We start from the raw sequence: 55,020 nt of genomic DNA on the forward strand, positions 1-55,020 counted from the left end.
ATGATCAACCAGGAACTCGGCGAACCCTTCCGCCGCGACGCAATGAAAAAACCCGTCGCCGTCGCAGGTATCGCAGCCGAAGACATGGCACACCAAGCCGAGGCCTGATCACAGTGAAGCCCCTGCGTCAAATTCTTGGGGCTGCAACCAGTTCCAAAAAGTTCATCGCCCTTGCCGAGGGCGATGATCCACGTGTTGTAGAAGGTGCGCTGAAAGCACGTGCCGAGAATGCCGCCGAAATCATCCTTGTGGGTGATCAAGCCAAAGTCACTGCGCTGTTGGCTGAAAAAGGTGGAGCCGATGTCGGTGGGATCGATATCCACGACCCAACCACCTCCCCGCATACAGATCGTTTTGCTACGGCCTACTATGAGCTGCGCAAGCACAAGGGCATGACGCCCGAAAATGCACAGGACCTGATTAAGAACCGTCTGAACTATGCCGCAATGTTGGTTCATTTGGGTCTAGCCGACGGCACAGTGGGGGGTGCGGTTGAAACCACCTCAGATACTGTGCGCGCTGCATTGCAGATCATTGGCAAGGCACCAAACGCTCATATGGTGTCCAGCTTTTTCCTGATGATTTATGAGCGCGACCACCACACAGTTCAGGGCGTTCATATCTTTGCCGATTGCGGTCTGGTCGTGGATCCCAACGAACAGGAGCTGGCCGAGATCGCGCAAGCATCAGCCGCTTCTTATCAAACGCTAACTGGTGAAACACCGCGCGTGGCTATGTTGTCGTTTTCCACTGGCGGCAGCGCCAAACATCCCAAGGTATCCAAGGTTGTTGAAGCCACTCGCATCGCCAAGGCCGCCAGCCCACACTTGCTAATCGATGGCGAGCTGCAGTTCGACGCTGCCTTTGTGCCCGAAGTGGCCAGCAAAAAGGCCAAGGACTCGCCGCTCCAAGGGCAGGCTAACGTCTTTGTCTTTCCAAATTTGGATGCTGGTAACCTTGGCTACAAAATCGCGCAGCGGATTGGCGGTGCTGAAGCTATTGGCCCTGTTTTGCAAGGCCTTGCCAAGCCGGCCAATGACCTGTCGCGCGGGTGCTCGGCCGATGATGTGCTACATATGATCGCCGTGACCGCTGTTCAGGCACAACAATCCAAAACTGCGCCGGAAACGTGTTGACCCAATTGCGTCATACCTCCGGCGACTGGACCGCCAATGACTCTGTCCCGGCTGCGCCAAGCACGGAAATGGTTTTGGCCAAGGCCATACGTCTTCAAAAGCCCCGACTGCCAATCACGACAGAAACTCTTTTTATTGCAGGGTTTATCTTAACCGGACTAACATTCCTGACTTGATACGCTGCCCCGACAGAAGGACGCCAGATGACCATCCAGCAACCGAAGATCGACACCAGCCCGAAAGTCTCGGACGAGGTCCGGCGCACCACCTGTTACATGTGCGCCTGTCGCTGCGGCATCAACGTGCACATGAAGGACGGCAAAGTCGCCTATATCGAAGGCAACCGTGACCACCCGGTGAACAAAGGTGTTCTTTGCGCCAAGGGCAGCGCCGGGATCATGCAGGTCAATGCACCGTCTCGTCTGCGCAAGCCCTTGCGCCGGGTCGGCCCGCGCGGATCGGGTGAGTTTCGCGAGATCGAATGGGATGAGGCCATCAGCACTGCCGTCGGCTGGCTGAACGAACTGCACGAAACCGCGCCGCAGAAGTTGGCCTTTTTCACTGGGCGGGATCAAAGCCAGAGCTTCACCAGCTTTTGGGCGCAGAACTTTGGCACCCCGAACTACGCCGCCCACGGCGGATTCTGCTCCGTGAACATGGCAGCGGGCGGCATCTATACGATGGGCGGCGCGTTTTGGGAATTCGGCCAGCCCGACTGGGATCACACCAAACTGTTCATGCTGTTTGGCGTGGCCGAAGACCACGACAGCAACCCAATCAAGATGGGCATCGGTAAGATTAAAAAACGCGGCGCGCGCGTGATCGGGGTGAACCCGATCCGTTCGGGCTATAACGCGGTGGCGGATGACTGGGTTGGGATCACACCCGGCACGGATGGGCTGTTCATCCTGTCGCTGATCCACGTGCTTATGAAGGCTGGCAAGATCGACCTCGATTACCTCAGCCGCTATACCAACGCGCCGGTTTTGGTCAATGCCGCCGAAGGCCCGGAGAAAGGGCTGTTCCTGCGCGACGCCGATGGCAAACCGCTGGTGATAGACCGCGCCACTGGCGAACCCACTGCTTTTGACAAACCAGGCGTTCGTCCTGACCTGTCGGCCACCTACGAGAAGGACGGTGTCACGCACAGACCAGTGTTCCACTTGATGGCCGAGAAATACTTGTCAGACGATCATGCACCTGAAAACGTGGCCGAGCGCTGTGGTATTCCCGCCAGCCGCATTCGCGCCATCGCTGCTGAAATTGCCCGCGTCGCCTTTGACGAGGCAATTGAGCTGAACCACGAATGGACAGACTTCCGCGGTGAAAAGCACGCTAAAATGATCGGCCGACCGGTCAGCTTCCACGCAATGCGCGGTATCTCGGCTCATGCCAATGGTTTCCAGACCTGCCGGTCATTGCACGTGTTGCAAATTCTGTTGGGCACCGTTGAGGTTCCAGGTGGCTTCCGCTTCAAGCCGCCCTATCCAAAACCGGTCGAAGCCCACCCCACACCACATGGCGACCGCCGACCGGGTCGCCCACTGGAAGGGCCACATCTTGGTTTCCCGCGTGGCCCAGAAGACCTGCTGATCGACGATTGCGGAACACCGCAGCGGATCGACAAGGCGTTCACCTGGGAAAACCCCATGTCCGCCCACGGGCTTATGCATATGGTAATCTCAAATGCTGCCGCTGGCGATCCCTACAAGATCGACACGCTGTTCATGTACATGGCGAATATGTCGTGGAACTCGTCCATGAACACCAAGGGCGTCATGGAGATGCTGACCGCCCGCAACGAGGACGGCAAATACGTCATTCCAAAGATAATCTATTCCGATGCCTATTCGTCGGAAATGGTTGCCTATGCCGACCTGATCCTGCCCGACACGACCTATCTGGAAAGGCACGACTGTATTTCGCTGCTGGACCGCCCGATCTGCGAGGCTGACGCCGCCGCCGACGCGATCCGCTGGCCAGTGATCGAACCGGACCGCGACGTGCGCGGCTTCCAGTCGGTTCTGATCGAACTCGCCAACCGTATGAGCCTGCCGGGCTTCACCAACGAAGACGGTACGCCAAAGTGGAAAGACTACGCTGACTACATCGTAAACCATCAGCGCAAGCCTGGCATCGGCCCACTGGCCGGTTTCCGGGGCGAAAACGGCGACAAAGAAGGGCGTGGAGAGGTCAATCCCGACCAACTCAACCGCTATATCGAAAATGGTGGGTTTTACGTCGCGCATATTCCCGAAGGTGCAGATTACTATAAACCATGGAATGCGGCCTATCAGGACTGGGCCGTTGGGATGGGCATCTATGACAGCCCGCAACCTTATCTGTTTCAGCTTTACTCGGAACCGATGCGCAAATTCCAACTGGCCGCCGAAGGCCACGGTGACCGCCAACCGCCTGACCACCTGCGCCAGCGGATCAAAGACACGATGGACCCGCTGCCGATCTGGTACGAAACCGATCAGCAGGGCAACGAGGGGTTCACCATCAACGCGCTGACCCAGCGCCCGATGGCGATGTATCACAGCTGGGGCACCCAGAACGCTTGGTTACGCCAATTACACGGCCGCAACCCGCTTTATGTGCCGACCAAGCTAATGCGGGAACATGGGTTGCAAGACGGCGATTGGGCCAAGGTCAGCTCTCCGCATGGCGAAATCACAGTGCCGGTCATGGAAATGGCGGCACTGAACGAAAACACCGTCTGGACATGGAACGCGATTGGCAAGCGCAAAGGGGCTTGGGCCCTTCAGGATGACGCACCAGAGGCGACGAAAGGCTTCCTGCTGAACCACCTGATCCACGAACTGTTGCCGCCGAAAGGTGACGGAATGCGTTGGGCCAACTCCGACCCGGTGACAGGTCAGGCCGCGTGGTTCGACCTTAAGGTGAAAATCGAAAAGGCAGACCCGCCTTCGGACGCGGAAAGCCAGCCCGAGTTCGCACCGATCAAGTCACCGGTCGGCACTGGCCCGAAAGATATCGCATGGAAGGTTGGCAAATGACTCAGCTCCCCCAATCCACCGAACGTAAAATGGGCTTGGTCATCGACTTGGATACCTGTGTCGGCTGCCACGCCTGCGTGATTTCTTGTAAAGGCTGGAACACTGAAAACTACGGCGCGCCCCTGTCTGATCAGGATGCGTACGGTGGCGATCCATCGGGTACGTTCCTGAACCGTGTGCATTCGTACGAAGTACAGCCAGCCGAAGGTAACGCCCAACTGATCCATTTCCCGAAATCGTGCCTGCATTGCGAAGACGCCCCTTGCGTCACTGTTTGCCCCACCGGTGCCAGTTATAAGCGGGTCGAGGATGGCATCGTACTGGTCAATGAAAGTGACTGCATCGGCTGCGGCTTGTGTGCGTGGTCGTGTCCCTACGGCGCGCGCGAGTTGGACGTAGCCGAGGGTGTGATGAAGAAATGCACCCTCTGCGTGGACCGTATCTACAACGAAAACCTGCCCGAAGTGGACCGCGTCCCGTCCTGCGTACGCACCTGCCCGGCGGGTGCGCGCCATTTTGGCGATCTTGGTGATCCCGACAGCGATGTAAGTAAATTAGTCGCTGAACGCGAAGGCATGGACCTGATGCCGGAAATGGGCACCAAACCCGTCAACAAATACTTACCGCCGCGGCCCAAGGATCAGATCGAAGACCAGATCGACATTCTTGCGCCACTGTTGGCCCCAGTCGCCGAAGAACCCAAGGGCTTCCTCGGCTGGCTCGACAAAACTCTGGAGAAGCTCTGATGCACCCGGCCCCTTCTGTCATCATCTTCACGACCTTTTCCGGCTTGGGTTTCGGGTTGCTGTTTTTCCTTGGCCTTGGTCAGCCCGCCGTTACTGGATTTGTGGCCTTTGTCTTCTACGTCATCGCTTATGGACTGGCCGTTGGTGGCCTGCTGGCATCGACGTTCCACCTGGGCCATCCCGAACGCGCCTGGAAGGCGTTCAGCCAATGGAAATCCAGCTGGCTCAGCCGTGAAGGGGTCTGTGCCGTTGCCGCCCTAGTAGTCATGGCGCTTTATGCGTTCGGTGCCGTGTTCCTACAAAGCCATTGGACGATTTTAGGGTGGATCGGCGCAATACTCAGCCTTGCCACCGTGTTCACCACCTCGATGATCTACACCCAGCTCAAGACGATCCCGCGTTGGAATATGAACCTAACCCCAGCAGTCTTCCTGTCCTTTAGCCTGGCAGGTGGCGCGCTTTTGTCCGGAGCCGAAGCGCTGGCGCCGTGGTTGCTGGCCATCGCCGGTGCCGTGCAACTTGCCTACTGGGCAAAAGGTGACAACGCACTTGCCCAGTCCGGAACCAATCTGGGGACCGCAACCGGATTAGGAGATCGAGGAGCAGTTCGCGCATTTGAACCCCCACACACAGGAACGAATTACCTGTTGCGAGAGTTCGTTCACGTGGTTGGGCGCAAACACGCCCATAAACTGCGCATGATTTCTTTTGGCTTAGCGTTCGTTCTACCGCTGCTGTTGATCTTGATCCCGGTCTCGGGCGTCGCGATCAAGCATGTCTTTGCGTTGCTTGCTGTGCTGTCGCATCTGACCGGCGTTGTGGTTTCACGCTGGCTTTTCTTTGCCCAAGCTGAACATGTGGTCGGGCTGTACTACGGCAAACGCTGAATATCTGTACAAAAAAGGCGGCGCTCTGATTCCAGAGGCCGCCCTTTTTTCATCCTACTGACCTTAAATCAGACCGGCATGCGCCATCGCAGCGTCGATGGCTGTCTTGGTGCTGTTTTCCAGCAGTGTTAAGGGTGAACGCACTTCTTCGCTGCACAGACCCAATTTGCTGAGCGCGTATTTTGCCCCGACCAATCCAGGCTCAATAAAGATCGCTTCGTGCAACGGCATCAAGCGATCCTGGTATTCGAGCGCTTTTGCGTAGTCACCGTCCAGTGTGGCTTGCTGGAATTCGGCGCATAGTTTCGGCGCGACATTTGCCGTTACCGAAATACAGCCAACGCCGCCATGCGCGTTGAAACCCAACGCGGTGGCATCTTCACCTGACAGCTGACAGAATTGGGGTCCGCACGAGGCACGTTGCTGGCTGACGCGGGCCAGATCGCCGGTGGCATCCTTGACACCGATAATGCGCGGCAGCTTTGCCAGTTCGCCCATAGTCTCAGGCGTCATGTCGATGACGGACCGGCCTGGGATATTGTAGATTATGATCGGAATGTCCGCGCAGTCATGCAGCGCGCGGAAATGCGAGATCAAACCCTTTTGGGTGGGCTTGTTGTAATATGGCGTCACGACCAGCGCCGCATCCGCTCCGATCCGTTCAGCGAATCGCACAAAGCGGATCGCCTCGACCGTGTTGTTCGAGCCCGCGCCCGCAATCACGGGTACACGACCCGCTGATGCTTTGACCACCTCTGCCACAACAGTTTCATGTTCTTCGTGGCTGAGCGTGGGGCTTTCCCCAGTGGTGCCAACAGGCACCAATCCGGTCGAGCCTTCCTGAATGTGCCATTCAACCAAGTGTTTGAGCGTCTTCAGGTCCAACTCGCCGTTAGTGAACGGAGTGACGAGGGCTGGCATTGAGCCTTTGAACATGACACGCTCCTTAGAGTGCAGTTTGTGTTTTTTGTGCCCAAAGATCGTCACATTCATGGCGATGTGAGTTGATACCTTCGGCACAAGGTTTATCCTAAATGGCTCTATCCTTGGTTGGTTGGGAAATGCAAGGCATGACACGCGTTATAGCGCTTTTGATAGCGATGATTCTTGGCTCAGTTGGGCAGGCACAGGCTGACGCTGTAGGCGACCTGCGCGCCGGGATGAATGAGATGAGAAAGGGCGATTGGAACGCGGCCCTGCAAGTGTCGGGTCAACGAGGATCGGTCACGCGCGATATCATCGTCTGGCACTGGCTACGCGAAGGCTTTGGCAGCTCGGGCGATGTGTTGGTGTTTCTGGAACGTCGCCCGGATTGGCCGGGTCTGGCTTGGCTACGGCGCAAAAGCGAACCTGCATTTACCGGGGCGGATCCCGACCGGGCGTTGAAATTTTATGCCGATGTGCTGCCTCAGACGGCCGAAGGCGCGTTGAACTACGCCGTTGCGTTGAAGGCAAAGGGTCGCCAAGGAGACGCCGAGGCAGACATCGTCGCTGCGTGGCGCACTATGCCGATGGGAAAAGGTCTGCAGAAGGCTTATCTGGAGAATTTCGGTAACCTGCTGAAGCCTCACCACGCGGCCAGATTGGACCGGATGTTGTGGGACAATCATCTTATCAGTGCTGGGCAGATGCTGCCGTTGGTCAGTTCAGATCAGCGCAAGCTGGCCGAGGCGCGGATCGCTTTGCAAAAACGCCTGCCTGGCGTGGATGGTAAAGTTGCGGCGGTACCGAAAACCGTGGCCGACGCGCCGGGCCTAGCCTTTGATCGGTTTGTCTGGCGCGACAAAAAGGAACTGGATGATAGCGCGATAGATTTGATGCTGGCGCGTTCAACCGGGCCTGACGCCTTGGGTGAGCCAGACAAATGGGCTGAAGGTCGTCGCCGTTTGGCGCGACTTGAGATGCGAAACGGCGACGTAAACCGCGCTTACAAAATTGCCGCGAACCACCACATGACCCCGGAAATGGGTTATGCCTATGCAGATCTCGAATGGCTGGCTGGTTTTCTAGCCCTGCGCAAACTCAACGACCCAGCCACGGCGGTTCGGCATTTCCAGAATTTCTCGGGCGCAGTTCAGTCTCCGATTTCGAAAGGCCGCGGTGGCTACTGGCTGGGACGGGCCCACGCGGCGAATGGCGATGCTGATAAAGCCTATGAGGCTTACGCGGTAGGTGCCGATCACCAGACTTCATTCTACGGCCTATTGGCGGCAGAACGGATCGGTCGACCTTTCGACAACGAATTGGCCAACCCACGTCGAGCTCCACATTGGAAACAGGCCAAATTCGCCGATTCCAGCGTGCTTGAGGCGGGGCTTGTGTTACTACGCGCGGGCGAAGACAACCTAGCCGAACGCTTCCTAACCCATCTGGTGGAAGAGTTGGATCAGGTGCAGGCCACACAGTTGGGCGACTTGGTGATCGAACTCAAAGAGCCGCATCTGGCAGTAATGATCGCCAAGCGCGCGGCCAAAACAGGCGTCGTGCTGCCCGCGGCCTATTACCCGGTACATCCGGTTGCCGATATGGGCCTGCCGATGGCGAAAGAGATGACACTGGCCATTGCCCGTCGTGAAAGCGAATTTGACCCGGTTGTGGTCAGCGGCGCTGGGGCTCGTGGGTTGATGCAGGTGATGCCTGCCACGGCGCAGCTAGTAGCTAAGGAAATGGGTATCCTAAGTGGGCACAAGACAGTCAAGCTGACATCGGACTGGAAATATAACGCCAAACTGGGCGCGAACTACCTCTCGGGCTTGGCCGCCAACTTTAACGGCAATGTGGTGATGATGGCGGCGGGCTATAACGCCGGACCTCGACGTCCGATTTCATGGATGGACCGGTATGGTGACCCACGCGCTGGTGAAATCGACGTCGTCGATTGGATTGAAATGATCCCCTTCAGCGAAACCCGCAATTATGTAATGCGTGTGGCTGAAAGCCTGCCGGTCTATCGTGCCCGTCTGGGGCAGCCAGCGTTGCCTGTCCCGTTTTCACAGGAACTGATTGGATCAACTCTGGCTTCGTTCGCGCCATAGGGTAAACAGACCCGCGCTGACAACAAGGGCTGCGCCCAGTACCACCTCTGGCCGCAGCGCTTCACCAAAGACCGAAATGCCGAGTATGGCTGTCCAAACCAGATGAAAATAGGCAAATGGCTGCACCGCACTGGCCTCGGCCATTTCATAGCATTTTATCAGCAGCCAATGGCCGCACACTCCGCTAACACATAGCAACGCCATCCAAGCCCAATCCGCACGTTCCATTGGCTCCCAGAACCACGCCCCCACCAGCGTCATGGCAATTGCCCCGGCAACGCCAGTCCAAAAGAAACTGGTGGCCGTGTTGTCCTTTCTGGCAACGTAGCGGGTCAGCAGCGCATAGACCGCAAACATCAGCGCAGACATCAAAGGAAGAACGGCCCAAGGATTAAAAACGCCCACGCCCGGTTGCAGGATGATCAGCACCCCAATGCATCCAACACCAATCGCCATCCAACGCCGCCAGCCAACTTTTTCGCCAAGAACCGGCCCACTAAGGGCAGCAACCAGAAGGGGGTAGCAGATGAAGACGGCCATGGTGTCGATCAGCCCCAGCACTGTAAAGGCGTATACGGCAACACAGATTTCAGCGGCCAGCAAGAGGCCACGAAACACCTGCAACCCCAGTTGGCTGGTCTGCGTCGCAGCCTTTATTCCTCCGGGCGCGCGCGCGGCCAAAGCGACGACAAAGGCCGCAAAGAACCAATAACGGATCATCACGACCATGTAGGTGTTGTAGTTTCCAGCCAGATGGCGCGAAATTCCGTCTTGCAAGGCAAACACAATCGTCGCCGCTATCATCAGCGCGATACCCGCACGAGAGTTGTTCTGCTGCGTCATTCCCGAACCGCCCGGGTCATATGACGCTTGCGACCGTACCCGGGCGTGCGGGTGACGGTAAAACCCGCCTCTTGCAGACCGCGCCGCACGAACCCGGCAGCTGTATAGGTGGCTGCCGTGCCACCCTTGGCGGTATGGGCAGCCACTTGCTGCATCAAGTCAGCACCCCAAAGCTCAGGGTTTTTGGCCGGAGAGAATCCGTCAAGAAACCATGCGTCGACGGCACCCGACCAATCGGGCAACGTTACACGTGCGTCCCCTTCGACCACCTCAAGATGCAAGGTGTCCAAATCACAACGTCCGCCCTGCCAACGGGCAAGAAAACGTTCGCTCCATGGCGCAAGATCGGGGAAGGCTGCCAACGCGCGAGCCATATCGTAATGAGCCATCGGAAAAGCTTCGAAACTGGTGAAGGTCAGGGGCGTGGTCTGGCCGGATTTCTCCCACTCGGACCATACGGTAAGCATATTTAGACCAGTGCCAAAACCCAACTCGGCAATGCGGAAACCCGGCGCGAAACGTGCGGGCAGATCGTTGCCCGTCAAGAACACATGGCGCGTTTCTTCCAACCCGTTTTGCAACGAGTAATAGGGATCATCGAAACGGTCCGAGACCGGAATCTGATCCTCGGTCCATGTCAGTTCAGCGCGCTGGTCTGCCATCGGGGAATCCTGTAGCTAAGCGGCGCGACACTGAACAAGGAAAAGAGGAATGGCAATGGTCGATGTAACGGTGCGTGGTGCTGGCATCTTTGGCCTGTCCATCGCCTGGACCTGCGCCCGCCGCGGCGCCAAGGTGCAGGTCGTCGACCCGTTTGGCCCAGGTGCAGGCTCTAGCGGAGGGTTGGTCGGCGCCTTAGCCCCCCATGTGCCCGAGAATTGGAACGCGAAGAAGGCCTTTCAGTTTGACAGCCTGATCATGGCCGAGCCGTTTTGGATGCAAGTTGAGGCGACCGGAGGCGTCTCAGCAGGATATGCCAGACTGGGCCGCTTGCAGCCCATCGCCGACGCCCGCACGCTTGAACTTGCTCATGCTCGTTCGATCACCGCAGCCGAACTGTGGCAAGGCCGCGCCGAATGGCGGGTGGTTGAGACAGAGGCACTTGGGTCATGGTGCCCGCCCAGCCCGACCGGGTTCGTCATTCACGACACGCTCAGCGCCCGTATGCACCCCCGACGGGCTTGTGCCGCGCTCGTGGCAGCCCTGTCTGTGATGGGGGTTGAGGTGGTGCCAGATGCACCGGATGCGGGGCAGGTCGTTCACGCCACTGGCCTTGCGGGATTGCTTGAACTGAGCAACGCATTCGAAAGAACCGTTGGCAATGGAGTCAAAGGGCAGGCCGCACTGCTGCGGTTCGATGCTGGCGAGGCACCGCAACTGTTTGCGGACGCGATCCATATCGTGCCCCATTCGGATGGAACTCTGGCGATAGGTTCCACATCGGAACGCGACTACGAAGACCCGTCCAGCACGGATGCGGCGTTGGACGACGTACTGGACCGCGCCATGCGAGCGGTACCGCTGCTGCACGGGGCTGAGGTCATAGAACGTTGGGCTGGTGTCCGCCCTCGTAGCAAAAGCCGCGCGCCAATGTTGGGGTCTCACCCACTGCACAAAGGTCAGTTCATCGCCAACGGAGGCTTTAAGATCGGTTTTGGCATGGCACCCAAAGTCGCCGAAGTGATGGCCGACCTTGTGCTGGAGGGGCAGGATGAGATTCCAGACGATTTCCGACCCCAAGCGTCACTCTGATTTGGGAATAGCCTCAGCAGTCATACATTGTCGCCCGTCAGGTCCACGCACCCAGAGGGCTTGTTCGTTCCGACCCAATGTAGCAGACTCAAAGTGCATCAATGGCGCCGTGGCGCGGAAAGAAAACTGTTTCAAGGGACCCATAAGTTCCTGAGCAAACAACATTAGAAGCTGCGCTAGCAACGGGCCGTGAACAACCAGCCCAGCGTAGCCTTCCACGTCTCGAGCGTAGTCCAGGTCATAGTGGATGCGGTGGCCGTTGAAAGTGAGCGCCGAGTAACGGAATAGTAAGGTTGAATCGAAAGTGACGTCTCGCCAGTCTGTCTCATCTGTTCGCGCGGTCGGAGCGACGGGTTTGACCTCCGCTGCGGTCGCATCCTCACGGTAGACCAGATCCTGCCATTCGGTCAGGCAATGAACGTCACGTTGCCAAATTTCATGCCGCAGAGTCACGAACCCTAGCGGCCCGGTGCGCCCGGTTTTCGTCGTCGCATTCTCGCAAGTGGATCGCCTTTCAGCCCTGCGGCCAGCGATCAAAGGCGCGTTGAATTGCAATCGCCCTCCGGCCCACATACGACGGGGCAGACCCAAGTCAGGAATCAAGCCACCCACCTTCGGATGGCCATCCCGACCCAACTGTTCCGGCGGTCTCGGAGACCAAAAATAGAGCTGATGAAAAAACGGCGGTAGCGGCGTGCCCTCTTCGATCGTCGCGTCCTGCCCCAATGCCACCTGAAGCGCGGTGGCGCGGGCGGGGTCTATTGCGTCGATCTGAAGTTCTTCTGCCATGGCAGCAGATTAGGCAGCACAGCCTGTGCGAACAAGTCTTAGAAGCCCGCCTCGACCCGCAGCTTTTCCATCAGGGTTCTCAAATTGCTTTCATAGCGGTCGCTGGTCAATTTCCCCTGTTCGTCAAACTCGTTCGAGCTGTTTGCCAAGTGAATTTCAGGTCCCTGCAGGATACGCGGCTGGAACGGAACCATGTAGCTGCGCAATACCATCTGGGCGCGCTCACCCCCCGCACGACCTGCCGCTGCCGACATCACGGCCACTGGCTTGTCAGCCCACGGGCGACCTTCGGTTCGGCTGACCCAATCCAGCGCGTTTTTCAGAACACCAGATGGCCCTTTGTTGTATTCCGGAGTTGAGATGATTACCGCGTGGGCCTGCGCGATCTGGTCTGCCAGCGCTTGCACCGCTGCGGGGACGCCTTCGCCATCTTCCAAATCACCATCGTATAAAGGCAGGTTCAGGTCGGCCTCGATATGGGTGCCAGGATCGAACAGTCGAGCAGCCTCGCGCAGCAATTTGCGATTGGTCGCGCTTTGGCGCAATGAGCCGGAAAGGCTCAACAGGATCGGTTCGGACATCGGGAAACTCCGCTATGGTGTCTCCCAATAGCTAGCTCAAGCGGCGCGCATGCCAAAGGCCAAGTGACGCGCAGTCAATGTGCAAAAAAGGGCACCTTCCAGTGCCCCATTAAGCTACGCGCTGCCGTTGGGGATGATCTCGATATCGACGCGACGATTTCGGGCCTTTCCCTCCGGCGTCAGGTTCGAAGCGGCGGGTCGGCTTTCGCCCAGACCAATCGTCGATATCCGGGCGCTGCTGACGCCATTGGCCTGAAGGATATCGGCTACAGACTGTGCGCGACGTTCGGACAGGGCCTGATTGTAAGATGCCTCTCCATCACTGTCGGTATTGCCAACGACCTGAACGTCTGAGTTGGGGTAGCGCGTCAAGTTCTGTCCCACCCGTACCAAGTCTGAACGCAGTGCAGGACGGACCGTCGCGCTGTCAGTATCAAAGGAAATATCGTTCGGTACCGTGACGATCAGGCGATCGCCTGCGTTTGTGACGGTGATGCCATCATTGGCCAACTGTTGACGTAGCTCTGCCGCCTGCTTGTCCAACTGGTTGCCAATCAGTCCGCCCCCGGCCGCACCGATGGCGCCACCGGCCAGTGCCCCCAAAAGAGGGTCAGAATCATTTGCAATCGCACCCACGCCAGCGCCGACCAGACCACCCAGAAGCGCGCCCTGCTTGGTGTTTTGATTGGGATCGGAAGGCAGGTTCAATGTACTGGGGTCCGTGCACGCACCCAAAAACATGCCCGAGCATAGCCCGGCCGACAAAACAAACTTGGAAATCGTCATGGTATCACCTTCTGCTCCTGCGCCCGTTCGCCGGGCGCGTATTGTTTGCTGCAGTATATCGCGGCGCACCTAGGCAGGCTCAAGCAACAATTCGGTGAAATAGGCGAATACCCGCCGCTTACGAAGCGCTTGCCATGGCGTCCCAGTGGTTCTGTTCTTGCCAGATCGCTCTTAACGGCTCTCCCTGCCCGCAAAAATGATCGTCCGTCAGCTCACAGGCCCAGATGCGGTCGGTACGGAAGTGCCGGAACCCGTTTCTCAGCTCGCACCACCCGGCCAACATGGTGCACTCGATGTGATAAATCAGGGCCACGGGGCGCACGACGCGCTCACTCCGATCACCTTCGGCGTTCACATACGTGATACGGACCTTGCGCTCATTGCGAATGGCTTCTCGGTAATTCACTACAGGCACGCAGCCCTTAGCCGGATCATCCATAGGCGCCCCCCACGGGGCAACTTGCAACCAGTCGGCAGGGACGCGCAACGCTTCGATCTTACGGCACACCCGATCAGCTGCCTGTTGCAGCGTGCTGTCACCGGTACGGGCCAGCATCGATAGACCGACCCACAGCGCCTCGACTTCTTCGGCATCGAAATTCAACGGTGGCAGGTCGTAGCCTCGGCGCATCAGGTAGCCGACCCCTGCCTCTCCCTCAATCGGGGTGCGCTGCGCCTGCAGCGCTGCAATGTCGCGATACACCGTGCGGGCGGAAACCTCGAGCTTATCAGCCAGCGCCTCGGCCGTCACAGGCGTTTCGGCAGCACGAAGGATTTGGATAATTTCAAACAGACGGGTGGAACGACGCATGAGGGAGTCTCCGATTGATCTGCTGACACTCTAACACACCCCCCTGACAACACGGTGTCAGGAGTGATGCGCGAAGCTTGATTTAATTTAATCAGGAGTTCAATCATGCCAAGCCGCGACAATCACGTGATGATGAAACTGAAACTGGATCGTTGGGCTCAGAGTCACCGCCTGCGCGCGTTTGAGATCGAACGCGAGATCATGGCCGCTCGCCAACCCTGTGCGCCACGCAAGCGGACAAAACGGTTTTCACTGGGCAATCTGAAAATGCTGTGGACCAGTACGACCTGAGACTAGAAATCTGCCTTGGCGCGAAACTTCATCGACACCCCGCCTTCGGGGTTTTTCAGGCGCAATTCCTCGGAATGTAGCATTAGGCGCGGGAAATCCCGCGCTGCACCTTCAGCGTAGAACGGATCTCCTAGAATCGGGTGACCCAGTGCCAACATGTGAACCCGCAGCTGATGCGAACGGCCGGTCTTGGGGAATAGACGCAGGCGGGTTGTTTCCTTTTCGTGTTTTATGACACGCCAATCGGTGACGGCGGGTTTTCCAGTCTCATGGCATACCATCTGACGCGGGCGATTAGGCCAGTCGACGATCAGCGGCAGATCGACGGTTCCGGTTTTTTCTTCCATCCTTCCCCAGACACGCGCCACATAGGTCTTGCGGGTTTGGCGGTTCTCGAACTGCATGCTCAGATGCCGCTGCGCATGAGGGGTCTGGGCAAAAACCATTACACCCGAGGTGTCACGATCCAACCGATGAACCAACAGTGCCTGCGGAAACGCTGCCTGTACCCTGGACAAAAGGCAGTCGCTCAGATGCTCGCCCTTCCCCGGCACGGATAGCAGGCCGGAGGGTTTGTTCACCACGATCAATTGGGCGTCTTCGTGCAACACCTCCAAGGGCGTCATTGGGGGGTCATAGGTCTCGCTCATGGGCGCCTGCCTATCGCAGCACGCTGCCTCCCGCAACGTCGGGCTTGCCTGAACGAAACAGTTCAGTAACTCTGCTGCAAAGCGGAAGGAGAAACCATGCACCCTACGATCGAACGCATGAAAGAGGTCGTCGCCAAGGGCGATGAGAGCCTGATCCAAGGGTTGCTGGCCGAAGATGTGAGGTTTTCACCGCCCACGTACTACAACACCTGGACCGGGCGCGCGCCCGTGGCGGCAGTGTTGGGTCATGTGGGTCAAGTTTTCTCGGACTTTAGTTATCGCCGCGTGATGGGGGACGGCCAAGACTGGGCGCTGGAATTTCAGTGCAAGGTTGGTGACTTGGATGCGGTGGGCGTCGACCTGATCACCCTTAACGATGAAGGGTTGATACAAGAGTTTGAAGTCGCAATGCGCCCTCATAAAACCATTGGCGCATTGCGAGAGGCCATGATGGCACGCATCATGACCGACGCGCGGTTCCTTGAATTTAAAAACGCGCTAAGCTGACCATGCCTGTCGCTCCGGATCAGCTTCTGCGCGTGCCGCTGCTGCCTATCCTAGCGGCCCAAGGCCTGTCCGTCCGCCGCAAGGTGCAACTGCTGCCAGAACCGTTTGGCCCGCGCGAAGGCCGTGAGGGGCGCGGCCCACGTTTGCGTTTGCTCATTGCCGGAGACAGCTCTGCCGCAGGTGTTGGCGCGGGAACTCAGGCGCAGGCACTTTCCGGACAATTGGTAGCTCGGTTGGCAAAGCACTACACCGTGGAATGGCGGTTAGAAGCAACAACCGGACACACAACACAGGATACGATCACGCGCCTGCGTAACATTAACAACCAGTTCGACATGGCAGTCACTGCGCTAGGGGTTAATGACGTCACCCGGGGGGTGACACGTCGACGTTTTGTTGAACGGCAAATGCAATTGCTGGAACTTCTGACTGGTCCGATGCGCATTCGACGTTTGGTGGTGTCCGGTGTTCCACAGATCAACCGGTTCCCGGCATTGCCACAACCGTTGGCCTGGGTTTTGGGTCGTCAGGCCGCGCGGTTGGATCAGGGCTTAATGCAGGTCACGACCAGTTTTCCGCAAGCGCGCCACTTGGCTTTGAACCTGCCCGACGATCCGGCCTTGGCTGCGCCCGACGGATATCATCCCAGCCCCAAAACCTACGCTATTTGGGCTGAAGAGGCCGTCCGCCTTCTGCGTCAGGCCTGAGCCCGCATCTGCCGGATCATCGGGACCGAGTAGACAACAAGCGCCATCCAAATAAGAGGAAACGCGATCATGCGTCCACGATCGATCTCCTCACCAAACACTGCGATGGCGGTGATGAAAATCATTGTTGGCGCAATGTATTGAAGAACGCCCATAGTGGACAACCGCACCAGTTTAGCCCCGTTGGCGTAGACGAGCAGAGGCACTGCCGTGACCACACCCGCCCCTGCTAGCAACATAGTGTCCGTTGCGACAGCTCCGAAATGCCCGGTTCCCTGCACGCCCAGCCAAGTAACAAAAGTCAGCGCGGGAACCAGCAGGATCAGAACCTCAAGCAGAAAGCCTTGGTTGGGACCTATCGGCAGTGATCGCTTGAAAAAGGCGTAAAACCCCCATGTCACCATCAATCCCAGGGCGGCCCAAGGCAGACTACCTGCTTCAACAACCAGAATAAGAACACCCAACGCCGCAATTGCAACCGCCGCCAGTTGAGTTTTCGTCAATGGCTCGCGCAGCAGAACCGCGCCCAACGCAATGCTGAACAGCGGGTTGATGTAGTATCCCAGCGCTGCGTCCAGCGCGTTCCCGCTTGCAATTGCCCAGACATAAATCGCCCAGTTCAAAGAGATTAACGCCGCTGTCAGGCACGCCATTGCCAGCATTTTCGGGTTCACCAGCGCCGATTTAAGATCGCGTGTGCGCCCCAAAGCCACCAACAATAACCCTGCTATTGGAACAGACCAAATGATGCGATGCGCCACGATCTCAACCGGACCAATGTGTGCCATAGCTTTCATGTATAGCGGCAGAAAGCCCCAAAGAACGTAGGCTATAACAGCAAACGCCAGTCCTTTCGGCGTGTCAGCGTTATTTGGCGGAATAGGGGTTTTTGCCATGGAGGGTCTCCAACTGATGCCGTGTTTCTCTACGGCAATACAGACTAGCTTGGGAACCGCAAAAACTGTGAAACAGGTCATCAGGAATTCTGATACATCGCGCTTGCCCCTGACAATCTTTAGAAAAGAAGCGGGGCGCCGCAGCGCCCCGACAACTTGATTACGCTTTGACGCGCTCTGATTTAGGGTCGTACATCGGCTTCAAGGACGCCTCTGCCTTGACCTTCACACCACACACGTCGATCTCATAAGTCGAGGCCAGCACGTCCGCTGCCTTCTCACCTTCACAAGGTACATAGCCAAGACCGATCGCACCACCCAGCGTATGCCCGTAGTTACCCGAGCTTAGGTAACCAACGTACTCACCGTCGCGGATGATCGGCTCATTGTGGAACAACAAAGGTTCCTGGTCGGTCAGTTTGAACTGCACCAGACGATTTTTTGGCCCACTCTCTTTGCGCCCAATTACAGCTTCACGACCGATAAAATCGCTGCCTTTGTCAACTTTAACGGCAAAGCCCAACCCAGCATCGACCACGTGATCCTCGCAAGTGATATCGTGCCCGAAATGGCGGAAGCCTTTCTCGATCCGTGCGCTATCCATCATGTGCATGCCACATAATTTCAGACCGATGTTCTGACCAGCTTCGTGCAGAGTTTCAAAGACATGACCGGCCATGTCTGACGGGACATAGACCTCCCAACCCAGTTCACCCACGTAGGTTACGCGGTGCACACGAGCGAGCCCCAAACCGATCTCAACCTCTTGTGCAGTACCAAACGGATTGGTCGCGTTCGAGAAATCCGCAGGTGAAACCTTTTCGAGCAGTGCGCGCGAGTTCGGACCCATGACGGCCAGAACGCCCTCGCCTGCGGTGACATCCGTGATGACCACATTAAAGCTGCCCGCGTGGCGCATCATCCAGGTCTGGTCGGCCAGACGGGTCGCAGCAGGGGTAACAACCAAGTAAGCCGTCTCAGTCAAGCGGGTGACGGTCACATCAGCTTCGATCCCGCCAGTGCGGTTCAGGAACTGGGTATAAACGATCTTGCCATTCGGCACCGAGTAGTCACCGCCACCGATGAAGTTCATGAACTTTTCGGCGTCCGGTCCTTCGACGCGGATTTTACCAAACGACGACATGTCATACATGCCCACGTTCTCGCGCACGGCGCGGTGTTCAGCGGCCGAGTTTTCGAACCAGTTCTGACGTTTCCAGCTATACTGATACTCGCGTTCCTGCCCTTCGCTGGCGAACCAGTTGGCGCGTTCCCAACCGGCCAATTCGCCCATCACTGCGCCCTGTTCCAGCAGGTGATGATGGAACGGGGTCCGACGCACGCCACGGGCGGTGGCCTTCTGGCGATAGGGGAAGTGGTCGGCGTAGAGCAGACCCAGCGTTTCCTTGGAGCGTTCGAACAGGTACTTTTTGTTGCCTTGGAATGGCTGCATCCTGCTGATGTCAACGTCGCCCAAGTCAAACGGCTTTTCACCACTGTCCATCCATTCAGCCAACGCCATACCCGCGCCACCAGCTGACTGGATACCGATCGAGTTGAAGCCCGCTGCAACCCAGACGTTGTCCATTTCTGGCGCCAGACCCAAGTGATACGCGTCGTCAGGCGTGAAGGATTCCGGTCCATTAAAGAACGTATGAATCCCGGCCTCGGCCAACAGCGGCACACGCTCGACCGCCTTTTCCAAGATCGGCTCAAAGTGATCGAAATCTTCCTGCAACTGGTCGAATTCAAACGAGTCGGGGATACCATCCATCGCCCAAGGCTTCGATTCCGGTTCAAAGGCGCCCAGCAGGATTTTGCCCGCGTCTTCTTTGTAATACGCGTATTCATCCGGCACGCGCAGAACAGGCAGCTGGGTCATGCCCTCGATATTCTCGGTGACAATGTAGAAGTGTTCGCACGCATGCAAAGGCACATTCACACCCGCCATGCGGCCAACTTCGTGACCCCACATGCCGGCGCAGTTCACCACCATGTCACATTCAATATGGCCCGAGGCGCTGCCGTCATCGGCAACCCAGTCCACACCAGTAACTTTGCGGCCCTGCTTGACGATTTCAGCTACTTTCACGCGTTCTTTTACAACGGCACCGCGTTGGCGTGCACCCTTGGCCAAAGCCAAGGCAATGTTCGCCGGATCACCTTGCCCGTCCAGCGGCAGGTAGACGGCACCTTTGATACCGTCGAGGTTGATATGCGGATACAGCTCTTGCACGCGCGCGTTCGAGATCTCTTCGACTTCCACTCCAAAGGCGCGGGCCATAGCCGCTTGGCGGTAAATCTCTTCCTTGCGCTCTTCGGTCAGGGCGACGGTGATCGAACCGCAGCGCTTGAACCCGGTGGCAACGCCAGTTTCTTCCTCAAGCGAACCGTACAGTTCCTGACTGTATTTCGCGAGCTTGGTCATATTCTTCGTCGCGCGCAGCTGCGCAATCAGGCCCGCCGCGTGCCAAGTAGTGCCACTGGTCAGCTGCTTGCGTTCAAGCAGAACAACATCCTTCCAGCCCTTTTTGGTCAGGTGATACGCGACCGAGCATCCGATGACGCCGCCGCCGATGATGACCACTCGGGCCTTGCTTGGAAGATCAACCATCCTGAAATCTCCGCTGTGTCAGGTTTGCGCCAAATTGCCACGAAAGATCGACAGTTAAGGCACCAAAATCGTCACAGTATCGGTGATTTTCACCGATGTGACGCAGCTCGCTTTTCCCGCCGAACAACAAAGGGCGTAACGCCGAAAAAGCTTTTGTAAACCGAGGAAAACCCGTTGGGAAATCCACACGCAAGACCGATTTCACGCACGCTCATAGTCGTATTCAGCAGCAGGTTATTGGCCTTGGCCAATCGCATTTCGCGATAAAACCCATTGGGCGTTGTACCGAAGAAGGTTTTGAACTTCCGCTCTAACGACCGGTTGGACAGGTGCAGCGAATCGACAATCTCGTGGATCGGCAGAGGGTCTTCAATATTGGCCTGCATCAGCTTGATGCATTGGTCCAACTTTGCATCGCCGGTCGAGGTCAATTTCGCCCCGGAAAACGGTTGCATCGAAGAAAAATCACGAATGTTTTCGTGCAGCATGATATCCGCAACGGTCATCTTGGCAGGGCCAGAGATATGACGGCCGATCAACGCAAGCGCCACATCGGTTGTCGCCTCCATACCAGCGCAGGTCACGACTGCACCCTGCTCGGTCGCTATCGACAATTTGGCTTCGAACCGCGCGCCGCGCTCGCGCAGAAACGAGGCGTTCTCCCAATGAGTTGCCATATCGTCGGTACCGTGTTCGTCAATGTAACGGCTGGCAGCTTCGGCCAGCAGGAACACTTTGGCCCCGCGGAACGTGTAGTCAGACACCACACGGCCCAGTGACAGATCGGGATGGTCAGGATCGGAATTCCCGATCACGAACAAATAATCCGCCTTCGGTTGCGACGGGACGGCTTCGGTCTGAACTGTCGCCTCGCTGCTGCTGGAAATCGGGCCGCCCTTAAGCGACCGATAGCTATATGTGAACGGAGGGGTCGGACACACCCGGTTGGCGAGCCGCAGTACTTCGACCAGTGATGCCAACTCCAACAGCACATAGCCGGGCGCAACGAGAATGTCGAAATGCTGCGGCGGTTTTGTTGAAGTGTCAGAGGATTTTGGCATCACTTGCACCTTAGACGATCTGGTGACCGGCGTCTCGTAACCGATGAGCCAGTGCTTCGATGTGATCAGGGCCGACCTCACAACACCCCCCGACAATGGTCGCCCCTTGGTCGACCCAAGCCATGGCATGCTCGGCATAGGCCTCTGGCCCCAAATCCTGCCGGTGCTCCAACGCGTCAACTGTCGGCGCGTCTTCTAGAAACTTCTGTGAAATCCCGACAAACCCGTTTGCATACGCCCCAAATGGGCGACCCAATTTTGCAATGATGTCCAACGCAGCCGGAATGGCCTCGGGTCGGGAACAATTGATCAGCACGGCTTCGGGCTGGTAACGGTCCACGACCGGCGCGACATCTGACAACGGCTCTCCGGAACGTAGGCGCGTGCCATCGTCGTCCATCACCGACAATGCCAGCCAAACTGGTTTGCCAGCTTGCGCCGTTCCACGCAGAGCGCCTTCGGCCTCTTGCACGGACGAAACAGTTTCGACCAGAAACAGGTCAACGCGATCTGCCATCAAACGTACAAGTTCAGAGAACTTGGCTTCCGCATCGTTTACGTCCGGTTTTAGATCAGGTCGGTAAGACGCCAAAAGAGGACCCAGCGCACCAGCGATACGCCTTTCGGCGGTGCAAGCACGTTCAGCCTGCGACAGTGCGGTTTCGACTAGATCGGCAAGTTGCCCTTCCAGCCCGACCCGTTCAAGCCGAGAGCGATGAACAGCATATGTGTTGGTGGTGGCTACAGTCGCCCCCCGGCGGAAATACTCGGCATGAACATCTCCAACCAATTCGGGATAATCAATCATCACCCGTGTCGACCACAGTGGTGTTGCTCTGTCACCACTACGCTTGACCAGTTCCTGACCGATTGATCCATCCAACAGAGTGATATTCGCCATTATTGAGCCTTTTCAGGGAATCAGAACAAGTTTGCCCGGAAACGCCTTGGATTGAAAATCCGCCTGCGCAGTGGCGATGTCCTTTAACGGATAGGTCTTCGAGATCAAGGGCCTGATCCGCCCTCCGTTTATCATTTCTACCAGCCTTCCAAACACCTCAAACGCCTGATGCGTGCAGCCGTGAATGGTGATGTCGCGCAAATAGATGTCTCGCAAGTCGGCCTCCACAATTGGGCCCGCAATGGCCCCGGAAACCGCATAATGCCCGCCGGGTTTCAGGGCCAGGATCAAACCAGACCAAGCCGGGCCGGCCACGACATCAATCACAATATCGAACATGTCCTTAGGCAAAGGCGCATCGCGGTCAAACGTGTCCAACGCACCCTGACTTTTGACAACTTCGGCCTTCGCGGGGCTGGAAACGCCCCAAACCGTAGCACCACGCAAAGCTGCAAGTTGCACAGCTGCCAGTCCGACCCCACCAGATGCTCCGGTAACCAAAACCTTTTGCCCAGCTGTCACACCTGCCCGTGTCAGAAGGTTCTCGGCAGTTCCGAACGCGCATGGGATGGCGGCGATTTCCACGTCTGACAATGGCGAGGCGCTGACGTCATACAAGTCATCTGCCTCAACAAGACAATACTGCGCAAACGCCCCATCTATTTCGGATCCCAAGGCAATAAACCCGGTTGGATACCCCGGTCGCGGGCGCGGTAGATTTATCGGACAGGTCACACGCTGACCTGGTTGGAACATGGTCCCCTGCCCTACTGCCTCGACGATTCCGCACAAATCGCCGCCCTGAATACGCGGAAACTGTAATGCGCCGCCCCAGCCACCTGCGTCGACATCTTGATCAACAGCGTCAGTCGCACCGGTCACCTCAGAGGAATACCAGCCAACCCGCGTGTTGATGTCAGTGTTGTTGACCCCAGCTGCCATAACCCGGACCAATACTTGTCCGGGCCCAGGCGCGGGCACGGGAATATCGTTGCGCCATTCCAGAGCGTCAGGCCCGCCATGTTTTGTCAGATACACACCGGACATTGTTTTTGGGAACGCCATTACAAGCTGCCTTTATGTTTGATCGTCCGGATGTGGCGGCACCGCTCCCATTGGGATGATGTCGTAACGGGCGTTTAGCTCAGCCATTTTTGCCTCATCGGCAAAGTCCGTTTCGGTCATGTTCGCCAGTTCTGCTAGGAACCCGTCAAACCCCGAGGGTTGAAAGATCATCAGCATCCTCGCAGGTGCAGATCCGGCTACGCGGCTGGCATGCGGAATGCCCGGAGGAACGTGTATCGTTGTACCCGGCCCACAACGATGCCAGTCGCCATCGACATAGAAATCGACCTTCCCTTCCAGAAAGTAAAAGGTTTCTGCATGGCTGTCGTGGCGATGAAGGCCAAGCGCGAAGCTGGCCTTCAGATTGTCTTCCATGAGCGTATAGGCGCCATTCGTGTCCTGACCGGATACCTTTACGAAAGTATGGTCGTTTTCCCAGTCATAATTGGGGCCCTCTCCGGGCCCCAGTTTGGAATATCGCTTGCTCATGGCACCTCCGTTAGGGGTTACGCGCGCAGCCGCTCATTCTGAGGATCCCAGAGCGGTTGGTCTTCTTGTACCACAGCCGGGTATTTGTGGCCGTAGATTTCAACCTCCAACTCTGTGCCCGGATTTGCAAGCTCAGCCTTGATCATGCCCAGCGCAATGGACTTGCCGACGCGGTAGCCCCAGGCGCCAGACGTGGTTTCACCCACGATCTGATCGCCTTGCCAGATGCAGGACATGTAGGGCGCATCGGCCTCACCTGCCTCAACTGTCAGCGTAACAAAGGCTTTTTTCACGCCTTGCTGCTTTTCGTTCATGATTGCAGCCTTGCCCGGGAAGTCCTGCGGTTTGTCGAGCTTGACGAAACGGCCAAGCCCACCTTCCAGTAGTGAGTAGTCGGTTGAAAGATCGCCTTTCCAAGCGCGATAACCCTTTTCGATCCGCAGCGAGTTCAGCGCATACATGCCGAACGGTGTGGCACCGGCATCTAGAACCGCGTCGTAGATCGCAGGCATATCCGCGTTCAGGGCGTGCACTTCCCAACCCAACTCTCCGGCGAAGGAAACCCGGATCAGGTAGGCAGGCTGACCGGCGACGGTTGCAGCCTGATGGGTCAACCAACCGCTGCTCAGATCCGCGTCCGTGAGACCGGACAGGATTTCGCGCGATTTTGGACCGGTCACGATCAGCGTGTCGCGGGTGGTGGTGACATCCTCGACGCTGACCGTCGCGGGCATGACATTGACCAGCATATCGCGGTCATGCCATTGCGCCGTGGCGGCGGTGATCATCACGAATTCATCCTCACCCAAGCGCAGGCAGGACATTTCAGTCAGAATCCGCCCACGATCGTCAGCGACATAGACAAGGTTGATACGCCCGATTTTGGGTAGCCCACCTGTGACCAGTCCACGCAGCGCCTCGGCCGCACCTTCGCCCTTGACCATGAAGCGCGAGAAACCCGGCAGGTCCAGCACGCCGCAATGGTCGCGAACGGCCTCGCATTCCTCTTTGATCCGCTGTTCCCATGGGCCCGAGCGGCCCCAGGTATGGGTGGACTCTTCTGACGTGTCATCGCCTGGCTTGGCGAACCAGTTGGCGCGTTCCCAGCCGTTATAGACACCCATGACACCGCCCAGTTCTTTCACTTTGGCATGGACCGGCGACAGTTTTTTGTCGCGCGCGGCAGGCCATTCGTGATGGGGGAAGTGCATGGCGTATTCATTTCCATAAACTTCCATACCTTTCTGGTTGCAGTAATCCTGATCGGTGTAGTCGGTGTAGCGGCGCGGATCGACGGCCCACATATCCCATTCAGTGTGGCCATCAACGATCCATTCTGCCAGCACCTTGCCTGCGCCACCGCCCTGCGCGATGCCGAAGGTGAAGCTGTGCGCCTCGAACGCGTTTTTCACGCCCGGCATCGGGCCGATCAGCGGCAGACCATCAGGCGCATAAGGGATCGGACCGTTGATCACACGACCTACGCCCGAGGTGGCCATCAGCGGAACCCGCTCCATCGCGTCGGTGACGATGTCTTCGATACGGTCCAGATCGTCGTTCCACAGCTGGAAGCTGAAGTCTTCGGGCATCTGGTCGTCCTCGGTCATCCAGTGGCCCTTGCAGTTGGGCTCATAGGGGCCAAGGTTGAAACCGTTTTTCTCCTGCCGCAGGTAATACGAGATATCCACGTCGCGCAGCAGAGGCAGCTTGCCGCCATGTTCCTTGGACCACGCCTCGACCTCGGGCACTTCGTCGGTCAGCAGGTACTGGTGGCTCATGACCATCGCGGGCACGGTACGGCCGCCATAGGGCTTGAACATCTCACCGACACGCTGCGCGTAGTAGCCAGCGGCATTGACGACATAATCACAATCGATGTCACCCTTTTCAGTGTGCACTGTCCATGTGCCATCCTCATGCTGAGTAACGCCGGTCGCGGGGCAGAAGCGGATGATCTTCTGGCCCATATCACGCGCACCTTTGGCAAGCGCTTGCGTCAGCTGTGCAGGGTCAATGTCGCCATCGGTCGGGTCGTACAGAACGCCTTCTAGATCGTGGGTTTCCAGGAACGGATAGTGCTCTTTGGCCTGCTCCGGGGTCCACATCTCCATCGGGATGCCCTGATAAAGGCCCATGGACATGGCGTGCTCGAACTCCTGCATCCGTTCTTTGCTGTGCGCCAGACGGATCGAGCCCGAGACGTGGTAGTTCATCGGATAGTCAACTTCTTCGGCCAGCCGCGAATACAGCTCGGTCGAATAGCGTTGCATATTCATGATCGCCCATGAATTCGAAAAGGTCGGCACGTTGCCCGCAGCGTGCCACGTCGATCCGGCGGTCAGTTCGTTCTTTTCCAGCAGAACACAGTCCGTCCAGCCTTTCTTGGCCAGATGATACAGCGACGAACAGCCGACGACACCGCCGCCGATAATGACCACACGGGCCTTGTTTGGAAAATCACTCATGCTTTTGTTCCCTATTATTGTGCCCGTTGGGGCAGGTCGTCTTGGATGTCGTAGTAATCACCTTTGTCAGCGACAAAGATATTCCTTGAGAGTTTCAAACCCGTGGGTTCGCTGAGCGCGCCCATCGAGATTGAAATCGTGTCCTCGTCATTGTGCTGCCAGAACAGAAATGAGCCGCAGGCGCTGCAGAACCCACGCCGGGCGGTGTCCGAGGCACGAAACCAGCTGAGAGTATCGCTGGCGCCAAAGCTCAGATTGTCCTGATGGGTCTCGGTTGAGGCCCAGATATGGCCAGACTGCTTGCGGCATTGGCCGCAGTGGCAAGCCGAAGGCGGCGACAGTTCTCCGTCAATCGTGAAAGCAACCGCGCCGCAAAGGCAGGAACCAGTGTGCATGTGATTACCCCCTTGCCGAAGGCGTGGAACTGGCACCCAGCAACACGCCATAGATGATGAAACAGGCCGCCATTAAACGGCGAACCCACGTATTGAACACTGCGCCTAGCGCAGCTTTGCCCATCAGCGCGCCCAACAGTGTGAACCCGGTATAGCTGAGTGTTGTGATGACCAGCGCAGTCGGCATGATCACCCCCATCTGCTGCCAGATCGGCACATCGGGTTGTACGAACTGCGAAAAGGCGGCGAGGTATCCGGCCACGCTTTTGGGGTTGATCGTCGCTACTGCCAGCGCATGCAGGTAGACGTGCCGCGCAGGGCGTTCACTGGCCGGGGCAGGCCGTGTTGCGTTCATCCAACCACGCACACCAACCCAGATCAGGAAGCCCGCACCCACCAGCTTGGCAATGAAGAACCCGGTCGGAGAGGCTGCAATAAGCGCGGTCACGCCCAGCGCGGACAGGATCAGAAATGCACTGGCCTGTGTCAGGATTGCGAGCACGCCCAACATTGCCTTGGGAAACGGCAGGCTCATCCCGTTTGAGATGCAGTTGACCGCATTCGGCCCCGGCGTGGTGACGAACACCACCCAGAACAACGCGAATATGGTCCAGGCCTCAAAGCTCATCAGTACACCGGCGGCGCGATGACCCAAATGGCCACGGCGTGCTCATCATAGGGGTTGGCCCACTGATAGGTTTCATGCTTGATGCGAAAACTGTCGCCTGGGCCAACGGTGAACTGGCGGGGTCCGATGGTCAAATCCAAACGACCTGAAATCATGTAGCCAACCTCTTGTGTTGGTCGGCTGGCCGGCTTCTGCATTTTTGAGCGAGGCTCAAAGGTGGAGTGTACCATCTCGAAATCATCGGTCAGGTCGGGCGAAAGCAGTTCTTCGATCAGCCCTTCTTCTCCAGACCCCATCGGTCGGCGCAATCCGGCGCGAACGACATAGCCCTGCTCGTCCGCTGGCACCGAAGAATGTGCGAACAACATCGACATCGGCACGCCCAGACATTCGGCTATCTGTCGCAGGTCCGAGATTGAAGGATCAGACATGTCCCGCTCGACCTGACTGAGCCATCCTACCGAGCGGTTCAGCTGCGTTGCGATTTCGGTCAGCGTCAACCCACGCGCCTTGCGCAAGGCACGGATATCCGCACCGATTGTCGCGCCTTGAGGTGGCAGGATGTTCATCGCCGTTCCGAATCTCGTGAAAATTTTATCTCCTTTTTCACGATGACTTAGAATCATGAAATTTCCAAGAGTTTTTTCATTTGCGTTAGCACTCTCGCTTGATATGCCTCAGCCATGTGGATTGCAGTAATCTATCTTTGGCTAATCAACATTCTGACTTTGTTGGCCTTCGGCTGGGACAAGGCCCGTGCGAGACGGCGTAAAGGCAGGTTACCGGAACGCCGCTTACTGTGGCTGGCCGCGCTTGGCGGTAGTCCCGGCGCGTTACTTGGCCGATGGATCTTCAAACACAAAACCCGCAAACGCGGCTTTTCTCTCTGGCTGATTGCGATAGCTGTGGTTCAGGCGATCCTGATAAACTTCGTTATGATCGACCCTTTTCCAGACCTAATTTGATCCGAATACATTCACCTAAAACAATATCTACCAACCTGCAGCGTGTCTGTTACAATCGCGTGATCTCTAATCGCAGGGATTTCTTATAGATAAGCAAAGGGTTGGACGAAAAATGGAAAATGGGCTCGGTTTCTTCGATATAGTTTGGTCGATCTTCTGGCTGTTCCTAATGGTCGCCTGGTTCTGGGTGATGATTTCGGTTGTTGCCGATGTCTTCCGATCAAAGGACCTAAGCGGCGGCGGCAAGGCGCTTTGGATTGCCTTTGTAATCCTGATCCCATGGCTGGGTGTTCTGTGCTACCTCATTATTCGCGGGGATAAAATGCACCAGCACAGTGTCGAGACCATGAACCAGATTGAAGAGGCGCAAAAAGATTACATCCGTTCGGTCGCAAGTGTGTCGGCAGCAGACGAACTAGAAAGATTGGCGGCGCTCAAAGACAAAGGTCACCTGACGGACGAGGAATTTGCCTCTCAGAAAGCCAAAATCCTCGCGTCCTAATCGAGTCCGCAACAACGAAACGTATATCAGCCCGACTATCTCGGGCTGATGTCATTTTGCAAATACGTCATCCAGAATTTCACCAATCGACGATGCGTCTTGATCGGTGAACGCATCTGGTTGATCGCTGTCGATATCGAAGACGGCGAAAATGTCACCGTTTGCATTTCGCACGGGCAGGACAAGCTCTGACTGTGTGGAAGATGCACAGGCGATATGACCCGGAAACGCGTCAACGTCGCTCACCCGCTGAACGTCCCCGGTCCGTGCCGCTGCGCCGCAGACGCCGCGCTCGAATGGGATGACAAGGCAGCCGTGGCCGCCCTGATAGGGGCCGATTTTCAACAAACCGGGCTCTGTTACGCGATAGAATCCAGTCCAATCGAACCGGTCATCGGAGTGATGCACCTCGCACGCTATCGTCGCCATGAGGGCAACCTGATCTGTTTCGCCTTCGGTCAAGGCGGCGATGGTCTTGGCAAGCGTGTCGTAGTCAGCCGTCATCGTTCTGCTCTTTGGCGTTGGGTTCCTCGGGAGTATTTGGAAAATGCCGAGGCGTCAAACACGTTCGATGGCAATGGCTGTGCCTTCCCCACCACCGATGCAGATGGCAGCCACGCCACGTTTGAGATCCCGCTTTTCCAAAGCGTTGAGCAGAGTAACCATGATCCGTGCGCCTGATGCGCCGATGGGGTGCCCCAAGGCGCAGGCGCCGCCGTTCACATTCACTTTGTCACGCGGCAATCCCATCTCATGCATAAACGCCATCGGAACAACGGCGAAGGCTTCGTTCACCTCCCACAAATCCACATCATTTTTTGACCAACCAATCCTAGCAAGCAGTTTTTGAACTGCTGGAATCGGGGCAGTTGTAAACAGACCCGGAGCCTGCGCGTGGCTGGTATGGCCAATGATTCTGGCGCGTACTGTAAGGCCTTGCGCTTCGGCTGCGTCTGCAGAGGCAAGAACCAAAGCGGCGGCACCGTCAGAGATCGACGAAGAGTTGGCCGCAGTCACCGTGCCATCCTTGCGGAATGCCGGTTTCAGAGTTGGAATTTTGTCTGGCCGTGCCGATTGTGGCTGTTCGTCCCGGGTGAAGACGACCTCTCCCTTACGAGTCCGCGAAGTCACCGGCGTGATTTCGTCCTCAAACGCACCGCTTTCCTGCGCGGAAAGCGCGTTGGACAGGGATTGCAACGCATACTCATCCTGCGCCTCACGCGTAAATTGGAAGGCTTCTGCGCAATCCTCGGCAAACGTGCCCATCAAGCGACCTTTGTCATAGGCATCTTCGAGCCCATCCAGAAACATATGATCAACCACCTGACCGTGCCCGATCCGCGCGCCGCCACGCATTTTCGGCAACAGGTAGGGGGCATTAGTCATGCTCTCCATCCCGCCCGCGATCATTGTATCGGCGTGGCCCAGCGCGATCTGGTCAAATGCGATCATAGCAGCCTTCATCCCAGAACCGCACATCTTGTTCAGGGTCGTCGCCGGCACGTCCTCTCCCAGACCAGCCGCGAACCCGGCCTGCCGCGCCGGAGCCTGTCCTTGCCCTGCGGGAAGAACGCACCCCATAAGGACTTCGTCCACCGTCTCAGCGCCCGCTCCCTGGAGCGCGGCGCGAATGGCCGTACCGCCCAGATCAGCCGCGGCAATACCATCGAACATACCCTGAAACCCGCCCATTGGCGTTCGCGCTGCGCCAGCGATAACCACCTCTTTCATCGCTATACTCCTCTTGTTTTCTATTTTGATGGATACCGAATGGTAAGATTTGCCGTCTAGCGTATTTATACTAGTGAATTTCAGATTGAAGGACCGTCGCGCATGGCCCTGAGCAGTACAACAACCGACGCAACCCAAGTCATCAAGGTGCATTCCGACCGGATTGACGCGGCCATGGCTATTCAGTTCAAAGAGGACATGCGGAAAGAAGCGGACAGCGGCGTTGCCAGAGTTGTCTTAGATTTAACCAGCGTCGAATTCATCGACTCAAGCGGGCTTGGGGCAATTGTCGCCTCGATGAAACAGCTTGGAAACGATCGTAGATTGGATTTGGCCGGGCTGCACCCCTTCGTCGAAAAGGTATTTCGGCTGACCCGGATGGACACAGTTTTCAAGCTCTATCAGACGCTGGATGATGCTCTGTCGGCCGCTGCAGATTGACTCACTAAATCATCTGAATAGGCGCGAAGCACATGAGTAACGGCAAGTGTTTAGACCTGAGTTTCGCAGCAACCGAGTCTGAAGCCAGCTCTGGGATCGCGCAACTTAGCCGAGGTTTAGCAGCAAAAGGACTTCCTGAACACAAAGCCGGGGATGTGAAAATTGCACTGGCTGAGGCAATCAATAACGTGGTCGAACACGCCTACGCAGATGTTACCCCGGCACATGTGCGAGTAAGATGTCGCTTGCATCAAAACTGGCTTGAGATCTTGATTTCGGACACAGGCAACCCGCTGCCCGGGTTTCGAGTGCCTGGCGGCATTCCAGCACCTTTGGACACGTCCATAAAGGACTTGCCCGAAGGTGGGTTCGGCTGGCTTCTGATCCATGAATTGACTAGCGATATACACTATGAGCGCGACAACGGTTGCAACAGACTGTCGCTGCGCTTTGACTTTTCCGACTCCACCTGAGGGCAAGAAAACGTCACAATAAGGCCCAGATCGAACCATTGTCGCGCCGCAAACAATGGGCAAATTCGCTTTTGTAGCTCAGATAGCTTCCCTCGGCGTCGTATGTCACAGCCCCCACCCAGTGAACGGCGCCGAGGAACTTCCCCTTGATTTGACTGGACAACCCTGGACCGCGCGATACTTTCGTCGCGTTGAAATGGGGAATACACGATGCGGGATTTTCACACTCCAGGCCGATCCGAAGTTTTGGCGACCAAAGGGATGTGTGCCACGTCGCATCCTTTGGCCGCGAAAGTAGCTTTGGATATTCTGCAGCAAGGCGGTAACGCAATGGATGCTGCGATCGCCGGAGCGGTTCTTCTCGGGATTTGCGAACCTCAAATGACCGGGCTGGGTGGCGACTGTTTTGTGCTGTTCAACCGCGCGGGTGAGGATCAAATCCGCGCCCTTAACGGATCAGGTCGCGCACCATCTGCTGCGAACCCAGATGAACTTAGGGCCCAGGGGTTAACAGCGGTGCCTCTTAATACAGCAGATGCTGTAACTGTCCCGGGCGCAATCGACGCGTTCTGCCACTTGGCAGAAACCGAAGGCAAGCTGGGCTTAGATGCTATATTGCAGCCCGCCATCCACTATGCTGACACCGGCGTACCCGTCGCGCCCAGAGTTGCCTTTGACTGGAAATCCGGGGCGACCAACCTGCAAGGCGCAGCTCGAACTCATTACCTGATCAACGGCAAGGCACCTGAGGTTGGGCAAATTTTTCGTTCTCCGGGACAGGCCAAGGTTCTGCGCCAAATCGCCCGCAATGGACGGGAAGCGTTTTATTCCGGGGACATCGCTGATGACATGATCGCCGCGCTTTCCCAAGCGGGAGGCGTACACACGGCCGAAGACTTTCTGGCCACCAATTGTACCGAAACAAAACCTGTCAGCGGTGAATACAAAGGGGTGGAATTGTTTGAGCATCCGCCAAACGGTCAGGGTGCCACAGCAATTTTGCTGCTGAACATTCTAAAGAATTTCGACCTTACCAAAATGGACCCGTTTGGTGTTGAGAGGCTGCACATCGAGGCCGAAGCCACCAAACTCGCTTATGACGCCCGAAACAGATTTATTGCTGACCCTGACCACACAACGCACGTGGATCTGTTTACCGACCAAGCTGTGGCAGACAAGCTGGCCGCACTTATTGATCCAAACCGTGCGTTGCCCGAAGTGGCACCGCTGACTGAGGCTATTCATAAAGATACAGTCTATATCACTGTAGTGGATCGGGACCGCATGGCTGTCTCGCTGATTTATTCAATCTTTCACAGCTTTGGATCCGGGATCGCATCCGAAAAATATGGCATACTGCTGCATAACCGCGGTGCGGGCTTTAACCTACAACCGGGCCACCCAAATGAACTGGGTGGCGGCAAACGCCCAATGCACACGATAATTCCAGGGATACTGAAGCAGAATGACCGCGTGCAGACGCCGTTCGGCGTAATGGGCGGCGCGTACCAAGCCACCGGGCACGCCCGTTTCGTATCAAACCAAATCGATCACGGATTTGACCTACAAACCAGTATCGACGCCCCACGCGCGTTCGCCGACAATGGCGTTTTGAAACTGGAGCGCGGGATTTCGCCAAGTACTGCGCAACAATTAGAAGAAATCGGGCACAATGTTGAGATACCAGAAACGCCCTTGGGCGGCGCGCAGGCGATCCGAATCTCTGACGACGGTATTCTAATCGGCGCAAGCGACCCCAGAAAGGATGGCTGTGCGCTGGGATATTAATGATGACAGCGCAATCTCGACTGCTTAGTTCAAATGAAAATGAAGAGGGTATGATCCGTTTTCGAACGGGCCAAACATATCTGGTATGTCAGGATGCTCGACCGGCTCACCAGAGTGATCCGCGATCAGATTTTGTTCTGAAACATAAGCTACATAGAAGGATTGGTCGTTTTCAGCCAGCAAATGATAGAAGGGCTGATCTTTTATGGGGCGACTGTCCTCAGGAATAGCCTGATACCATTCCTCAGTGTTCGAAAACTCGGGGTCCACGTCAAAGATCACCCCTCGGAAGGGATGTTTTTTGTGCCGGACCACTTGGCCCAGACCGTATTTAGCATTTGTCTTTAACATTGTTTCAGCCCCCAAAGCAGTTACTACCTCTTTCCGGGCCGAAAAGCCAATCATTGATCTGAAATTAAAGGAAACAGTCTGTGAACCTCTTGCTGACAGTGTTCGAAATTGTGGCACCGGTCTTTATTCTGGCGGGGATTGGCTTTGCATGGGTCAAGCTTGGATTCGAATATCGTTTACAATTCGTAACGCGCTTTGCCATGACGCTTGCTGTGCCTAGCCTCATCTTCGTGGCATTAATGCAAACGGATATTCCAGGCGGTGATCTTTCCCGTTTCACAATCGCTACTGTTGTCGGCCATCTGGCGATGGCGGCGGCTTTTTGGGTAATCGTCCGCGGACTGAAACTGGAACAACGAACCTACCTGTCGCCGTTGATTTTCGGGAACACAGGGAATTTGGGCCTTCCACTGTGTCTGTTTGCCTTTGGTCAGGCAGGGCTGGGGTATGCAGTTGTATTTTTGTCTGTTACGGCTTTGTTTTCATTCACCTATGGCATCTACCTTGTGGCCGGAAAGGGCGCTTTCGGAAAAGTCGTACGGGAACCAATGGTGTGGGCCACCCTGCTGGGTGCACTTTTCCTGTGGCGCGGATGGGAAACGCCCTTGTTCCTGACCAACACGCTGGAATTGCTTGGTCAGATGGCGGTGCCGATGATGCTGATCACGTTGGGTGTGGCGGTAGCTCGGCTGACGACGCACCGGCTGGGTCAGGCCGTTTGGCTGTCACTGCTGAAGCTGGCCGTCTGTTTCGCGTTGGGTTGGGCCGTTGCCTTGCTTTTCGATTTGGAAACGATCGCCTTTGGCGTTCTGGTGCTACAGATGTGCACGCCAGTTGCCGTGACGTCCTACCTGCTGGCAGAACGGTTCGAAGCCAATTCAGACGCCGTCGCAGGCATGGTCATGGTTTCGACAGCTATATCTGTCGGCGCATTGCCTTTGATCCTAGCTATTGTTCTGTAACGATTGTGATTTCCAAATTGCTCAATCTGCGCTAGAATAAAGAAAAAAGGCACGAGGCACATGAGCAGAATTCTTATCGTACTCTTCGGGGTGCTGCTTTTGGCATCCTGTGGGGGTGGTTCTAAACAGCCGCCCAGCAGACTCAACGACGCGTGCAGTATTGCGCGTGAACGGCCCGAATTTATAAAGGCGTTCAAAAGCACCGAACGCAAATGGGGCGTACCTGTCCACGTACAGATGGCGACGATCTATCAGGAAAGCCGCTATAAGCATGACGCGCGTACCCCGCATCAATATGTTCTGGGCGTGATCCCAATGGGTCGCCAAAGCAGCGCTTATGGGTTCAGCCAAGCGCTTGATGGAACTTGGGATGAATATCAAAAAGAAACCGGTAAACGCCGCGCAAAACGGGATCGTATCCGGGATGCGTCAGACTTCATCGGCTGGTACATGAACAAAAGCTATGAACGGAACGGCATCCATCCCAGCGACACCCGCAATCAGTACCTGGCCTATCACGAAGGCCACACAGGGTATGCCCGAGGCAGCCACTACAACAAGCCGTGGCTGTTGAACGTCGCCAACGACGTAGATGCGCGCGCAAAACTGTATCAGGCGCAGCTGTCTGGTTGCAGACACTGACAGGTCAGCGGGTCAGCGATTGACTGACCCGCTTCTCTTGGAATTAGAAAACAAGTCCCGGCTTAAGCTGGAACCTGTGTTCAACTGGCCCAGCAATACCGTAGTTTGCGTCCCCGCATTGTCATGAATGACCCATTTGCGCAGTTCGATCGGATTGTCCGTGAACATCAGTTCGATCCGGCCTGAGTCAGGGTTTTTCGGGTCCTGAGCGGTAACGACCGTCGCGGTCCCGTCGAAATCATGCCCCACAACCATGTTCGCTTGCCCCAGATTAACGTTGCGCGCCAAAACCAATGACAGCGGTGTCCGGTTTAAGGGGTATTGCTCGGGCGGTTGATTGGACTTTGGGTCGAAGATCTGAACCGTGCCTGTGTTGGCCAGAACCACGGCACTGCTGGGCGGATCATACTCGAACCGCATCTTGCCCGGTCTCTGTATCCACAGCTTTCCGGTGCTCAGTGAGCCATCATCGTTAACCTGAGTGAAGGTCGTCTCAACAGTCTTTAAACCGTTCAGATAGTTAGAGATCTGTGACAGCGGCAACTTGTCCGCTGCCCAAGCTGCGGGTGCGGCCAGTGTCAAAACAAGGGCAAATGCAATCTGTTTCATACCTCACAGATATGCGCTCTGCCCTTGTTATTAAATATCCTATTGCTCGGGGACGAGGATTTCCCGCTTACCAACGTGATTTGCAGACGAAACAATGCCTTCATCCTCCATTTGCTCAACAAGCCGCGCAGCTTTGTTGTAACCAATGGCAAGTTTCCGCTGGATGTACGAGGTCGAGCATTTGCGATCCTTGATGACAATCGCCACCGCCTGATCGTACAGGGCATCTTCTCCGTTCGTATTGCCACCCGTATTTAGGCCCAAAACCGCGTCGATGTTGTCGGCCTTGTCTTCGGCCGGACCGTCCAGAACGCTGCCCACGTAATCCGGCGGACCAAACTGCTTAAGGTGGTTGACGATTTCCTCGACCTCTTCGTCCGAGACAAATGGCCCGTGACAACGGGTGATCTTGGCACCGCCTGCCATGTACAGCATGTCACCCTGCCCCAGCAGTTGCTCGGCACCCATTTCACCCAGAATGGTGCGGCTGTCGACTTTCGAGGTCACCTGGAACGAAATCCGGGTTGGGAAGTTCGCCTTGATCGTGCCGGTGATCACGTCGACCGAGGGGCGTTGCGTGGCCATGATCAGGTGAATACCCGAGGCCCTCGCCATCTGTGCCAGACGCTGGATGCAGGCCTCGATCTCCTTACCCGCGACCATCATCAAATCGGCCATCTCGTCGACGATAACAACGATATAGGGCATCGCTTCGGGTGCGAATTCCTCGGTCTCGAACACGGGTTCACCGGTTTCATCATCAAATCCGGTCTGGACCGTACGGCTGAACAATTCGCCTTTGGCCAGTGCGTCTTTCACGCGGCCGTTGTAGCCCGCGATGTTACGCACGCCCATTTTGGACATTTTGCGATAACGATCTTCCATTTCGCCAACGACCCACTTCAAGGCGACAACGGCCTTTTTGGGATCGGTCACAACGGGGGACAAAAGGTGCGGGATGCCGTCATAGACGGAAAGTTCCAGCATCTTCGGGTCGATCATGATCAGGCGGCATTCATCCGGTGTCAGCTTATACAGCAGCGACAGGATCATTGTGTTGATCGCAACCGACTTACCGGAACCTGTGGTACCCGCGATCAGCAGGTGAGGCATCTTGGCGAGGTTCGCCACAACAGATTCCCCTCCAATATCCTTGCCCAGTGCCAACGGGAGCGCATGGTTGCCATCACCAAAGTCACGGCTGGCCAGAATTTCGCGCAAAACCACCATCTCACGGTTTTCATTGGGCAGTTCGATACCGATCACTGAGCGTCCCGGCAGGGTCGAAACCCGTGCAGACAGGGCCGACATCGAACGGGCGATATCGTCGGCCAGACCGATCACACGGCTGGCTTTCAAGCCTGGGGCCGGTTCCAGCTCGTACATGGTGACAACGGGGCCGGGGCGGACACTGACGATCTCACCCTTCACACCATAGTCGTCCAGCACGTTTTCCAGCATCCGAGCATTTTCCTCCAGCGCCTCATCGCTGAGGTGATGGCGCTGAATGCTGGCCGGGTTGGACAACAAGCCGAGCGGCGGTAGTTCGAAATCGGAATGTCTTTCTTCGAACGACAGCGCTGGTTGCGCCTCGGCCTGCGCGCGACGAGAAGGTGGCGGTGTGCGGCGAACAGGCTGCGCCACCACCGGTTTACGCGGTTCGGCCACGGGAATTTTCATCGCCGGGCGTTGCTGCGGGACAGGTTCTGGTTCCGAAGTGTTCTCGAATACCGCCTCATCTTCAAAACTCGGCTCGGGTGCCCAGTCCTGATCCAGCGGTTCTTGCTGCCATTCAGGCTCGGGGTTGGCCGTCAGCATCGGTTCGGGCGGCAAGTCAGCCGACATCGGCGGCTCGGGCGGCAATTCTTCTGCACCTCTTGGGTTCAGGATCAGCGGGTCTGGTCCGCGCCCCCGCCCCTTGGTCAAGGGCAAGTTAGGATCATGCTCGGGCGCTACTTCACCACTGGCAACCTTTCGATTGCGCACTGCTGCGGAAATCTTTGAGCGAATGCGATCTTCACCGGGCATCTCTTCGAAATCAGCAACGGGCTCGAAATCGATCAATTCCGGTTCCGGCATCGGCTCTGGGCGGCGAATCAAACTTGGCATCCGGGCCAAAAGGCCAGGCTTGGCGGGCTCAGGTTCGTCGAGCTCGGGTTCGTCGAAAACCGGATCGTCATAAACCAGATCGTCATCGAATACGGCCTCGGCGCGGGCAAGTTTACGCTCTTCCCACTGGGTGCGACGATCACGGGCGGCTTGTGCGGTGGCCGTGGCGCCGCGACCCAAGAGGTTCATCAGCATATCGTACGACATGACCAAACCCAAAAGGAATGCGCGGAAGCCCTTGCGCACATCCGCTTTGGTGAAGCCCAAGACGAAGACACCCAGCGCCAGCATCCCGGCGGCCATCGCCAGCGACATCAACTTGACCATGAAATGCGAGGAAATCGGCAGCAGAGTTAGCAGCGCGCCCATTACGGTATCGCCGAACAGGCCACCCAGACCAAAGCTGTGGGTCGCGCGCCAAGCCTCCCCCGGAACCAACGTCGCAGCATAGACCGAGACAATCGCGATCCAGATTGGCGCAAAGATCAGCCTACCGACCGCGCGTTCCTCGCCAAAATGCCCGGCAAAGCGCACGCCCCAGCCGATTAACACCAGCGCGATGCTCCAGCTGCCCCAACCAACGATCATAAACAACGGTGCAGCAATCGAGGCACCAATCCGCCCCATCCAGTTCTGCACCGGCGCGTCCGTCGACACCATCCAGTTCGGATCATCCGGCGTGTAGGACCAGATCATTGCAGCGGCGGCCAGCCCTAGCAGGATCAGGGCGATCCCGATCAGCTCTTTGCTGCGCCGCTCAATCGCGGCCTGAGTCGTGCTGTCCAGCAATGGATCGCGGTTGCGCGCGTTATAAGATGCCATTTTGCCCTCGTACCTCACGAATAGATGCAGTCGCGGAGCGTAATCAGCCCGCGCTTCATCTCTGTTTTTGGGGCCACCATCGCGACCCGGATAAATTGTTCGCCCGGGTTTTGCCCCGGATCACCTTGAGAAAGATATGCGCCCGGCAGCACCCGAACACCGGTTTCCTGCCAGAGCTTCAAAGCGGTTTCTTCGCCGTTTTCGACCGGCAGCCACAGGAAAAACCCCGCCTCGGGCGGCATGTAGCCCTGCACACCAGAAAACACCTCGTCGGCAATCGTGTATTTTTCCTGATACAGCGCCCGGTTCTCGGCAACATGGTCTTCATCGGCCCAAACGCGGGCGGCAACTGCCTGTAAAGGTGCGGGCAAAGGCGCGCCCGCATAGCTGCGCAGTTGCTTGACTCGCCTGATCGTCTCGGGACCACCTGCTATCAACCCGGAACGAAGCCCGGCGAGGTTCGACCGTTTCGACAATGAATTGAACAGGGTGATCCGCTCGGGATCAGCGCCCAGGTCTTGGGCAACAGTCAGCACACCAGTCGGCGCTTCGTCACGGTAAATCTCGGAATAACACTCATCCGCAAAAATGCGGAAATCGTATTTCTCAGCCAGACGGATCAACTCGGCCCAATAATCGCGCGAAGCAACCGCACCCTGCGGGTTCGCGGGCGAACAGATATAGGCCACGGCAGTGCGATTCAGCACTTCTTCGGGCAACCCAGCATAATCGGGCAGATGGTCAGTGGCGGCGGTGGCAGGCACAAAATATGGCTCAGCCGCGACTGAGATCGAGGCAACCATATAGACCTGATAAAATGGGTTCGGGCACAAAACGATTGGCCTTTGGCCATTCTTCTGTTCCGGGCACAATGCCATGGCGGCGTTGTACAACCCCTCACGCGTGCCGTTCAGCGCCATAACATTGGTCTCGGGGTCCATCGCTACGCCGTAGCGGCGATTGATCCAATCGGTGATCGCGCTGCGTAACTCGGGCGAACCTTCGTTCGGCGGATAGCCCTGAAACCCTGCGGCATTTTCCATAATCACATCCGTCACCCAGGACGGAAAGGCGTGCATCGGCGCACCGATGGTCATGTGAATCACATCTCCGCCCGGCTGGTGATGATCCAACAGAGTGCGTAGACGCGGGAATGCATATTCCGGTAGGTTCGAAAACCGCTCGGGGAAATTCATAACTACTGCCTCAATATCGGGATCATTAACGCCCCGTTTTTAAGGCAGGTTACAGGTCGCACCCAGTTTCGTCCAGACAAAGAGGAGCCGAATCAGGGGATTGTGGCATTCAGGCCAATGCCGCCTCAGCCGCTGATCCAAGCCGCAAAAGTGCCTCTTCCGAGCCAGGAAAACCCATCATCATCAGCCCACAACCTGGGGTACTTGTGGGCAAAGTCAGCGCCGCTAGCCCCATAAGGTTCCCGATCCGTGTATTGCGCAGGGCCAACAGGTTTTCAGTGACGTAGTAGTCATGGTCGCTCATCAACCGCTCCAGATTCGGCGGCAAAATTGGCGCGGTAGGGGCCAGAACGGCGTCAAAGCCCGAGGTAGCCGCATCCCACGAGGTCCGGCAGGCTTTCAACTTGGACCACGCAGCAATGTAATCGGCTCCCGAGTTATTCTTGCCCGCACGGAACCGTTCCAGAATCTCGGGATACATGGCGCCTGGGTTGGCCTCGATCACGTCGCGCCACAGACCATAGGCTTCGGTGGTGTAAAGAACGCCAGATAGTCCCATTGCCTCATTCAACTCGGGAACTTCCAGCGGCACGATCTCGGCCCCGGCATCTCGTAGACGGTCCAGCGCATCTTCGAAGGCCTTGCGCGGGGCGTCGCGAAGATCGTCCTTGGCCACATTCTGCAGGTCGGCGAAACGGCGGCCTTTCAGGCTGGCACCGCGCAGATCGGCAGGGGTGCCACCTTCGATCAAAGCCAGCAAATGAGCCGCATCTTCAACCGAACGCGCCAAAGGCCCCGCCGTGTCGAAACGCAGGCATAGCGGAACCACTCCTTCTAAACTAACCCGCCCGGCAGTGGTTTTCAGTCCTACCAGATTGTTCCAGGCCGCCGGAATGCGCACTGATCCACCTGTGTCCGATCCAATACCTCCGGCCGCCAGCCCCCAAGCGACAGACGCGGCAGCACCCGAGGACGAGCCACCTGAAACCGCTTCTTCATCGTCTACACAAGGCGGCGTGCCTGTGATCGGGTTCAGACCTAGACCGGAGAAGGCAAGCTCGCTCATATGGGTTTTGCCAAGACAAACAGCCCCCATGGCAGTCGCGTTGCGCACAACAACTGCGTCGGCCTCGGGCACACGACCTTTTAACAAAGCCGTTCCTGCCTCAGTTGCTGTTCCAGCGGTATCGAAAAGGTCCTTCCAACTGATCGGCACCCCGTCAAGCAGCGACAGCCGCAATCCCAGTTTGGCGCGCGCCTGAGCGGCTTTTGCCTCACTGCGCGCACGATCATGTGTCACGCGAGCATAGATACGGTCGCAATGGGAATGCGCGTCGATCGCGGCCAGGTAGGTTTCGGTCAACTCGACCGGATCTATCCGGCCCATACCGATACCCCGACCCAAATCACATGCCGTCATGGTCAGCCAATCCTGCATCCCTGCCCCCTTGGAAAAAGTGTGTTTCACCGGACGGTAGCGACAGGACCGCACATGGACAATCCCGAATGGGCGCGCATATTGCGAGGCATGGAAAAGACTTCAGATATCCTGATTGTAGGCGGCGGCCTAAACGGTCCGGCTTTGGCTTTGGCGCTTGCACAGACGGGTCATTCCGTCACCGTGATCGACGCTCTGGCCGAGAATGTGCGAAAGAACGCTGCCTTTGACGGGCGCGCCTATGCGCTGGCCCTTGCCTCGCACCGTTTGCTCGAGGCGATCGGAATCTGGAATGGGCTGGAAGATCACGCCCAGCCGATGCTTGAAATCAAGGTCACTGACGGCCATGCGGGCGCAGGGCCATCACCGTTTTTCATGCATTTCGACCATGCCGAGATCGAAGAAGGCCCGATGGGCTACATGGTTGAAGACCGCCATTTGCGCCGTGCCTTTCTGGATGCAATGGCTAAAGAGAAAGCTATTACCCAGATAAATGGCAAAACGGTCGTCGGGCAGGAGGCTGACGCGACCACTACAACGCTGACACTGGACGATGGTAGCACTGTCACAGGTGGTCTGTTGGTTGGTTGCGACGGCCGCCGAAGTGGCACTGCTGCACGGGCCGGCATTAAACGCACCGGCTGGGAATACGGTCAAACGGCGCTGGTTTGCGCCATAGAACACGAACTACCGCATCACGGCGTGGCGCATCAGTTCTTTATGCCACCCGGCCCTTTAGCCATTTTACCGCTGACCGGCAACCGAAGCTCGATTGTCTGGAGCGAACGAACTGAAACGGCACAGCAGATCAACGCCCTGCCCGAGGCCGACTATCTACAGGTATTGCGACCCAGGTTCGGAGATTTCCTTGGCGAAATCAAATTGGCCGGAGACCGCTTCACCTATCCTTTGAACATGACCATCGCCAATTCGTTCATCGGCGCACGCATGGCTTTGGTAGGGGACGCCGCCCACGGCATGCATCCTATCGCGGGTCAAGGTTTGAACGCCGGTCTACGTGACGTTGGCGCCCTGGCCGAGGTGTTGACGCTGGCTGGACGACGCGGTGAGGATATCGGTTCTGCCCTTGTATTGGAGCGCTATCAGGAATGGCGTCGCTTCGACACCGCCGCGCTGGCTATGGCCACAGACGTGTTCAACAAGCTGTTTTCAAACGACAACCCGCTGCTGCGGGCTGGTCGCGATATCGGGATGGGGATCGTGGGATCTTTGCCGGGCCTGCGCCGCGGTTTTGTGCGCGAGGCCGCTGGTTTGACGGGAGACTTACCTAAATTGCTGCAAGGCCGCGCGATCTAATCGAGTACGCGCGCTTCGTCGATCAACATGACCGGGATGCCGTTCCGGATCGGAAAGGCAAGATTTGCCGCTTTGGACACCAGCTCTTGCTTTTCGGCATCGTAATGCAGAGTAGTGTGTGTTTGCGGGCAAATCAGTGCCTCAAGCATACGGCGGTCGAATGGGTGTTCAGCCTCGGTCATTGCAGTTTTTCCTCATTCGTTCCGCCACGCATGGCAAATTCTATTAGCGTCACAAGCGTCTCGCGCCTCGTACGCAGGCTGGGCGCTTCAAGCAACGCCTGTTTTTCTTCGGGTTCGAAATCCAGCAACATCGACAATGAGTTCACCAGCAACTCATCATCGGCGTCTTTCAATGTGTCCCAGTCGGTCGAAAGCTGACGCGAAGCAAAAAAACGTTCAAGCAGATTCAGAAAATTTACGCGGTTAAAGGTATCATCCACTTCGGCCTTGCCAAGATCGCGGTCAAACCCGTTCCAAGATACGGCGCAGCGCCTGTACGGCGTAAAAGCGTCCAGTTCGGATTGGACGCGAAACCGGGAAATCCCAGTCAATGTGATTAGATAACGGCCATCCTCGGTTTCCGAAAACTGCGTCACCCGACCGGCGCAACCGATCACGTGCAATTTACTGTCATTGCTCTGGCAGGGGTTCGGCTGCACCATGCCAATTAACCGCTCCTGCGTTTTCAGCGCGTCATCCAGCATCTGCAGATATCGAGGTTCGAAAATATGCAGCGGAAGGCGTGAGCGGGGCAGCAACAGCGCTCCGGGCAATGGGAAAACGGATACCGTTTCCGGCAAGTCAGCAGGATGCATCATGTATTCGAGTGTAGCTCTGATCGGAAATTAGGCAAATATCATCGAGCTGAGCTTGCGCCGCCCGTTCAGAACAATCGGATCATTGGGTTTGAGCGCGTCGAATATGGTGAACAGCTGCGTCTTTGCGGCACCGTCATTCCATTCACGATCCCGACGGAACAGTTCCAATAACTGTGCGACGGCTTCTTCCACGTCACCATTGGCGTGCAAAGCCTGGGCCAAGTCGAACCGCGCCTGATGATTGTCAGGCTCAGCCTCTACCGCAGCGGTCAGTTCAGCCACGGGACCGGCATCGGCAGCTTGTTTTGCAAGCTCCAACTGTGCATGCGCGGCTTCTAACTCAGCCGATGTGGAAATCTCGGCGGGGGCACCGTTGAGAATAGCCTCCGCCTGCTCCAGATCCCCAGCCGCGATATGCGCACGAACCAGTCCGCCATAGGCGGCAGCATGGTTTGGGTCTTCGCCCAGAATGGCAGCAAAAGTCTGCGCCGCATCGGTGGCGGCCCCTTCGGCCAGCATCTCTTCGGCGGCCTGAACGGCGTCGTCCAGTTGACCACCGGGGCTTTCACCGCCTGCCGCCTCGATCACACGGTCAATGAACGCCTTGATCTCGGACCCCGGCAGCGCGCCTTGAAACCCGTCGATTGGTTGGCCTTGGAAGAATGCATAGACAGTGGGGATCGACTGGATGCGCAGCTGGCCTGCGATCATCTGTGCCTCGTCCACGTTGATCTTAACCATCTTCACCGCACCCTTTGCGGCGGACACGGCTTCTTCTAACGCAGGACCCAATGTCTTGCATGGTCCACACCACGGTGCCCAGAAATCAACGATGATCGGCGTTTCCTGAGATGCTTCGACTACGTCGGCCATAAATGTCGCTTCGGACCCATCCTTGATCAGATCGGTGGCCTCGGGGCTGGCTGCGGCGTTCAGAAGATCCATGGTGTTCACTCTCCAGTTCGAACTTGCGCTCTATATGCAACCGCTTGCGGCGGAAACCAAGGGCAGAGTTGTGAGTTTAAAGGTCGAAGCTGGCAAAAACAGGAGCGTGGTCGCTGGGTTTCTCCCATCCGCGGGCGTCGCGCAAGATACGGCTGGAATGACCGGCGTTCGAAATATCGGGTGTCGCCCAGACATGATCCAGTCGTCGCCCCTTATCCGCAGCGTCCCAATCGCGCGCCCGATAGGACCACCAACTATAGAGCTGGCCTTCAGGAATATCCTGCCGGGTCACATCAACCCAACCGCCTGCATCCTGCGTTTCAGCCAGCGTCTCAACTTCGATCGGTGTATGCGACACGACCTTGAGCAGTTGTTTGTGCGACCACACGTCATCTTCGCGCGGCGCAATGTTCAGATCGCCGACCAGAATAGATTTTCCGGGCTTTTCAGCATGGAACCAGTCGCGCATGTCGGTGAGGTAATCGAGCTTTTGCCCAAATTTTTCGTTTTTCTCGCGATCCGGAATGTCTCCACCCGCAGGGACATAGAAATTGTGGATGGTAACGCCGTTTTCAAGCCGTCCGGCGATGTGTCGGGCATGGCCGAGACCGGCAAAGTCTTTGTCCCCGACCTCTTCCAGCGGCAGGCGTGACAGGATGGCGACCCCGTTGTAGCCTTTTTGCCCCCGAGCGATCATGTGGGTATAACCCAGCTCGGCAAACCCCTCGGTCGGAATCTTTTCGACGGGCGACTTGCATTCCTGCAAACACAAAACATCCGGCGCCTCTTCCTGCAGCAGTTTCAGCACGATGGGCTCGCGCAAGCGGACCGAGTTTATGTTCCAGGTGGCAAGGGTGAAAGGCATGGGGGATTCCTCTGTCGCGGTTGTCCGGAGGTTAGCGTGGTGTTGGTTGGGGTACCATGGGAAAAGATCGCCTACGACGGGTGACCGTCAGACTGGGGTGCGTCGTCGCAAATTTCATACCAATCCGGTTTTTCCTAAACGAACTCGTGAAACTGGACTCGCTGGTCAAAGGCCGTATCCAAGGCGTTTGCTGCGATCGGGAAACTGTCTTCTTCCGACAGAATTTCACCGAGGGACGTTCCACACATCCTGCAAAAGCACCTGCCGTATTTGTATGGTGCGCCCGGCTGATACAACACGACTTTGTCTTTCCCCTGAATCCACGTCAGGTCTTCTTTTTTAACAAACACAATTGTACTGGCCCCGGCCTTACGACACCGAGAGCAATGGCATGTGCCCATAAGGGATGGTGGATTTACAAGCTGGAATCTGACGGCTCCGCAACAACAACTGCCTTCAATCATCTCAGCCGCCTCCCGTAAATTAGAATAAGAACATTACAGGAACAAAAGGCGTGATGCAATGCTGAACGCGGTGGTAAAAAATCCTGTAATATTCACTTCTAAAAGACAGAAAAGCCGGGTCATCAGGTACGGTGTTCCATCACAGATGGGTAATGCCGTGATTCTACTGACGCGTATTGATGCAAGCGCGTTTCGCTACCCCCTACCCCACATAAAGCGCAGATGAATTCCACTTAATGAACTCGCCCAAACATGGAAATCAGCCCGTCGACTTCCAACATCGGGGGTAGGAAAAATGGAGGAGACTATGACCAGATTTAAAACACTTGGTGCCGCCGCTCTGGCCAGCACCCTTGCCCTTGCGACCCATGCCGTTGCCGACACAACACCCGACCTGCGTGGCGTTTGGAGTGGTACCCACACAGTTGCGGCCTTGCCCAATGAACACAGCGATGGTGCTCCGCGATTCAATCAGTCCGAATGGGTTATTGAAATCAAAGAGCAAGAGGACAACGCATTCTGGGGTACCAGCAAATGGAGTCGCACCAACTCGGACCAGTGGCATGAAGGTCAGGTGACGGGAACAATCAGCCGCGATGGCTCGGGCTCAATCTCCATGGTCGAAAGCCGGGTTGGAGAAGACCGTCAGGTGAATGGATTGGTTGATGCCACCTTTGAAGATGGCAAGATCTTTGCTGATTTCCGCAGCCTTCGCAGCGGTATAACCTACGGCACCGTGTTGGAGAAGGACACGACCAGCTGATCCACTTTAAAGACAGAACCCTTGGTACCTGTCCACACCCCAAGCCAATTCGGAGCAAGGGTTCACATCCTGATCCAAGCTACTTTCCCAAAAAAAGGCCGGGCCATCAGGCCCGGCAGTCCAACAGGGAGGTACATGTCATAACCCGGACATGCACGGGATGGGAGTAATCTAACTTAACCACCAGAGTATCACTTTGATCCACGGCAATCCACAACGAGTTAAGAGACCAAACGATATCCACCCGATTCTGTGACTAAAAGGCGCGCATTGGATGGATCGGGTTCGATCTTTTGACGTAGGCGGTAGATGTGAGTTTCCAGCGTGTGGGTGGTGACACCGGCATTATACCCCCAAACCTCATGAAGCAGCACATCGCGGGCGACTACACCATCGGTCGAACGGTATAAGAACTTGAGAATGTTAGTTTCTTTCTCAGTCAGCCGGATTTTTCGATCTTCTTCAGTGATCAACATCTTCATTGCAGGCTTAAAAGTATACGGCCCCAGAACGAACACAGCGTCTTCAGACTGCTCGTGCTGGCGTAACTGGGCGCGGATACGTGCCAAAAGCACCGGAAACTTGAACGGCTTGGAAACATAGTCGTTAGCACCAGCATCCAATCCCAGAATCGTGTCTGCGTCGCTGTCATGGCCTGTCAGCATCAGAATCGGGCTTTTTACGCCCTGCTTGCGCATCAGGCGGCACAGCTCTCGGCCATCGGTGTCCGGCAGGCCGACGTCCAGAATGACCAGGTCGTAAATCGCTTCGCGCGCCCGTTCCATCGCGGACTGACCGTCATGAGCTTCGAACACATCGAAATCTTCGGTCATCACAAGCTGCTCACTGAGCGCTTCGCGTAGGTCTTCGTCGTCATCCACCAGCAGGATTTTCTTGAGCTGAGCCATGTCCGGTCCTCCTAAGCCTTTTCCACCACTTGCGCGCGAAAGATGCAATCAACAAGGTTTACTGCAATCGTCTCACGCCCTCGTGTCTGACGCGGAGGAAATGTTTCACATTTCCCTCTGATCACGCTAGGAGGAAGATCGAAACGTTACAGGGTAACATACATGAGTCTGATCCCGGATATTTCAGAATTGCTGGCGCGGGCCCGCGCCGATCTGCGTATGGGCGTTCCGGTGGCCCTGACGGATGAAAGCGGCTTCAGCGTACTCGCCATCGCAACCGAGACGCTAAGCGCCCAGCGGCTGGCCGACTTGCGCGGCCTTGGGGGCGAGCCTGTTGTTGCAATCACCGCACGACGGGCCGAGACGTTGAAAGCCCGGGCCTATGACGGTGATTTGGCGCGTGTAATTATTCCGTCAGATGCAGAAATCGGTTGGGTGCAAGCCGTGGCAGATCCATCTGACGACTTGAACGCGCCGATGAAGGGCCCCCTGATGACGGAACGTCAGGGAAATGCGAATCTGCATCGCATTGCTATTGCTCTTACAAAATCGGCTCGTCTTTTGCCGGCGGCAGTGATCGCGCAGATCGGGGATGGGCGCAGCTTTGCCGCCGAGAATGGGCTAACCTGTATCGATCACACCCGTGCAGCGCCTCATTTGGCCGACCGCAGTGAGCTGCATGCGGTAGTTGCCGCGCGCTTGCCCATGGAAGTGTCCGAAACCGGAAGACTCCACGTATTTCGCCCCGAGGACGGAGGCGAAGAACATTACGCCGTAGAAATCGGTCGCCCAGATCGGGACAAGCCGGTTTTGGCACGTTTGCACTCAGCCTGTTTCACCGGTGACCTTATGGGTAGCCTAAAATGCGATTGCGGTCCGCAATTGCGTGGCGCGCTGGCACAAATGGGTACGGAAGGGGCCGGTGTACTGCTATACCTCAACCAAGAGGGGCGCGGGATCGGTCTGGCAAACAAGATGCGCGCCTATTTCCTCCAGGATCAGGGTTTTGACACAGTCGAGGCCAACCACCGGTTGGGATTTGAAGATGACGAGCGAGATTTCCGGCTGGGCTCGGACATTCTGAAGTCTTTGGGATTCAGCTCGGTTCGGCTGCTGACGAACAACCCCGCAAAAATCGCTATGATGGAAAATACCGGAATCGCCGTGACCGAGCGCGTGCCATTGAAGGTTGGTGAAACCGCTCATAATCGGGGGTATCTGGCCACCAAGGCAGCTAAATCAGGGCATTTGCTGTGACCCCAGATGATTTGGTTCTTACTCCACGCGGTATTCGGTTTGCCGGAAGGGTCTTTCCCTGCTCGATCGGCAAGGGTGGGCTGAGCAACAGCAAGCGGGAAGGGGACGGTGCTACGCCCACGGGTGTGCATCACATCGTGGGGATGCTTTATCGGCCGGATCGAATTTCAAAGCCAGCGGAGTGGGCGATCCCCATCGGCCCACGCGATTTGTGGTCAGATGATTGCCAAGACAGCCACTATAACAGCCTTGTCAGCGCCCCTTATGACTTCAGCCATGAAAAACTACGCCGCGCCGATCCACTGTATGATCTGGTTTTGATCACGGATTGGAATTGGCCCAACGCGGTACCTGGTCACGGGTCGGCGATCTTTATTCACCAGTGGCGGCGCCCCGGCCACCCGACTGAGGGTTGCATTGCCTTCCACCCCAATCACCTGCGGTGGATCGCCGAAAAAGTCCATATCGGAACGCGTCTCATTATCCCTCAGGCTTAACGCGTTCACCGAATATGGCCGAGCCCACCCGCACATGAGTAGCCCCTAGTGCGATGGCTTGCTCGAAATCCCCGCTCATTCCCATGGACAGACCAGACAAACCGTTGCGTTCTGCGATCTTGGCCAGCAGTGCGAAATGCAGCGAAGGTTCTTCTTCGACTGGAGGGATACACATGAGCCCCTTCACCGGAAGATCCAAACCCCGGCACTCTGCAACGAAGGCATCGGCATCTGCGGGCAAGACTCCGGCTTTTTGCTCTTCTTCCCCTGTATTGACCTGAAGAAACACGTCCGGGCACTTACCCATCTCATGAGCCAACCTGGCCAGGGTGTTGGCCAGTTTGGGCCGATCGACAGAGTGTATAGTACTGAACAGTTCGAACGCCTGTCGGGCTTTGTTGGTTTGCAGTGGCCCAATCAAGTGAAGATCGATGCCCGGGAATTGCTCTATAAAGCTTGGCCACTTGCCAGCAGCCTCCTGAACCCGGTTTTCACCAAAACACCGGTGGCCTTCGTCCAGAACAGCTTGAACACGCTCATTTGGCTGAACCTTTGAAACAGCGATCAACTTTACAGACCCGGCGGACTTTCCGGCAGCGGTTTCAGCTTTGGCAATGCGGGCAGTGATATCTTGCAGCGACATTATATTCCTCAATCTGCTTTAGCCGCAGAAGAACACCATGTCGGCGAAAAAGAAAAGGGCAGGCCCGAAGACCTGCCCTTAAACCTTGCGGTTCAGATCAACTTAGAAGTTGAACTGCGCACCGAAGTCCGCAACGATTTGCGAGTCGCAAACGCTGCAGTCGTTCTGGCCGATACCACCGCGCAGCGATGCACCGCCGCCCAGGTCGTAGATGGCACCGATTGCGATCTGCTGAGTATCTTCGTCAGCCGAGCCGTCACCGTAGGCGAACAGCAGAGTAGTTGCGGCGCCCAGGTTGTAGGAAGCCGACAGACCCCATGCGGTGCCGTCAGTTGCGTCTACGCGGGTTTTATCGTCTGCAACAAACAGAGTACCGCCGAAGTCGCCCCATTCACCGCCCAAGGTCAGAACGGTCAAGCTAGGCTTGTCGCCGCCGTCGGCTGTGTCAGTTTGACCGTAAGCCACAGCTGCAGTGATGTTGTTGAAGGTGTAAGTCGCGCTTACGTCCCAACGGTCCGCACTGTCGGTATCAGCTGTTACGATTGGGATATCACCGCCATTGGCAGTAATCGTACGCGTAACTGCGTCCTGCTGGTCATACGATGCGCCGAAGGCGAAATCACCAACTGCGTACTGGAAGAACACAGCGTTTGCACCTGGGTTGTCGCCAGACACGTAGCTCAGGAAGTCATAATCAACACCCGAATACTGACCTGCAAACAGTTCCAGACCAACTTCGTTACCGTAGTAGTTTGCGAGGTTGTCGAACGAACCGGCAACGTTACCGGCGTCAACACGCAGACCACCATAGATAACCGAGAAGCGCGCGCCGTTCAGCAGGGCGTTGTTGGCTTCGCCGGTTGCCGAGTTTTCGTCGGCTTGCAAACGAACACGGCCTTCAAAGCGAACGCCACCATCGGTTTCGGTGAAACCGTCGATGTTCAGACGGAAGCGCGATACCAGAATGGTGTCGGTGCCTTCTACAGCTGCGGTAACTGTTGGATCAGTAACAACAGAACCGTCGGCGGTCGTAAAAGTACCAGTGATAACAGTGGTCGTGGTGAAGCTACGGTCTTCTTGGTAGCCAACACCAAAACGGCCGTAGCCGCTGAAGTTAACGCCGGACTCGGCCGCTGCAACACCTGCGGTTGCGATCAGAGCGGTCGATGCGAAGAGAACTTTTTTCATCTTGTTTCCCTCGGTTTCAAAAGTTTTTCTACTCGACACATGCCTCAGCACATGTCTCAGCACGGGAACCGTTTCGCTCTTTTTGCCCCCTACACGCAAGCTTGGCATAAATAATTTGACAGCATTGCCCACAAATTGGTGCAAGGATGCCACAGTCTGTTTTTGCGGCTGAGCCGGCCCAAGGGCTACCCTTAGACGACAATAATAGGGTTGTTGCTGAACAGGTCCTTGTCTAGGAGTATCTGTAACAACGTTGACCAAAGTGAACAGGACCAGTCGATAATGCGCCTGCAGACGATTTTCGGTTTGATCATAGTGACTGCTGCCGTTTCGGCCTGCGGACAGAATCGGGGTGCCGATCCCAACCCGAATGTTGTCGCCACCGGCGGCAATTCTGACGAACAAGAGTTCAACGATCCAAACCGCTCGACCATCTGGGATCTTTTCAACGGCGCCAATTCAGAACAAGTCACAAGTGTGAATCGCTACCTGTGGGCCGCGTCGTTGGATGTTCTGAATTTCCTCCCGGTGCAAGAGGTCGATCCGTTTACTGGTGTGATTGTAACGGGTTACGGCACGCCCCCGGGTGGCGGGCGGCAATATCGCGCGACCGTTCATATCAGTGATCCGGCGCTAGCGGCACGCTCGCTGTCCGTGTCGCTGCAAACCAGCGGCGGGTCTCCGGTCAGTGCCGCGACAACCCGCGCGGTTGAGGATGCGATCCTGTCGCGGGCCCGTCAGTTGCGCATTGCGGACAACAAACTCTAGTAACCCGCCAAAAATCACAATATTACCACGCCGGGTTAACGCCCGGCGTTTTTATTCACGAAGGACCGCACGATGTCTCGCTACTCGGCCAACGAAATCGAAGCAAAATGGCAAGAGGCCTGGGACAAGGCCGGAATCTTTACCGCCGACCACAAGACAGACAAGCCGAAATACTACGTGCTTGAGATGTTTCCCTACCCGTCTGGCCGAATCCATATGGGGCATGTGCGCAACTATACGATGGGCGACGTAATCGCACGGCATAAGCTGGCAACCGGTCATAACGTTTTGCACCCGATGGGTTGGGACGCGTTCGGGATGCCTGCCGAAAACGCCGCCATGGCAATTGGCGGCCACCCCAAGGATTGGACTTATAACAATATTGACGACATGCGCGGTCAGATGAAGCCTCTGGGCCTGTCGATAGACTGGTCGCGTGAATTCGCCACCTGTGACCCGGAATACTACGGACAGCAACAGGCGCTGTTTCTGGATATGCTCGATGAAGGGCTAGTTTACCGCAAAAACGCCGTGGTGAACTGGGATCCGGTCGATATGACCGTGTTGGCCAACGAGCAGGTGGAAAACGGGCGCGGCTGGCGCTCGGGCGCGCTGGTGGAACGGCGTGAACTGACTCAGTGGTTCTTCAAAATCTCGGATTACTCCGAAGAATTGCTGGATGCGCTGGACACGCTGGACAATTGGCCCGCCAAAGTGCGCCTTATGCAGGAAAACTGGATCGGCAAGTCACGCGGCCTGCAATTTGGCTTTGAACGCACCGATGGCGGAGAGCCGATCACCGTCTATACAACACGCCCCGATACGCTGCTGGGTGCGTCTTTTGTCGGCATCTCGCCAGATCACCCGATTGCCAAGCAACTGGAAGCGGAAAACCCGGAAATTGCTGAATTCGTTGCCGAATGTCGTAAGGGTGGAACAACGGAAGAGGCTATCGAAACGGCTGAAAAGCTAGGCTATGACACCGGTATCCGCGTCAAGCACCCGCTGGGCCCGAACTGGGAACTGCCGGTCTGGATCGCCAACTTCATCCTGATGGATTACGGCACAGGCGCGATCTTCGCGTGCCCGGCCCATGACCAGCGCGACCTCGATTTCTGCCGCAAGTACGGCCTGCCTGTGGTCGATACGTTCTTTGCGCTGGATGACGACACGCCGGTCGACAAGATCGCCTTTGTCCCGCCGAAGACCGAGAAAGTCCGTTGGGTGAACCATTTCGCGGGCCTAACCGAGGCCACGGGTGATGAGGCGATCAACGCCACTGTTGATTTCGCCGAAAAGGCCGGATGGGGCGAAGGCGTCACCAAATACCGCTTGCGTGACTGGGGGTTATCCCGCCAACGCTACTGGGGTTGTCCGATTCCCGTTGTTCACTGTGAAAAATGCGGCACGGTGCCCGAGAAGAAAGAGAACCTGCCGATTGAGCTGCCTTATGATGACGGCAACGGCAAACCCATCGACTTTTCGATTCCCGGCAACCCGTTGGACCGCCATCCCAATTGGCGCGACACGCCGTGCCCGTCCTGCGGCGCGCCAGCCAAACGTGAAACCGATACGATGGACACGTTCGTCGATTCGTCGTGGTATTATGCCCGCTTCACAGCCCCGCGCGCTGAAACCCCGACCGATCTGGCCGAGGCCGAATATTGGATGAATGTCGATCAGTATATCGGCGGCATTGAGCACGCGATTCTGCACCTGCTCTATTCCCGATTCTTTGCCCGGGCGATGAACATTACCGGTCACCTGCCTAAAAAGGCCATCGAGCCGTTCAACGCGCTGTTCACTCAGGGCATGGTGACGCACGAGATCTACCAGACCCGCGACGCCAATGGCCGCCCGGTCTATCACCTGCCCGAGGATGTGACCGACGGCAAACTGGCCGACGGTACTGAGGTCGAGATCATCCCTTCGGCCAAGATGTCGAAATCGAAGAAAAACGTTGTGGACCCGGTCAGCATCATCTCGGCCTTCGGCGCCGATACCGCCCGTTGGTTCGTACTGTCTGATTCGCCGCCCGAGCGCGATGTGGAATGGACCGCGTCCGGAGCCGAGGCTGCGTTCAAACACCTCAGCCGCGTCTACCGCATCGCTTCTGATATTATGGTGCATGATAACGTTGAGGTTGGAAAACTCGACGGTACCAAGCTTAAGCCAGACGAAGACCTGCTGCGCGAAACACACAAGACCATTCAAGATGTTTCGCTTGGCCTTGAGTCCTTCGGATTTAACGCCGCAATTGCGAAACTCTATGCGTTCACCAATACACTTTCAAAATCCCAAGCGAACCTCGCCACCAAGCGTGAAGCGGCTAAAACGCTGGCGCAGCTGATGTCTCCGATGACTCCGCACTTGTCAGAAGAACTCTGGCAGCTTTTGGGCGGCGAAGGTCTGGTGGCCACTGCGCCCTGGCCTGTCGCAGATGAAGCGATGCTGGTCGATGACACTGTCACCCTGCCGATCCAGGTCAACGGCAAGCGTCGCGCGGAAATCAGCGTGGCCAAGGATTTGGCCAAGGACGAGGTTGAAAAAATCGCGCTTAGCACCGAAGCTGTGCAGAAGGCGCTGGAAGGTGCTGCGCCTAAGAAAGTGATCGTAGTTCCAGGCCGGATTGTGAATGTCGTTGTTTGATCGCAGAACCCTTTTGCTGATGCCGCTGGCGCTTGCTGCCTGCGGCTTTGAACCCGTCTACGCGCCCGGAGGTTCAGGCGCGGAGTTGAACGGTCAGGTGAAGGTATCGGCACCCAACTCAACCGAAAGCTATATTTTGGTCCAAAATCTGGAACAAAGGCTGGGGCGCAGTGCAACATCCGGCGGCAAATACGACTTGAATGTCAGGGTTTCCACCGTCACGCGGCGCGCGGCGATCACTACGTCGAACGAAACAAATCGTTATACGATCGACGGCACCGCGAACTATTCTCTGAAATCGAAAGAATCGGGGCGCGTCATTGCCTCTGGCTCGGTTGAAAATTTTGTCGGGTATTCTGCTGCTGGATCGACGGTATCAACGCTTGCAGACGAACGAGATGCCAAAGAGCGCCTGATGGTTATGTTGTCGGACCAGATCATGAACGAACTTTACGCCGCGCCGAGTCTTGGCGCATGAAGCTTAGCCCGCGCGAGGCTGAGGGGTATTTCGCCCGTCCAGACGCCGACAAGACCGGGCTGCTGATCTACGGCGCAGACGCGATGCGCGTGGCGCTGAAACGCCAGCAGGTTCTGGCTGCGCTTCTAGGTGCTGGCGCCGAAGAGGAAATGCGGTTGACCCGCATGCCCGGCGCTGACTTACGCGGCGATCCGGCCTTGCTGTTGGACGCAGTCAAAGCAGTTGGGTTTTTTCCCGGACCGCGCGCTGTTTTTGTCGAAGACACCACCGACGTCGCCGCCCCTGCAATCATTGCAGCCTTCGAAGATTGGGCGCCCGGCGATGCTCAGATCATCGTCACTGCCGGGCAGTTAAAACCCAGTTCTAAAATT

The 55,020-nt window shown here is 56.8% G+C and carries 57 protein-coding genes (1 of these 57 only partly in view); 24 read left to right on the plus strand and 33 right to left on the minus strand.

Features of this window, described 5'->3' with window-relative positions:
* Nucleotides 1-113 precede the first annotated feature (113 nt).
* The 4 genes from pta (at nt 114) to ACR0L3_RS17290 (ending at nt 5,792) form a co-directional block, all read left to right on the plus strand.
* The gene (gene pta, locus ACR0L3_RS17275; RefSeq protein ID WP_480746995.1) at nt 114-1,136 is read left to right on the plus strand and encodes a phosphate acetyltransferase; all 1,023 of its coding nucleotides are present in this window, start codon (nt 114-116) and stop codon (nt 1,134-1,136) included.
* Nucleotides 1,137-1,339: 203 nt separating this feature from the next.
* Complete coding sequence (locus tag ACR0L3_RS17280) at nt 1,340-4,159, plus strand: molybdopterin oxidoreductase family protein (RefSeq protein ID WP_480746996.1); 2,820 nt, start codon at nt 1,340-1,342, stop codon at nt 4,157-4,159.
* The gene (locus ACR0L3_RS17285) at nt 4,156-4,905 is read left to right on the plus strand and encodes a 4Fe-4S dicluster domain-containing protein (protein ID WP_480746997.1); all 750 of its coding nucleotides are present in this window, start codon (nt 4,156-4,158) and stop codon (nt 4,903-4,905) included. Before ACR0L3_RS17280 ends, ACR0L3_RS17285 begins: the two co-directional genes overlap by 4 nt.
* Nucleotides 4,905-5,792 carry a dimethyl sulfoxide reductase anchor subunit family protein gene (locus ACR0L3_RS17290; protein ID WP_480746998.1) on the plus strand — a complete coding sequence of 296 codons (888 nt, stop codon included), beginning with the start codon at nt 4,905-4,907 and terminating at the stop codon, nt 5,790-5,792. The genes ACR0L3_RS17285 and ACR0L3_RS17290 overlap by 1 nt, the downstream gene beginning before the upstream one ends.
* Nucleotides 5,793-5,855: 63 nt before the next feature.
* On the opposite strand, the gene dapA is transcribed toward ACR0L3_RS17290, so the two are convergent.
* Nucleotides 5,856-6,728, minus strand: coding sequence for a 4-hydroxy-tetrahydrodipicolinate synthase (gene dapA / locus ACR0L3_RS17295; RefSeq protein ID WP_480746999.1), 873 nt, complete (start codon nt 6,726-6,728; stop codon nt 5,856-5,858).
* Between the two features lie 134 nt (nt 6,729-6,862).
* Here dapA and ACR0L3_RS17300 point away from each other — a divergent pair, with 134 nt between their 5' ends.
* Nucleotides 6,863-8,827 carry a lytic transglycosylase domain-containing protein gene (locus ACR0L3_RS17300; RefSeq protein ID WP_480747140.1) on the plus strand — a complete coding sequence of 655 codons (1,965 nt, stop codon included), beginning with the start codon at nt 6,863-6,865 and terminating at the stop codon, nt 8,825-8,827.
* On the opposite strand, the gene ACR0L3_RS17305 is transcribed toward ACR0L3_RS17300, so the two are convergent.
* The gene (locus ACR0L3_RS17305) at nt 8,801-9,670 is read right to left on the minus strand and encodes a DMT family transporter (protein ID WP_480747000.1); all 870 of its coding nucleotides are present in this window, start codon (nt 9,668-9,670) and stop codon (nt 8,801-8,803) included. The genes ACR0L3_RS17300 and ACR0L3_RS17305 overlap by 27 nt on opposite strands.
* Nucleotides 9,667-10,332 (minus strand): tRNA (5-methylaminomethyl-2-thiouridine)(34)-methyltransferase MnmC2, encoded by a 666-nt coding sequence (gene mnmC2 / locus ACR0L3_RS17310; protein WP_480747001.1) that lies wholly within the window; start codon nt 10,330-10,332, stop codon nt 9,667-9,669. The genes ACR0L3_RS17305 and mnmC2 overlap by 4 nt, the downstream gene beginning before the upstream one ends.
* A gap of 49 nt (nt 10,333-10,381) precedes the next feature.
* On the opposite strand from mnmC2, the gene ACR0L3_RS17315 reads away from it, so the two are divergent.
* Nucleotides 10,382-11,422, plus strand: coding sequence for an NAD(P)/FAD-dependent oxidoreductase (locus ACR0L3_RS17315; protein ID WP_480747002.1), 1,041 nt, complete (start codon nt 10,382-10,384; stop codon nt 11,420-11,422).
* Here the strand turns inward: ACR0L3_RS17315 and ACR0L3_RS17320 are convergent.
* The 4 genes from ACR0L3_RS17320 to ACR0L3_RS17335 all read right to left on the minus strand — a co-directional run bounded on the left by ACR0L3_RS17320 (nt 11,414) and on the right by ACR0L3_RS17335 (nt 14,389).
* Nucleotides 11,414-12,211 (minus strand): HTD2 family dehydratase, encoded by a 798-nt coding sequence (locus ACR0L3_RS17320; protein WP_480747004.1) that lies wholly within the window; start codon nt 12,209-12,211, stop codon nt 11,414-11,416. The genes ACR0L3_RS17315 and ACR0L3_RS17320 overlap by 9 nt on opposite strands.
* 38 nt (nt 12,212-12,249) lie before the next feature.
* Nucleotides 12,250-12,792, minus strand: a complete 543-nt coding sequence (locus ACR0L3_RS17325; RefSeq protein WP_480747005.1) for an NADPH-dependent FMN reductase — start codon at nt 12,790-12,792, stop codon at nt 12,250-12,252.
* Nucleotides 12,793-12,906: 114 nt separating this feature from the next.
* On the minus strand, nt 12,907-13,578 hold the full coding sequence (locus tag ACR0L3_RS17330; protein ID WP_480747006.1) for a YiaD family glycine zipper/OmpA-like lipoprotein: 672 nt from the start codon (nt 13,576-13,578) through the stop codon (nt 12,907-12,909).
* A gap of 118 nt (nt 13,579-13,696) precedes the next feature.
* Nucleotides 13,697-14,389, minus strand: coding sequence for a helix-turn-helix transcriptional regulator (locus ACR0L3_RS17335; protein WP_480747007.1), 693 nt, complete (start codon nt 14,387-14,389; stop codon nt 13,697-13,699).
* Nucleotides 14,390-14,494: 105 nt separating this feature from the next.
* On the opposite strand from ACR0L3_RS17335, the gene ACR0L3_RS17340 reads away from it, so the two are divergent.
* Nucleotides 14,495-14,680 carry a hypothetical protein gene (locus ACR0L3_RS17340; RefSeq protein WP_480747008.1) on the plus strand — a complete coding sequence of 62 codons (186 nt, stop codon included), beginning with the start codon at nt 14,495-14,497 and terminating at the stop codon, nt 14,678-14,680.
* A 2-nt stretch (nt 14,681-14,682) separates the two neighbouring features.
* Here ACR0L3_RS17340 and ACR0L3_RS17345 read toward each other — a convergent pair whose 3' ends face one another.
* Nucleotides 14,683-15,330 (minus strand): RluA family pseudouridine synthase, encoded by a 648-nt coding sequence (locus ACR0L3_RS17345; RefSeq protein ID WP_480747009.1) that lies wholly within the window; start codon nt 15,328-15,330, stop codon nt 14,683-14,685.
* Between the two features lie 96 nt (nt 15,331-15,426).
* Here ACR0L3_RS17345 and ACR0L3_RS17350 point away from each other — a divergent pair, with 96 nt between their 5' ends.
* Nucleotides 15,427-15,837 carry a nuclear transport factor 2 family protein gene (locus ACR0L3_RS17350; RefSeq protein WP_480747010.1) on the plus strand — a complete coding sequence of 137 codons (411 nt, stop codon included), beginning with the start codon at nt 15,427-15,429 and terminating at the stop codon, nt 15,835-15,837.
* A gap of 2 nt (nt 15,838-15,839) precedes the next feature.
* Nucleotides 15,840-16,544, plus strand: a complete 705-nt coding sequence (locus tag ACR0L3_RS17355) for an SGNH/GDSL hydrolase family protein (RefSeq protein WP_480747012.1) — start codon at nt 15,840-15,842, stop codon at nt 16,542-16,544.
* On the opposite strand, the gene rarD is transcribed toward ACR0L3_RS17355, so the two are convergent.
* From rarD to ACR0L3_RS17405, 10 genes are all read right to left on the minus strand, one after another.
* On the minus strand, nt 16,535-17,440 hold the full coding sequence (gene rarD / locus ACR0L3_RS17360; protein WP_480747013.1) for an EamA family transporter RarD: 906 nt from the start codon (nt 17,438-17,440) through the stop codon (nt 16,535-16,537). The genes ACR0L3_RS17355 and rarD overlap by 10 nt on opposite strands.
* Before the next feature lie 160 nt (nt 17,441-17,600).
* Nucleotides 17,601-20,054, minus strand: a complete 2,454-nt coding sequence (locus ACR0L3_RS17365; RefSeq protein WP_480747014.1) for a GcvT family protein — start codon at nt 20,052-20,054, stop codon at nt 17,601-17,603.
* Between the two features lie 89 nt (nt 20,055-20,143).
* Nucleotides 20,144-21,115, minus strand: a complete 972-nt coding sequence (locus ACR0L3_RS17370; RefSeq protein ID WP_480747015.1) for a GlxA family transcriptional regulator — start codon at nt 21,113-21,115, stop codon at nt 20,144-20,146.
* A 10-nt stretch (nt 21,116-21,125) separates the two neighbouring features.
* Nucleotides 21,126-22,016 (minus strand): homocysteine S-methyltransferase family protein, encoded by an 891-nt coding sequence (locus tag ACR0L3_RS17375; RefSeq protein ID WP_480747016.1) that lies wholly within the window; start codon nt 22,014-22,016, stop codon nt 21,126-21,128.
* Nucleotides 22,017-22,028: 12 nt separating this feature from the next.
* Complete coding sequence (locus tag ACR0L3_RS17380) at nt 22,029-23,081, minus strand: alcohol dehydrogenase family protein (RefSeq protein ID WP_480747017.1); 1,053 nt, start codon at nt 23,079-23,081, stop codon at nt 22,029-22,031.
* Nucleotides 23,082-23,093: 12 nt separating this feature from the next.
* On the minus strand, nt 23,094-23,570 hold the full coding sequence (locus tag ACR0L3_RS17385) for a cupin domain-containing protein (protein ID WP_480747018.1): 477 nt from the start codon (nt 23,568-23,570) through the stop codon (nt 23,094-23,096).
* A gap of 17 nt (nt 23,571-23,587) precedes the next feature.
* A complete protein-coding gene (locus ACR0L3_RS17390; protein ID WP_480747020.1) occupies nt 23,588-26,035 on the minus strand; it encodes a GcvT family protein in 2,448 nt (815 codons plus the stop codon).
* A gap of 14 nt (nt 26,036-26,049) precedes the next feature.
* On the minus strand, nt 26,050-26,430 hold the full coding sequence (locus ACR0L3_RS17395; protein ID WP_480747021.1) for a GFA family protein: 381 nt from the start codon (nt 26,428-26,430) through the stop codon (nt 26,050-26,052).
* Between the two features lie 4 nt (nt 26,431-26,434).
* Entirely contained in the window at nt 26,435-27,058 is a 624-nt protein-coding gene (locus tag ACR0L3_RS17400) for a LysE family translocator (protein ID WP_480747022.1), read from the minus strand.
* Nucleotides 27,058-27,627 (minus strand): helix-turn-helix domain-containing protein, encoded by a 570-nt coding sequence (locus tag ACR0L3_RS17405; RefSeq protein WP_480747023.1) that lies wholly within the window; start codon nt 27,625-27,627, stop codon nt 27,058-27,060. The genes ACR0L3_RS17400 and ACR0L3_RS17405 overlap by 1 nt, the downstream gene beginning before the upstream one ends.
* Before the next feature lie 114 nt (nt 27,628-27,741).
* Here ACR0L3_RS17405 and ACR0L3_RS17410 point away from each other — a divergent pair, with 114 nt between their 5' ends.
* Both ACR0L3_RS17410 and ACR0L3_RS17415 read left to right on the plus strand, forming a co-directional pair.
* Entirely contained in the window at nt 27,742-28,023 is a 282-nt protein-coding gene (locus ACR0L3_RS17410) for a DUF1294 domain-containing protein (protein ID WP_480747024.1), read from the plus strand.
* A 112-nt stretch (nt 28,024-28,135) separates the two neighbouring features.
* On the plus strand, nt 28,136-28,525 hold the full coding sequence (locus tag ACR0L3_RS17415) for an SHOCT domain-containing protein (protein ID WP_480747026.1): 390 nt from the start codon (nt 28,136-28,138) through the stop codon (nt 28,523-28,525).
* 51 nt (nt 28,526-28,576) lie between these two features.
* Here the strand turns inward: ACR0L3_RS17415 and ACR0L3_RS17420 are convergent, their stop codons facing one another.
* Together ACR0L3_RS17420 and ACR0L3_RS17425 are read right to left on the minus strand one after the other, a co-directional pair.
* Nucleotides 28,577-29,029 (minus strand): GAF domain-containing protein, encoded by a 453-nt coding sequence (locus ACR0L3_RS17420; RefSeq protein WP_480747027.1) that lies wholly within the window; start codon nt 29,027-29,029, stop codon nt 28,577-28,579.
* 54 nt (nt 29,030-29,083) lie between these two features.
* Nucleotides 29,084-30,256 carry a thiolase family protein gene (locus ACR0L3_RS17425; protein ID WP_480747028.1) on the minus strand — a complete coding sequence of 391 codons (1,173 nt, stop codon included), beginning with the start codon at nt 30,254-30,256 and terminating at the stop codon, nt 29,084-29,086.
* A 102-nt stretch (nt 30,257-30,358) separates the two neighbouring features.
* On the opposite strand from ACR0L3_RS17425, the gene ACR0L3_RS17430 reads away from it, so the two are divergent.
* The 3 genes from ACR0L3_RS17430 (at nt 30,359) to ggt (ending at nt 32,958) form a co-directional block, all read left to right on the plus strand.
* On the plus strand, nt 30,359-30,697 hold the full coding sequence (locus ACR0L3_RS17430) for an STAS domain-containing protein (RefSeq protein WP_480747029.1): 339 nt from the start codon (nt 30,359-30,361) through the stop codon (nt 30,695-30,697).
* 32 nt (nt 30,698-30,729) lie between these two features.
* Nucleotides 30,730-31,170: an ATP-binding protein gene (locus ACR0L3_RS17435; RefSeq protein WP_480747030.1), complete on the plus strand. Its 441-nt coding sequence runs from the start codon at nt 30,730-30,732 to the stop codon at nt 31,168-31,170.
* 210 nt (nt 31,171-31,380) lie between these two features.
* On the plus strand, nt 31,381-32,958 hold the full coding sequence (gene ggt, locus ACR0L3_RS17440) for a gamma-glutamyltransferase (protein WP_480747031.1): 1,578 nt from the start codon (nt 31,381-31,383) through the stop codon (nt 32,956-32,958).
* 24 nt (nt 32,959-32,982) lie between these two features.
* Here the strand turns inward: ggt and hspQ are convergent, their stop codons facing one another.
* A complete protein-coding gene (gene hspQ, locus ACR0L3_RS17445; protein WP_480747032.1) occupies nt 32,983-33,309 on the minus strand; it encodes a heat shock protein HspQ in 327 nt (108 codons plus the stop codon).
* Nucleotides 33,310-33,389: 80 nt separating this feature from the next.
* On the opposite strand from hspQ, the gene ACR0L3_RS17450 reads away from it, so the two are divergent.
* Both ACR0L3_RS17450 and ACR0L3_RS17455 read left to right on the plus strand, forming a co-directional pair.
* The gene (locus tag ACR0L3_RS17450) at nt 33,390-34,271 is read left to right on the plus strand and encodes an AEC family transporter (RefSeq protein WP_480747033.1); all 882 of its coding nucleotides are present in this window, start codon (nt 33,390-33,392) and stop codon (nt 34,269-34,271) included.
* A 60-nt stretch (nt 34,272-34,331) separates the two neighbouring features.
* Complete coding sequence (locus ACR0L3_RS17455; protein ID WP_480747034.1) at nt 34,332-34,913, plus strand: transglycosylase SLT domain-containing protein; 582 nt, start codon at nt 34,332-34,334, stop codon at nt 34,911-34,913.
* A 12-nt stretch (nt 34,914-34,925) separates the two neighbouring features.
* Here the strand turns inward: ACR0L3_RS17455 and ACR0L3_RS17460 are convergent, their stop codons facing one another.
* The 4 genes from ACR0L3_RS17460 to ACR0L3_RS17475 all read right to left on the minus strand — a co-directional run bounded on the left by ACR0L3_RS17460 (nt 34,926) and on the right by ACR0L3_RS17475 (nt 41,087).
* On the minus strand, nt 34,926-35,522 hold the full coding sequence (locus tag ACR0L3_RS17460) for a LolA family protein (protein ID WP_480747035.1): 597 nt from the start codon (nt 35,520-35,522) through the stop codon (nt 34,926-34,928).
* 39 nt (nt 35,523-35,561) lie between these two features.
* Complete coding sequence (locus tag ACR0L3_RS17465; RefSeq protein WP_480747036.1) at nt 35,562-38,453, minus strand: DNA translocase FtsK; 2,892 nt, start codon at nt 38,451-38,453, stop codon at nt 35,562-35,564.
* A 14-nt stretch (nt 38,454-38,467) separates the two neighbouring features.
* Nucleotides 38,468-39,649, minus strand: a complete 1,182-nt coding sequence (locus ACR0L3_RS17470) for an aminotransferase class I/II-fold pyridoxal phosphate-dependent enzyme (RefSeq protein WP_480747037.1) — start codon at nt 39,647-39,649, stop codon at nt 38,468-38,470.
* 109 nt (nt 39,650-39,758) lie between these two features.
* Nucleotides 39,759-41,087 carry an amidase gene (locus ACR0L3_RS17475; protein ID WP_480747038.1) on the minus strand — a complete coding sequence of 443 codons (1,329 nt, stop codon included), beginning with the start codon at nt 41,085-41,087 and terminating at the stop codon, nt 39,759-39,761.
* 54 nt (nt 41,088-41,141) lie between these two features.
* Between ACR0L3_RS17475 and ACR0L3_RS17480 the strand changes: the two genes are divergently transcribed.
* Entirely contained in the window at nt 41,142-42,404 is a 1,263-nt protein-coding gene (locus ACR0L3_RS17480) for an FAD-dependent monooxygenase (RefSeq protein ID WP_480747039.1), read from the plus strand.
* Here ACR0L3_RS17480 and ACR0L3_RS17485 read toward each other — a convergent pair.
* From ACR0L3_RS17485 to ACR0L3_RS17505, 5 genes are all read right to left on the minus strand, one after another.
* Nucleotides 42,401-42,586 (minus strand): Trm112 family protein, encoded by a 186-nt coding sequence (locus tag ACR0L3_RS17485; protein WP_480747040.1) that lies wholly within the window; start codon nt 42,584-42,586, stop codon nt 42,401-42,403. The genes ACR0L3_RS17480 and ACR0L3_RS17485 overlap by 4 nt on opposite strands.
* Nucleotides 42,583-43,224 carry an LON peptidase substrate-binding domain-containing protein gene (locus ACR0L3_RS17490; protein ID WP_480747041.1) on the minus strand — a complete coding sequence of 214 codons (642 nt, stop codon included), beginning with the start codon at nt 43,222-43,224 and terminating at the stop codon, nt 42,583-42,585. Before ACR0L3_RS17490 ends, ACR0L3_RS17485 begins: the two co-directional genes overlap by 4 nt.
* 27 nt (nt 43,225-43,251) lie before the next feature.
* On the minus strand, nt 43,252-44,169 hold the full coding sequence (locus ACR0L3_RS17495) for a tetratricopeptide repeat protein (protein WP_480747042.1): 918 nt from the start codon (nt 44,167-44,169) through the stop codon (nt 43,252-43,254).
* 76 nt (nt 44,170-44,245) lie between these two features.
* Nucleotides 44,246-45,034, minus strand: coding sequence for an exodeoxyribonuclease III (locus tag ACR0L3_RS17500; protein WP_480747043.1), 789 nt, complete (start codon nt 45,032-45,034; stop codon nt 44,246-44,248).
* Between the two features lie 134 nt (nt 45,035-45,168).
* Nucleotides 45,169-45,498, minus strand: coding sequence for a GFA family protein (locus tag ACR0L3_RS17505; RefSeq protein ID WP_480747044.1), 330 nt, complete (start codon nt 45,496-45,498; stop codon nt 45,169-45,171).
* A gap of 307 nt (nt 45,499-45,805) precedes the next feature.
* Here ACR0L3_RS17505 and ACR0L3_RS17510 point away from each other — a divergent pair, with 307 nt between their 5' ends.
* Nucleotides 45,806-46,261 (plus strand): hypothetical protein, encoded by a 456-nt coding sequence (locus ACR0L3_RS17510; RefSeq protein WP_480747045.1) that lies wholly within the window; start codon nt 45,806-45,808, stop codon nt 46,259-46,261.
* Between the two features lie 221 nt (nt 46,262-46,482).
* Here ACR0L3_RS17510 and ACR0L3_RS17515 read toward each other — a convergent pair whose 3' ends face one another.
* Nucleotides 46,483-47,169: a response regulator transcription factor gene (locus ACR0L3_RS17515; protein ID WP_058283107.1), complete on the minus strand. Its 687-nt coding sequence runs from the start codon at nt 47,167-47,169 to the stop codon at nt 46,483-46,485.
* Between the two features lie 162 nt (nt 47,170-47,331).
* Here ACR0L3_RS17515 and ribA point away from each other — a divergent pair, with 162 nt between their 5' ends.
* Both ribA and ACR0L3_RS17525 read left to right on the plus strand, forming a co-directional pair.
* Nucleotides 47,332-48,426 carry a GTP cyclohydrolase II gene (gene ribA / locus ACR0L3_RS17520; protein WP_480747046.1) on the plus strand — a complete coding sequence of 365 codons (1,095 nt, stop codon included), beginning with the start codon at nt 47,332-47,334 and terminating at the stop codon, nt 48,424-48,426.
* On the plus strand, nt 48,423-48,923 hold the full coding sequence (locus tag ACR0L3_RS17525) for a L,D-transpeptidase family protein (protein WP_480747047.1): 501 nt from the start codon (nt 48,423-48,425) through the stop codon (nt 48,921-48,923). Before ribA ends, ACR0L3_RS17525 begins: the two co-directional genes overlap by 4 nt.
* Here ACR0L3_RS17525 and ACR0L3_RS17530 read toward each other — a convergent pair.
* Both ACR0L3_RS17530 and ACR0L3_RS17535 read right to left on the minus strand, forming a co-directional pair.
* On the minus strand, nt 48,907-49,566 hold the full coding sequence (locus ACR0L3_RS17530) for a YggS family pyridoxal phosphate-dependent enzyme (RefSeq protein WP_480747048.1): 660 nt from the start codon (nt 49,564-49,566) through the stop codon (nt 48,907-48,909). The genes ACR0L3_RS17525 and ACR0L3_RS17530 overlap by 17 nt on opposite strands.
* A gap of 102 nt (nt 49,567-49,668) precedes the next feature.
* Complete coding sequence (locus ACR0L3_RS17535; RefSeq protein ID WP_480747049.1) at nt 49,669-50,754, minus strand: porin; 1,086 nt, start codon at nt 50,752-50,754, stop codon at nt 49,669-49,671.
* Nucleotides 50,755-51,036: 282 nt separating this feature from the next.
* On the opposite strand from ACR0L3_RS17535, the gene ACR0L3_RS17540 reads away from it, so the two are divergent.
* The 4 genes from ACR0L3_RS17540 to holA all read left to right on the plus strand — a co-directional run.
* On the plus strand, nt 51,037-51,522 hold the full coding sequence (locus tag ACR0L3_RS17540; protein ID WP_480747050.1) for a DUF3576 domain-containing protein: 486 nt from the start codon (nt 51,037-51,039) through the stop codon (nt 51,520-51,522).
* Nucleotides 51,523-51,594: 72 nt separating this feature from the next.
* Nucleotides 51,595-54,171: a leucine--tRNA ligase gene (gene leuS / locus ACR0L3_RS17545; protein WP_480747051.1), complete on the plus strand. Its 2,577-nt coding sequence runs from the start codon at nt 51,595-51,597 to the stop codon at nt 54,169-54,171.
* Complete coding sequence (gene lptE, locus ACR0L3_RS17550; protein ID WP_480747052.1) at nt 54,158-54,649, plus strand: LPS assembly lipoprotein LptE; 492 nt, start codon at nt 54,158-54,160, stop codon at nt 54,647-54,649. The genes leuS and lptE overlap by 14 nt, the downstream gene beginning before the upstream one ends.
* Nucleotides 54,646-55,020, plus strand: partial view of a DNA polymerase III subunit delta gene (gene holA, locus ACR0L3_RS17555; RefSeq protein WP_480747053.1) — the 5' end (the start) only. It continues 654 nt past the right edge of the window; only the first 375 of its 1,029 coding nucleotides appear in the window; the start codon lies at nt 54,646-54,648; its stop codon lies off the right edge, out of view. Before lptE ends, holA begins: the two co-directional genes overlap by 4 nt.

The sequence above is a fragment of the Ruegeria sp. CK1 genome, from assembly GCF_056536545.1.

Excerpts from the sequence above, each read along its gene's own strand:
- ACR0L3_RS17280 (WP_480746996.1), top strand. The coding sequence starts at position 1,340 with ATGACCATCCAGCAACCGAAGATCGACACCAGCCCGAAAGTCTCGGAC.
- ACR0L3_RS17285 (WP_480746997.1), top strand. The coding sequence starts at position 4,156 with ATGACTCAGCTCCCCCAATCCACCGAACGTAAAATGGGCTTGGTCATC.
- ACR0L3_RS17290 (WP_480746998.1), top strand. The coding sequence starts at position 4,905 with ATGCACCCGGCCCCTTCTGTCATCATCTTCACGACCTTTTCCGGCTTG.
- dapA (WP_480746999.1), bottom strand. The coding sequence starts at position 6,728 with ATGTTCAAAGGCTCAATGCCAGCCCTCGTCACTCCGTTCACTAACGGC.
- ACR0L3_RS17300 (WP_480747140.1), top strand. The coding sequence starts at position 6,863 with ATGACACGCGTTATAGCGCTTTTGATAGCGATGATTCTTGGCTCAGTT.
- ACR0L3_RS17305 (WP_480747000.1), bottom strand. The coding sequence starts at position 9,670 with ATGACGCAGCAGAACAACTCTCGTGCGGGTATCGCGCTGATGATAGCG.
- mnmC2 (WP_480747001.1), bottom strand. The coding sequence starts at position 10,332 with ATGGCAGACCAGCGCGCTGAACTGACATGGACCGAGGATCAGATTCCG.
- ACR0L3_RS17315 (WP_480747002.1), top strand. The coding sequence starts at position 10,382 with ATGGCAATGGTCGATGTAACGGTGCGTGGTGCTGGCATCTTTGGCCTG.
- ACR0L3_RS17320 (WP_480747004.1), bottom strand. The coding sequence starts at position 12,211 with ATGGCAGAAGAACTTCAGATCGACGCAATAGACCCCGCCCGCGCCACC.
- ACR0L3_RS17325 (WP_480747005.1), bottom strand. The coding sequence starts at position 12,792 with ATGTCCGAACCGATCCTGTTGAGCCTTTCCGGCTCATTGCGCCAAAGC.
- ACR0L3_RS17330 (WP_480747006.1), bottom strand. The coding sequence starts at position 13,578 with ATGACGATTTCCAAGTTTGTTTTGTCGGCCGGGCTATGCTCGGGCATG.
- ACR0L3_RS17335 (WP_480747007.1), bottom strand. The coding sequence starts at position 14,389 with ATGCGTCGTTCCACCCGTCTGTTTGAAATTATCCAAATCCTTCGTGCT.
- ACR0L3_RS17340 (WP_480747008.1), top strand. The coding sequence starts at position 14,495 with ATGCCAAGCCGCGACAATCACGTGATGATGAAACTGAAACTGGATCGT.
- ACR0L3_RS17345 (WP_480747009.1), bottom strand. The coding sequence starts at position 15,330 with ATGAGCGAGACCTATGACCCCCCAATGACGCCCTTGGAGGTGTTGCAC.
- ACR0L3_RS17350 (WP_480747010.1), top strand. The coding sequence starts at position 15,427 with ATGCACCCTACGATCGAACGCATGAAAGAGGTCGTCGCCAAGGGCGAT.
- ACR0L3_RS17355 (WP_480747012.1), top strand. The coding sequence starts at position 15,840 with ATGCCTGTCGCTCCGGATCAGCTTCTGCGCGTGCCGCTGCTGCCTATC.
- rarD (WP_480747013.1), bottom strand. The coding sequence starts at position 17,440 with ATGGCAAAAACCCCTATTCCGCCAAATAACGCTGACACGCCGAAAGGA.
- ACR0L3_RS17365 (WP_480747014.1), bottom strand. The coding sequence starts at position 20,054 with ATGGTTGATCTTCCAAGCAAGGCCCGAGTGGTCATCATCGGCGGCGGC.
- ACR0L3_RS17370 (WP_480747015.1), bottom strand. The coding sequence starts at position 21,115 with ATGCCAAAATCCTCTGACACTTCAACAAAACCGCCGCAGCATTTCGAC.
- ACR0L3_RS17375 (WP_480747016.1), bottom strand. The coding sequence starts at position 22,016 with ATGGCGAATATCACTCTGTTGGATGGATCAATCGGTCAGGAACTGGTC.
- ACR0L3_RS17380 (WP_480747017.1), bottom strand. The coding sequence starts at position 23,081 with ATGGCGTTCCCAAAAACAATGTCCGGTGTGTATCTGACAAAACATGGC.
- ACR0L3_RS17385 (WP_480747018.1), bottom strand. The coding sequence starts at position 23,570 with ATGAGCAAGCGATATTCCAAACTGGGGCCCGGAGAGGGCCCCAATTAT.
- ACR0L3_RS17390 (WP_480747020.1), bottom strand. The coding sequence starts at position 26,035 with ATGAGTGATTTTCCAAACAAGGCCCGTGTGGTCATTATCGGCGGCGGT.
- ACR0L3_RS17395 (WP_480747021.1), bottom strand. The coding sequence starts at position 26,430 with ATGCACACTGGTTCCTGCCTTTGCGGCGCGGTTGCTTTCACGATTGAC.
- ACR0L3_RS17400 (WP_480747022.1), bottom strand. The coding sequence starts at position 27,058 with ATGAGCTTTGAGGCCTGGACCATATTCGCGTTGTTCTGGGTGGTGTTC.
- ACR0L3_RS17405 (WP_480747023.1), bottom strand. The coding sequence starts at position 27,627 with ATGAACATCCTGCCACCTCAAGGCGCGACAATCGGTGCGGATATCCGT.
- ACR0L3_RS17410 (WP_480747024.1), top strand. The coding sequence starts at position 27,742 with ATGTGGATTGCAGTAATCTATCTTTGGCTAATCAACATTCTGACTTTG.
- ACR0L3_RS17415 (WP_480747026.1), top strand. The coding sequence starts at position 28,136 with ATGGAAAATGGGCTCGGTTTCTTCGATATAGTTTGGTCGATCTTCTGG.
- ACR0L3_RS17420 (WP_480747027.1), bottom strand. The coding sequence starts at position 29,029 with ATGACGGCTGACTACGACACGCTTGCCAAGACCATCGCCGCCTTGACC.
- ACR0L3_RS17425 (WP_480747028.1), bottom strand. The coding sequence starts at position 30,256 with ATGAAAGAGGTGGTTATCGCTGGCGCAGCGCGAACGCCAATGGGCGGG.
- ACR0L3_RS17430 (WP_480747029.1), top strand. The coding sequence starts at position 30,359 with ATGGCCCTGAGCAGTACAACAACCGACGCAACCCAAGTCATCAAGGTG.
- ACR0L3_RS17435 (WP_480747030.1), top strand. The coding sequence starts at position 30,730 with ATGAGTAACGGCAAGTGTTTAGACCTGAGTTTCGCAGCAACCGAGTCT.
- ggt (WP_480747031.1), top strand. The coding sequence starts at position 31,381 with ATGCGGGATTTTCACACTCCAGGCCGATCCGAAGTTTTGGCGACCAAA.
- hspQ (WP_480747032.1), bottom strand. The coding sequence starts at position 33,309 with ATGTTAAAGACAAATGCTAAATACGGTCTGGGCCAAGTGGTCCGGCAC.
- ACR0L3_RS17455 (WP_480747034.1), top strand. The coding sequence starts at position 34,332 with ATGAGCAGAATTCTTATCGTACTCTTCGGGGTGCTGCTTTTGGCATCC.
- ACR0L3_RS17460 (WP_480747035.1), bottom strand. The coding sequence starts at position 35,522 with ATGAAACAGATTGCATTTGCCCTTGTTTTGACACTGGCCGCACCCGCA.
- ACR0L3_RS17465 (WP_480747036.1), bottom strand. The coding sequence starts at position 38,453 with ATGGCATCTTATAACGCGCGCAACCGCGATCCATTGCTGGACAGCACG.
- ACR0L3_RS17470 (WP_480747037.1), bottom strand. The coding sequence starts at position 39,649 with ATGAATTTCCCCGAGCGGTTTTCGAACCTACCGGAATATGCATTCCCG.
- ACR0L3_RS17475 (WP_480747038.1), bottom strand. The coding sequence starts at position 41,087 with ATGCAGGATTGGCTGACCATGACGGCATGTGATTTGGGTCGGGGTATC.
- ACR0L3_RS17480 (WP_480747039.1), top strand. The coding sequence starts at position 41,142 with ATGGACAATCCCGAATGGGCGCGCATATTGCGAGGCATGGAAAAGACT.
- ACR0L3_RS17485 (WP_480747040.1), bottom strand. The coding sequence starts at position 42,586 with ATGACCGAGGCTGAACACCCATTCGACCGCCGTATGCTTGAGGCACTG.
- ACR0L3_RS17490 (WP_480747041.1), bottom strand. The coding sequence starts at position 43,224 with ATGATGCATCCTGCTGACTTGCCGGAAACGGTATCCGTTTTCCCATTG.
- ACR0L3_RS17495 (WP_480747042.1), bottom strand. The coding sequence starts at position 44,169 with ATGGATCTTCTGAACGCCGCAGCCAGCCCCGAGGCCACCGATCTGATC.
- ACR0L3_RS17500 (WP_480747043.1), bottom strand. The coding sequence starts at position 45,034 with ATGCCTTTCACCCTTGCCACCTGGAACATAAACTCGGTCCGCTTGCGC.
- ACR0L3_RS17505 (WP_480747044.1), bottom strand. The coding sequence starts at position 45,498 with ATGATTGAAGGCAGTTGTTGTTGCGGAGCCGTCAGATTCCAGCTTGTA.
- ACR0L3_RS17510 (WP_480747045.1), top strand. The coding sequence starts at position 45,806 with ATGACCAGATTTAAAACACTTGGTGCCGCCGCTCTGGCCAGCACCCTT.
- ACR0L3_RS17515 (WP_058283107.1), bottom strand. The coding sequence starts at position 47,169 with ATGGCTCAGCTCAAGAAAATCCTGCTGGTGGATGACGACGAAGACCTA.
- ribA (WP_480747046.1), top strand. The coding sequence starts at position 47,332 with ATGAGTCTGATCCCGGATATTTCAGAATTGCTGGCGCGGGCCCGCGCC.
- ACR0L3_RS17530 (WP_480747048.1), bottom strand. The coding sequence starts at position 49,566 with ATGTCGCTGCAAGATATCACTGCCCGCATTGCCAAAGCTGAAACCGCT.
- ACR0L3_RS17535 (WP_480747049.1), bottom strand. The coding sequence starts at position 50,754 with ATGAAAAAAGTTCTCTTCGCATCGACCGCTCTGATCGCAACCGCAGGT.
- ACR0L3_RS17540 (WP_480747050.1), top strand. The coding sequence starts at position 51,037 with ATGCGCCTGCAGACGATTTTCGGTTTGATCATAGTGACTGCTGCCGTT.
- leuS (WP_480747051.1), top strand. The coding sequence starts at position 51,595 with ATGTCTCGCTACTCGGCCAACGAAATCGAAGCAAAATGGCAAGAGGCC.
- lptE (WP_480747052.1), top strand. The coding sequence starts at position 54,158 with ATGTCGTTGTTTGATCGCAGAACCCTTTTGCTGATGCCGCTGGCGCTT.